The sequence below is a fragment of the Microbispora bryophytorum genome (assembly GCF_006874465.1).
Classification (GTDB): domain Bacteria; phylum Actinomycetota; class Actinomycetes; order Streptosporangiales; family Streptosporangiaceae; genus Microbispora; species Microbispora bryophytorum.
Genome location: NZ_VIRL01000004.1, coordinates 287550 through 343617, shown reverse-complemented (window position 1 = coordinate 343617; position 56068 = coordinate 287550). Strand labels below are relative to the sequence as shown.

Annotated in this window: 51 protein-coding genes and 5 tRNA genes (2 of these 56 only partly in view); 30 read left to right on the top strand and 26 right to left on the bottom strand. The window is 72.3% G+C overall.

Going from position 1 to position 56068, the window contains the following annotated elements; translation table 11 throughout:
- Window positions 1-125 carry the 3' portion of an NAD(P)-dependent oxidoreductase gene (locus FLX07_RS11745; RefSeq protein ID WP_229689687.1) on the top strand. Its footprint begins 691 nt before the window's first position, so only the last 125 of its 816 coding nucleotides appear in the window; its start codon lies off the left edge, out of view; it ends in the stop codon at window positions 123-125.
- A gap of 165 nt (window positions 126-290) precedes the next feature.
- On the opposite strand, the gene hutH is transcribed toward FLX07_RS11745, so the two are convergent.
- Together hutH and FLX07_RS11735 are read right to left on the bottom strand one after the other, a co-directional pair.
- Entirely contained in the window at window positions 291-1838 is a 1548-nt protein-coding gene (gene hutH / locus FLX07_RS11740) for a histidine ammonia-lyase (RefSeq protein ID WP_142570512.1), read from the bottom strand.
- A 62-nt stretch (window positions 1839-1900) separates the two neighbouring features.
- Window positions 1901-2689, bottom strand: coding sequence for an ArsR/SmtB family transcription factor (locus tag FLX07_RS11735; RefSeq protein WP_142570510.1), 789 nt, complete (start codon window positions 2687-2689; stop codon window positions 1901-1903).
- A gap of 149 nt (window positions 2690-2838) precedes the next feature.
- Between FLX07_RS11735 and FLX07_RS11730 the strand changes: the two genes are divergently transcribed.
- The 3 genes from FLX07_RS11730 to FLX07_RS11720 all read left to right on the top strand — a co-directional run bounded on the left by FLX07_RS11730 (window position 2839) and on the right by FLX07_RS11720 (window position 3113).
- Window positions 2839-2910, top strand: a tRNA-Gly gene (locus FLX07_RS11730).
- 43 nt (window positions 2911-2953) lie between these two features.
- A tRNA-Cys gene (locus FLX07_RS11725) sits at window positions 2954-3024 on the top strand.
- 14 nt (window positions 3025-3038) lie between these two features.
- Window positions 3039-3113: transfer RNA gene (locus FLX07_RS11720), tRNA-Val, on the top strand.
- A 74-nt stretch (window positions 3114-3187) separates the two neighbouring features.
- On the opposite strand, the gene FLX07_RS11715 is transcribed toward FLX07_RS11720, so the two are convergent.
- From FLX07_RS11715 to FLX07_RS11700, 4 genes are all read right to left on the bottom strand, one after another.
- Complete coding sequence (locus FLX07_RS11715) at window positions 3188-3763, bottom strand: DUF488 domain-containing protein (protein ID WP_142570509.1); 576 nt, start codon at window positions 3761-3763, stop codon at window positions 3188-3190.
- A 147-nt stretch (window positions 3764-3910) separates the two neighbouring features.
- On the bottom strand, window positions 3911-4144 hold the full coding sequence (locus FLX07_RS11710; protein ID WP_142570507.1) for a hypothetical protein: 234 nt from the start codon (window positions 4142-4144) through the stop codon (window positions 3911-3913).
- A 97-nt stretch (window positions 4145-4241) separates the two neighbouring features.
- A complete protein-coding gene (locus tag FLX07_RS11705; protein WP_142570506.1) occupies window positions 4242-5018 on the bottom strand; it encodes a nucleotidyltransferase domain-containing protein in 777 nt (258 codons plus the stop codon).
- 22 nt (window positions 5019-5040) lie between these two features.
- Window positions 5041-5736 (bottom strand): nucleotidyltransferase domain-containing protein, encoded by a 696-nt coding sequence (locus FLX07_RS11700; RefSeq protein WP_229689686.1) that lies wholly within the window; start codon window positions 5734-5736, stop codon window positions 5041-5043.
- Between the two features lie 43 nt (window positions 5737-5779).
- On the opposite strand from FLX07_RS11700, the gene FLX07_RS11695 reads away from it, so the two are divergent.
- The 5 genes from FLX07_RS11695 (at window position 5780) to FLX07_RS11675 (ending at window position 11395) form a co-directional block, all read left to right on the top strand.
- A complete protein-coding gene (locus FLX07_RS11695) occupies window positions 5780-7273 on the top strand; it encodes an LLM class flavin-dependent oxidoreductase (protein ID WP_142570504.1) in 1494 nt (497 codons plus the stop codon).
- Window positions 7274-7402: 129 nt separating this feature from the next.
- Complete coding sequence (locus FLX07_RS11690) at window positions 7403-8659, top strand: hypothetical protein (protein ID WP_142570502.1); 1257 nt, start codon at window positions 7403-7405, stop codon at window positions 8657-8659.
- Between the two features lie 157 nt (window positions 8660-8816).
- The gene (locus FLX07_RS11685; RefSeq protein ID WP_208762163.1) at window positions 8817-9380 is read left to right on the top strand and encodes a dihydrofolate reductase family protein; all 564 of its coding nucleotides are present in this window, start codon (window positions 8817-8819) and stop codon (window positions 9378-9380) included.
- A 259-nt stretch (window positions 9381-9639) separates the two neighbouring features.
- Window positions 9640-10143 (top strand): ATP-binding protein, encoded by a 504-nt coding sequence (locus FLX07_RS11680; protein WP_142570500.1) that lies wholly within the window; start codon window positions 9640-9642, stop codon window positions 10141-10143.
- Window positions 10144-10348: 205 nt separating this feature from the next.
- The gene (locus FLX07_RS11675) at window positions 10349-11395 is read left to right on the top strand and encodes a sulfotransferase family protein (RefSeq protein ID WP_142570498.1); all 1047 of its coding nucleotides are present in this window, start codon (window positions 10349-10351) and stop codon (window positions 11393-11395) included.
- Window positions 11396-11434: 39 nt separating this feature from the next.
- On the opposite strand, the gene FLX07_RS11670 is transcribed toward FLX07_RS11675, so the two are convergent.
- Window positions 11435-12310 (bottom strand): hypothetical protein, encoded by an 876-nt coding sequence (locus FLX07_RS11670; RefSeq protein ID WP_142570496.1) that lies wholly within the window; start codon window positions 12308-12310, stop codon window positions 11435-11437.
- Window positions 12311-12661: 351 nt separating this feature from the next.
- Here FLX07_RS11670 and gndA point away from each other — a divergent pair, with 351 nt between their 5' ends.
- The gene (gene gndA / locus FLX07_RS11665; protein ID WP_142570494.1) at window positions 12662-14083 is read left to right on the top strand and encodes an NADP-dependent phosphogluconate dehydrogenase; all 1422 of its coding nucleotides are present in this window, start codon (window positions 12662-12664) and stop codon (window positions 14081-14083) included.
- Window positions 14084-14163: 80 nt separating this feature from the next.
- On the opposite strand, the gene FLX07_RS11660 is transcribed toward gndA, so the two are convergent.
- Entirely contained in the window at window positions 14164-15759 is a 1596-nt protein-coding gene (locus FLX07_RS11660; protein WP_142570492.1) for an MDR family MFS transporter, read from the bottom strand.
- A gap of 105 nt (window positions 15760-15864) precedes the next feature.
- On the opposite strand from FLX07_RS11660, the gene FLX07_RS11655 reads away from it, so the two are divergent.
- The 3 genes from FLX07_RS11655 (at window position 15865) to FLX07_RS11645 (ending at window position 17763) form a co-directional block, all read left to right on the top strand.
- Window positions 15865-16425, top strand: a complete 561-nt coding sequence (locus tag FLX07_RS11655; protein ID WP_142570490.1) for a TetR/AcrR family transcriptional regulator — start codon at window positions 15865-15867, stop codon at window positions 16423-16425.
- Between the two features lie 118 nt (window positions 16426-16543).
- Window positions 16544-16945, top strand: coding sequence for a nitroreductase family deazaflavin-dependent oxidoreductase (locus FLX07_RS11650; RefSeq protein WP_142570487.1), 402 nt, complete (start codon window positions 16544-16546; stop codon window positions 16943-16945).
- Between the two features lie 122 nt (window positions 16946-17067).
- Window positions 17068-17763 carry a rhomboid family intramembrane serine protease gene (locus FLX07_RS11645; RefSeq protein WP_208762162.1) on the top strand — a complete coding sequence of 232 codons (696 nt, stop codon included), beginning with the start codon at window positions 17068-17070 and terminating at the stop codon, window positions 17761-17763.
- 10 nt (window positions 17764-17773) lie between these two features.
- Here FLX07_RS11645 and FLX07_RS11640 read toward each other — a convergent pair whose 3' ends face one another.
- Window positions 17774-18922, bottom strand: coding sequence for a sensor histidine kinase (locus tag FLX07_RS11640; RefSeq protein ID WP_142570485.1), 1149 nt, complete (start codon window positions 18920-18922; stop codon window positions 17774-17776).
- A gap of 137 nt (window positions 18923-19059) precedes the next feature.
- On the opposite strand from FLX07_RS11640, the gene FLX07_RS11635 reads away from it, so the two are divergent.
- Window positions 19060-21561 (top strand): DEAD/DEAH box helicase, encoded by a 2502-nt coding sequence (locus tag FLX07_RS11635; RefSeq protein ID WP_142570664.1) that lies wholly within the window; start codon window positions 19060-19062, stop codon window positions 21559-21561.
- Between the two features lie 15 nt (window positions 21562-21576).
- On the opposite strand, the gene FLX07_RS11630 is transcribed toward FLX07_RS11635, so the two are convergent.
- The 4 genes from FLX07_RS11630 to ccmA form a co-directional block, all read right to left on the bottom strand.
- Window positions 21577-22527 carry a TAXI family TRAP transporter solute-binding subunit gene (locus tag FLX07_RS11630; protein ID WP_208762161.1) on the bottom strand — a complete coding sequence of 317 codons (951 nt, stop codon included), beginning with the start codon at window positions 22525-22527 and terminating at the stop codon, window positions 21577-21579.
- Window positions 22524-24482: a TRAP transporter permease gene (locus FLX07_RS11625; RefSeq protein ID WP_142570483.1), complete on the bottom strand. Its 1959-nt coding sequence runs from the start codon at window positions 24480-24482 to the stop codon at window positions 22524-22526. The genes FLX07_RS11630 and FLX07_RS11625 overlap by 4 nt, the downstream gene beginning before the upstream one ends.
- 124 nt (window positions 24483-24606) lie before the next feature.
- Window positions 24607-26139 carry a DUF6297 family protein gene (locus FLX07_RS11620; RefSeq protein WP_229689685.1) on the bottom strand — a complete coding sequence of 511 codons (1533 nt, stop codon included), beginning with the start codon at window positions 26137-26139 and terminating at the stop codon, window positions 24607-24609.
- Complete coding sequence (gene ccmA / locus FLX07_RS11615) at window positions 26136-26762, bottom strand: heme ABC exporter ATP-binding protein CcmA (RefSeq protein ID WP_142570481.1); 627 nt, start codon at window positions 26760-26762, stop codon at window positions 26136-26138. Before ccmA ends, FLX07_RS11620 begins: the two co-directional genes overlap by 4 nt.
- 112 nt (window positions 26763-26874) lie before the next feature.
- Between ccmA and FLX07_RS11610 the strand changes: the two genes are divergently transcribed.
- The gene (locus tag FLX07_RS11610; RefSeq protein ID WP_142570479.1) at window positions 26875-27174 is read left to right on the top strand and encodes a hypothetical protein; all 300 of its coding nucleotides are present in this window, start codon (window positions 26875-26877) and stop codon (window positions 27172-27174) included.
- Window positions 27175-27198: 24 nt separating this feature from the next.
- Here the strand turns inward: FLX07_RS11610 and dusB are convergent, their stop codons facing one another.
- Complete coding sequence (gene dusB / locus FLX07_RS11605; RefSeq protein WP_229689684.1) at window positions 27199-28311, bottom strand: tRNA dihydrouridine synthase DusB; 1113 nt, start codon at window positions 28309-28311, stop codon at window positions 27199-27201.
- 102 nt (window positions 28312-28413) lie between these two features.
- On the opposite strand from dusB, the gene FLX07_RS11600 reads away from it, so the two are divergent.
- The 4 genes from FLX07_RS11600 to FLX07_RS11585 all read left to right on the top strand — a co-directional run bounded on the left by FLX07_RS11600 (window position 28414) and on the right by FLX07_RS11585 (window position 30298).
- On the top strand, window positions 28414-29076 hold the full coding sequence (locus tag FLX07_RS11600; protein ID WP_142570477.1) for an ACT domain-containing protein: 663 nt from the start codon (window positions 28414-28416) through the stop codon (window positions 29074-29076).
- A gap of 54 nt (window positions 29077-29130) precedes the next feature.
- Window positions 29131-29202: transfer RNA gene (locus FLX07_RS11595), tRNA-Gly, on the top strand.
- 30 nt (window positions 29203-29232) lie between these two features.
- A tRNA-Cys gene (locus tag FLX07_RS11590) sits at window positions 29233-29303 on the top strand.
- A 245-nt stretch (window positions 29304-29548) separates the two neighbouring features.
- Window positions 29549-30298 (top strand): hypothetical protein, encoded by a 750-nt coding sequence (locus FLX07_RS11585; protein WP_229689683.1) that lies wholly within the window; start codon window positions 29549-29551, stop codon window positions 30296-30298.
- Between the two features lie 46 nt (window positions 30299-30344).
- On the opposite strand, the gene FLX07_RS11580 is transcribed toward FLX07_RS11585, so the two are convergent.
- The 5 genes from FLX07_RS11580 to FLX07_RS11560 all read right to left on the bottom strand — a co-directional run bounded on the left by FLX07_RS11580 (window position 30345) and on the right by FLX07_RS11560 (window position 34573).
- A complete protein-coding gene (locus FLX07_RS11580) occupies window positions 30345-31154 on the bottom strand; it encodes a phosphatase PAP2 family protein (RefSeq protein WP_167748209.1) in 810 nt (269 codons plus the stop codon).
- The gene (locus FLX07_RS11575) at window positions 31138-31920 is read right to left on the bottom strand and encodes a phosphatase PAP2 family protein (protein ID WP_142570474.1); all 783 of its coding nucleotides are present in this window, start codon (window positions 31918-31920) and stop codon (window positions 31138-31140) included. The genes FLX07_RS11580 and FLX07_RS11575 overlap by 17 nt, the downstream gene beginning before the upstream one ends.
- Entirely contained in the window at window positions 31917-32915 is a 999-nt protein-coding gene (locus FLX07_RS11570) for a YihY/virulence factor BrkB family protein (protein ID WP_142570472.1), read from the bottom strand. Before FLX07_RS11570 ends, FLX07_RS11575 begins: the two co-directional genes overlap by 4 nt.
- Window positions 32916-33133: 218 nt before the next feature.
- A complete protein-coding gene (locus FLX07_RS11565) occupies window positions 33134-33856 on the bottom strand; it encodes a hypothetical protein (RefSeq protein WP_142570470.1) in 723 nt (240 codons plus the stop codon).
- 168 nt (window positions 33857-34024) lie between these two features.
- Window positions 34025-34573, bottom strand: a complete 549-nt coding sequence (locus tag FLX07_RS11560; RefSeq protein ID WP_142570467.1) for a TetR/AcrR family transcriptional regulator — start codon at window positions 34571-34573, stop codon at window positions 34025-34027.
- An 86-nt stretch (window positions 34574-34659) separates the two neighbouring features.
- Here FLX07_RS11560 and FLX07_RS11555 point away from each other — a divergent pair, with 86 nt between their 5' ends.
- On the top strand, window positions 34660-35580 hold the full coding sequence (locus FLX07_RS11555; RefSeq protein ID WP_142570465.1) for a TIGR03564 family F420-dependent LLM class oxidoreductase: 921 nt from the start codon (window positions 34660-34662) through the stop codon (window positions 35578-35580).
- Here the strand turns inward: FLX07_RS11555 and FLX07_RS11550 are convergent.
- The gene (locus FLX07_RS11550; RefSeq protein WP_142570463.1) at window positions 35574-35966 is read right to left on the bottom strand and encodes a VOC family protein; all 393 of its coding nucleotides are present in this window, start codon (window positions 35964-35966) and stop codon (window positions 35574-35576) included. The two genes, FLX07_RS11555 and FLX07_RS11550, sit on opposite strands and share 7 nt — an antisense overlap.
- Window positions 35967-36016: 50 nt before the next feature.
- Here FLX07_RS11550 and FLX07_RS11545 point away from each other — a divergent pair, with 50 nt between their 5' ends.
- Window positions 36017-36475 (top strand): MarR family winged helix-turn-helix transcriptional regulator, encoded by a 459-nt coding sequence (locus FLX07_RS11545; RefSeq protein ID WP_208762160.1) that lies wholly within the window; start codon window positions 36017-36019, stop codon window positions 36473-36475.
- 91 nt (window positions 36476-36566) lie between these two features.
- Here the strand turns inward: FLX07_RS11545 and pgeF are convergent, their stop codons facing one another.
- Complete coding sequence (pgeF, locus tag FLX07_RS11540; RefSeq protein WP_142570653.1) at window positions 36567-37256, bottom strand: peptidoglycan editing factor PgeF; 690 nt, start codon at window positions 37254-37256, stop codon at window positions 36567-36569.
- Between the two features lie 58 nt (window positions 37257-37314).
- Between pgeF and FLX07_RS11535 the strand changes: the two genes are divergently transcribed.
- Window positions 37315-38370 carry a zinc-dependent alcohol dehydrogenase family protein gene (locus FLX07_RS11535; RefSeq protein WP_142570461.1) on the top strand — a complete coding sequence of 352 codons (1056 nt, stop codon included), beginning with the start codon at window positions 37315-37317 and terminating at the stop codon, window positions 38368-38370.
- Here the strand turns inward: FLX07_RS11535 and glgA are convergent.
- On the bottom strand, window positions 38342-39538 hold the full coding sequence (gene glgA / locus FLX07_RS11530; RefSeq protein ID WP_142570458.1) for a glycogen synthase: 1197 nt from the start codon (window positions 39536-39538) through the stop codon (window positions 38342-38344). The genes FLX07_RS11535 and glgA overlap by 29 nt on opposite strands.
- Before the next feature lie 4 nt (window positions 39539-39542).
- Between glgA and glgC the strand changes: the two genes are divergently transcribed.
- Together glgC and FLX07_RS11520 are read left to right on the top strand one after the other, a co-directional pair.
- Window positions 39543-40850: a glucose-1-phosphate adenylyltransferase gene (gene glgC / locus FLX07_RS11525; protein WP_268239480.1), complete on the top strand. Its 1308-nt coding sequence runs from the start codon at window positions 39543-39545 to the stop codon at window positions 40848-40850.
- A 42-nt stretch (window positions 40851-40892) separates the two neighbouring features.
- Complete coding sequence (locus FLX07_RS11520) at window positions 40893-41744, top strand: phosphotransferase enzyme family protein (RefSeq protein WP_142570456.1); 852 nt, start codon at window positions 40893-40895, stop codon at window positions 41742-41744.
- A gap of 7 nt (window positions 41745-41751) precedes the next feature.
- On the opposite strand, the gene FLX07_RS11515 is transcribed toward FLX07_RS11520, so the two are convergent.
- The 3 genes from FLX07_RS11515 to FLX07_RS11505 form a co-directional block, all read right to left on the bottom strand.
- Window positions 41752-47073 carry a non-ribosomal peptide synthetase/MFS transporter gene (locus FLX07_RS11515; RefSeq protein ID WP_142570454.1) on the bottom strand — a complete coding sequence of 1774 codons (5322 nt, stop codon included), beginning with the start codon at window positions 47071-47073 and terminating at the stop codon, window positions 41752-41754.
- Between the two features lie 503 nt (window positions 47074-47576).
- Window positions 47577-48167 (bottom strand): Rv1733c family protein, encoded by a 591-nt coding sequence (locus FLX07_RS11510; RefSeq protein WP_425280121.1) that lies wholly within the window; start codon window positions 48165-48167, stop codon window positions 47577-47579.
- Window positions 48168-48211: 44 nt separating this feature from the next.
- Window positions 48212-48976: an enoyl-CoA hydratase/isomerase family protein gene (locus tag FLX07_RS11505; protein WP_142570451.1), complete on the bottom strand. Its 765-nt coding sequence runs from the start codon at window positions 48974-48976 to the stop codon at window positions 48212-48214.
- Between the two features lie 114 nt (window positions 48977-49090).
- Between FLX07_RS11505 and FLX07_RS11500 the strand changes: the two genes are divergently transcribed.
- Genes FLX07_RS11500 through FLX07_RS11485 form a run of 4 tightly spaced genes read left to right on the top strand, consistent with a single transcriptional unit; the run spans window position 49091 to window position 53827 of the window.
- The gene (locus FLX07_RS11500) at window positions 49091-50308 is read left to right on the top strand and encodes a DUF5685 family protein (protein WP_142570449.1); all 1218 of its coding nucleotides are present in this window, start codon (window positions 49091-49093) and stop codon (window positions 50306-50308) included.
- A 42-nt stretch (window positions 50309-50350) separates the two neighbouring features.
- Entirely contained in the window at window positions 50351-51307 is a 957-nt protein-coding gene (locus FLX07_RS11495) for an ABC transporter permease subunit (RefSeq protein WP_142570448.1), read from the top strand.
- Window positions 51304-53037 (top strand): branched-chain amino acid ABC transporter ATP-binding protein/permease, encoded by a 1734-nt coding sequence (locus FLX07_RS11490; RefSeq protein WP_142570446.1) that lies wholly within the window; start codon window positions 51304-51306, stop codon window positions 53035-53037. The genes FLX07_RS11495 and FLX07_RS11490 overlap by 4 nt, the downstream gene beginning before the upstream one ends.
- A gap of 19 nt (window positions 53038-53056) precedes the next feature.
- The gene (locus FLX07_RS11485; protein WP_229689682.1) at window positions 53057-53827 is read left to right on the top strand and encodes an ABC transporter ATP-binding protein; all 771 of its coding nucleotides are present in this window, start codon (window positions 53057-53059) and stop codon (window positions 53825-53827) included.
- A 79-nt stretch (window positions 53828-53906) separates the two neighbouring features.
- On the opposite strand, the gene FLX07_RS11480 is transcribed toward FLX07_RS11485, so the two are convergent.
- Window positions 53907-55139, bottom strand: a complete 1233-nt coding sequence (locus tag FLX07_RS11480) for an ABC transporter substrate-binding protein (protein WP_167748208.1) — start codon at window positions 55137-55139, stop codon at window positions 53907-53909.
- 115 nt (window positions 55140-55254) lie between these two features.
- Between FLX07_RS11480 and FLX07_RS11475 the strand changes: the two genes are divergently transcribed.
- Together FLX07_RS11475 and FLX07_RS11470 are read left to right on the top strand one after the other, a co-directional pair.
- Complete coding sequence (locus FLX07_RS11475; protein WP_142570441.1) at window positions 55255-55761, top strand: hypothetical protein; 507 nt, start codon at window positions 55255-55257, stop codon at window positions 55759-55761.
- Window positions 55762-56008: 247 nt separating this feature from the next.
- Window positions 56009-56068 carry the start of a WD40/YVTN/BNR-like repeat-containing protein gene (locus FLX07_RS11470; RefSeq protein WP_142570439.1) on the top strand. 2328 nt of this gene lie beyond the right edge of the window, so the window shows 60 of its 2388 coding nt (coding positions 1-60); its start codon is at window positions 56009-56011; the stop codon falls past the right edge of the window.

The following is a 56068-nucleotide window of genomic DNA, read 5'->3' as shown; positions in this document are numbered from 1 at the left end:
CGGTGACCGCCGCCGCCCGTGACCTGCTCGCGGACGCGGTCGCGGCCGGGCTGGCGGGGCACGACCTCACCGCCGTCGTTCCGTTCGCGGCGTCCCGGACCGCGCGAACCCCCACCGAATCCTGACCATCAGGACGTTCCCGACCGGCATGGACCGGCCGCACGAGTGCGGCCCGGTCCTCAGCCGGTTCGTCACCCGCGAGCCGTCCGCCGGCGCGACCGTGCGGGCCGAACGGCTGTTCCGGCCGGAGCCGGCGAAGGGGGTCGAGGTGGTCGCCGCCCCCCGAGGTCTCAGCCCAGGGGGCCGACGGCGGACTCGGCGGCGGCGACCACGGCGCCGGTCTCGACGAGCCGGACGACCGCCTCGATCTCCGGCGCGAGGAAGCGGTCGGGCCCCGGCCCCGCCACCGCCTCGCGCAGCGCCTCGACCACCGCACCGGTCCCCGGCGCGGGCGCGTACGGCCCGCGCAGGTCGAGCGCCCTGGCGGCGGTCAGCAGCTCGATCGCGAGCACGCGGCTGAGCCCGTCGACGGCGCGGCGCAGCTTGCGGCCCGCCGACCAGCCCATCGAGACGTGGTCCTCCTGCATGGCGGAGCTCGGGATCGAGTCCACGCTCGCCGGCACCGCCAGCCGTTTCAGCTCGGACACGATCGCCGCCTGGGTGTACTGCGCGATCATGTGGCCGGAGTCGACGCCCGGGTCGTCGGCGAGGAACGCCGGGAGGCCGTGGCTGCGCGCCACGTCCAGCATGCGGTCGGTGCGCCGCTCGGCGATCGACGCGAGGTCGGCCGCCGCGATGGCCAGGAAGTCCAGGACGTACGCCACCGGGGCGCCGTGGAAGTTGCCGTTGGACTCCACCCGGCCGTCGGCGAGCACGACGGGGTTGTCGATGGCGCTGGCGATCTCGCGGGCGGCGACGGCGGAGGCGTGGGCGAGGGTGTCTCTGGCGGCGCCGGCGACCTGGGGGGCGCAGCGCAGGGAGTAGGCGTCCTGGACACGGGTGCAGGAGCCGTCGCGGTGGGAGGCCATCACGCCCGAGCCGGCGAGCAGCGTCCGCATGTTCGCCGCCGCCAGCGCCTGGCCGGGATGGGGCCGCAGCGCCTGCAGGTCGGCCGCGAACACGTAGTCGGTGCCGAGCAGCGCCTCCACGCTCATCGCGGCGCTGATGTCGGCGGTGGTGAGGAGCCGCGACAGGTCGTGCAGCGCGAGCACGAGCATGCCGAGCATGCCGTCGGTGCCGTTGATCAGCGCGAGCCCCTCCTTGGCGGCCAGCTCGACGGGCTCGACGCCGTGTTCCTTGAGCGCCTCCGCGGTGGGCAGCAGGCGTCCCTCGGCGTCCCTCACGACGCCCTCACCCATGATCGTCAGGGCGACGTGGGAGAGCGGGGCGAGGTCTCCCGAGCAGCCGAGGCTGCCGTACTCGTGGACGACCGGGGTGAGCCGGGCGTTCAGCAGGGACTCCAGCACCCGGGCCGTGACCGGGCGCACGCCGGTGTGCCCGGTGGCGAGCGTGCGCAGGCGCAGCAGCATCATGGCGCGCACGACCTCCGGCTCCACCTCCGGCCCGGAGCCGGCCGCGTGCGAGCGGACGAGGCTGCGCTGGAGCCGGGCGCGCAGCGAAGGGTCGATGTGCCGGGTGGCGAGGGCGCCGAACCCGGTGGAGACGCCGTAGGCCGGGGTGTCGGCCTCCGCGAGCTCCTCGATCCGCCCCCGCGAGACGGCCATCTCGGCGATCGCGTCGTCCGTCAGACGGACCTGTGCGCCGTACCTCGCGACCCGGACCACGTCGTCGAAGGCGAGCGGTCCCGGGCCGACGGCCACGACCTCGCTGTCGTGCATCGTCCCACTCTTTCACGTCGTGCCGCTCGCACCCTGCGCGCGTGGCGAGTAACTAGCGTATCTCAGTTTAGGTCCTTACAGCCAAAGATCCTTTCCAGTCCCTCCCTTCCCGTGCCGGTCAGCCGCAGGGCACGGGGCACGGTGCCGCGCACCAGCCACTCCCGCGCCAGGAGCCGGTCCAGGACCGCCGCGCCGAGTGCTCCGCCCAGGTGCGGGCGGCGCTCCAGCCAGTCGAGGCAGTCGGGGGCGAACCTGCGGCGGGCGCGGCGCACCCGGTCCACGTCCACGCCGAGCTCCGACAGCGCCTGGGCGCCGCTCACGGTCAGCAGGCAGCCGCCGTCGGCCTCGATCAGGCCCCCCTCGCGCACCAGCGCGTCGTACAGTTCGACCCCCACCCGGCCCGCCAGGTGGTCGTAGCAGCTGCGGGCCTCCCGCAGCAGCCGCGCCTGCCGCGACTGCCGCAGGGACCGCACGGCGACGCGCCCGCTGATCCGGGCCAGCACCTCCAGGGTGCGGGCGACGTCGGGGCCTGCGAGGCGGTAGTAGCGATGCCGTCCCTGTTTGACCACGGTCACCAGACCCCCGTCGAGGAGCCGGGCCAGATGGGAGCTCGCGGTGGGGGCGCTCACCCCCGCGATCCTGGCGAGCTCCCCCGCCGCCAGCGCCCTGCCGTCGAGCAGCGCGGTGAGCATCGCCGCGCGGGCGCCGTCCGCGATCAGGGCCGCGACGGGGGCGATGTCGGCGTCCCCCGCGATCTCGGCGCTCTCCCCGATCCCGGGCGTCCCGGGCTCCGGAGCGTCCCCTGCGGCGCCGGGGACAGCGGCGTGTGTGCGGTCATGTGTCACAGACATGCTTTGACGCTAACGCGGGGACGGTTCGACGGAGCTGGAAGCATCGGCCGGAACCCGCGGTGTGAGCAGGGAGAACGTCGTTGATTTGGGGAGTGGGCGAGACATTGGATAAAGTCTTCCCGTGAGCCCGGCCGGACAGAGCCGGGAACGCGGAAGTGGCTCAGTGGTAGAGCATCACCTTGCCAAGGTGAGGGTCGCGGGTTCGAATCCCGTCTTCCGCTCGGAGCTTGACACTGTGGAGCTTCACACTGTGCGGCTCGACACGGTGGAGTGGCCGAGAGGCGAGGCAGCGGCCTGCAAAGCCGCGTACACGGGTTCAAATCCCGTCTCCACCTCTTGGTTCGTCCAAGGGCGATTAGCTCAGCGGGAGAGCGCTTCCCTGACACGGAAGAGGTCACTGGTTCAATCCCAGTATCGCCCACCATCTAGTACGGCAGAGGCCGGATCCCTTTGGGGTCCGGCCTTTCGCTCGTCCGCCTCCGGTGGAGCGAGCCTGTTTCACACCCGGTCGTAGACGAGGAGCCCGTCGTCGCGCAGGCGGGCGCCGGAGGTCGGTGTGTGTTCGGTGAGCCTTCCGTCGTGCGCCAGGTGCAGCACGCGCGCGCTCCGCGCGAGGACGGCGAAATCAGCGATGATCCTCCGGTGGCAGCGCCACCACACGGCCTCCGCACACATCACGGCGGTCCGGGCGGCGCGCGCCTGCGCGAGCAGCTCATCCATCGCCGCCAGGAAGTCGGGATGCCGGGTGTAACCGGCGTATCCCCGGAACGAGGCGTTCTCCCAGAAGACGTCGGGCGAGCCGGGAGCCGCCTTGCGGAACCCGCCCAGGCGCCTGTCCCATCGATAGCCGATCTCCGCCTCGGGGAGCCAGTCCGCCAGCGCCGCGCGGGCGGCGTCGGGGTTGCGCCTGCTGCCGGGAACGGTCCGGACGTCGACCACCTCCCGTACGCCGGCACCGTTCAGCAGCGGGATCAGATGTCCCCGGGGCGCGGTGCCGTGCCCGAAGGTCAGCAGCGTGACCCGGGCATCGGCGGTCTCGGCCCCGGCGACGCCCTCCGGCGCCGGCCCGCTCATTTCACGCCCCCCACGAGAGCCCCGCGGCTCGCCGGTGATCGCCAGCTGGACGCGGGAAGGCACAGGGGCCACGGAGGGCACGGGGGGCACGGCGACGGGACGGCCGCCCGGACACACCGGGCGGCCGGTTCCCGCACGTCGCGCGGGTCAGTCGGCGCGGGCGGAGAGCTCGTCGAAGATCTCCAGCGCCGCCTGGCGAACGTCTGCGGGCGAGATGCCGTCCAGGGTGCTGCGGGCCTGAGCGGCGTCACGGGTCGTGGCGAAGGTGATCGCGACGGACTTGGCGGCGGCGTGACGCAACGATCCGGTGGGCGCGCTGTCGGCCAGTGCCTCCGCGCTCGCGGCCAGGTCGAGGTTGTCTTTGCCGAACTTGGTGGTCAAAGCGTTCTCCTGGGATGGTGGCGGCTTCGCCCATTATCCGCGATGGCCCCCGCGTCCGGTGCGGCACCCCGCGTTTTTCGCGTGTCCCCGTCCTGTTTCACCAGTTCGGTCCCCCGACGGGCGTTCCGGCGAGCCGGGTCCGTACGACGAGGTCGTGCAGGGCGTCGTGGGCCGACGGGACGTCCGGCAGTGCGGAGGCGTCCCGGGCGTCCTCCAGGCGGGCGGTGAGCGCGTCGAGGTCGGCCGCGAGCCGTTCCCCGCCGGGCGCGTCGTCCGGCAGCCCGCCGTGCTCGGCCGCCCGCTTGGCATCTATCAGGCCGGGCAGGTACGGCGGCCCGCCGTCCAGGAGCAGGGTGAGGTCGGCGACGAGCTCGCCCGTACGCATGAGATGGATGCCCGTGAGCAGCACCCGGAACGCGTACAGCAGCGGCTTCAGCTCCCCCGTGCGGTCGAACAGCCGGCGCTGGGTGCGGGCGAAACCGAGGTAGTGGTGGGCGTGGTGCCGGGTCAGGCAGCCCCACGCGAGGGCACGCATCTCCTCGTGCAGCGGGGAGGTGGTCACGACCAGCGGCGACAGGAGCTGCTCCAGCACGTAGCCGTTGCGGCCGAGCAGCAGCCGGCAGAACTTGGCGAGGTCGTGGGTCACGAGGTCGACCTCCACGCCCTCGCGGATCCACGAGCGGGTCACGGTCTCCTCACCCGTGCGCAGGCCGACGACCTGCTCGACCGGCAGCACGTGCACGCCCCGCAGGTCCACGTCCGAGTCCACCGAGGGGAATCCGTACAGATGCGCGCCGCTCACGGTGGCGAACGCGAGCGGGTGCCGCTCACCCGCGGCCACCTCGGGCAGCCAGGACGGCAGGACGGCGGTCACGGCGCCCCTCCTTCGATCTCGGTCACAGAGCCGACCTCCGCACGTCGGCGAGGAACTCCTCGACGGCCGCGCGGTCCGGTCGTCCGGGCAGCGCGCTCCCGGGCCGCTCGTCCAGCTCGGCGAGCAGCCGCCGACGCCACTCCAGCACCTCGGCCCAGGGCGTCTTCCCCCACCGTACGGCGAGCAGCCGGTCGCGGTGGCCGCCCACCTCGATCAGCGGCTCCCCGTGCCCGGCCAGGTGGGCGGCGCTCAGCAGCAGCCGGATCATGTGCATGGCCATCTTCCAGCGCCTGACGTCGCCGCCCGGCCGGGGCGGGTCCTCCGGCCCGAGACGGCGGAACTGCCGGGCGGCCGATCCCGCGAACGCCCGCTCCGCCTTCCCCGACAGGAACGCGCGGCGCAGGGCCAGCAGCCGCTCGCCCACCGGGGTGACCAGCTCCACGACCGGCGACCACAGGCACTCCAGCGCGGCCGGATTGCCCTCGATCGCGAGCACGCAGAACCGCTCGACCTCCCATGAGAACTGCTCCGGCAGCGGCCCCTCCACGTGGTCCGGCGGCTTGTCGAACCGCCAGAACAACGGTGTGGGCGTCACGAACACGCCCCGCCTGTCGACGTCCGACTCCTCCGTCTCCAGCCCGTACGCGCGCGAGCCGATGACGACCGACAGGACGGTGCCGCCGGGGACGGTCAGGGTCATGTCGTCAGATCTTGTCACGACGGTAGGCTCCCGGTCCGGAACGCGGAAAGGTAGCGATTTTATGGCCGACTTCGGACATGAGCTGTGGTTCGGGGCGTTTCTCACGCCCGACGCGGCGGGGCACCACCGGATCGTCCGGCAGGCCGTGCTCGCCGACGAGATCGGGCTCGACATCATCGGCATCCAGGACCACCCCTACCTGCCGGCGTTCCTCGACACCTGGACGCTGCTGTCCACCCTCGCGGGGCGCACCGAGCGGGTGCGGCTGTTCCCCGACGTGGTGACCCTGCCGCTGCGACCGCCGGCGGTGCTCGCCAGGGCCGCCGCGTCCCTCGACATCCTGAGCGGGGGCCGGGTCGAGCTGGGGCTCGGCTCCGGGGCGTTCTGGGACGGCATCGCGGCCATGGGCGGCCCGCGCCGCAGCCCCGGCGAGGCCGTGGACGCGCTGGAAGAGGCCATCGCGGTCCTGCGCGCGCTGTGGACTCCGGGCGACGAGGGCGTACGGCTCGACGGCAGGCACTACCGGCTGGAGGGCGCGCGGCCGGGGCCGTTCCCCCCGCATCAGGTCGGGCTGTGGCTCGGCGCGTACAAGCGGCGCATGCTGGAGCTGACCGGGCGGCTCGGCGACGGGTGGGTGCCCTCCTCGGGGTATGCCGCGCCCGGCGAGCTGGGCGCGATGAGCGCGACCCTGGATGCCGCCGCCGAGCGGGCCGGGCGCGACCCCGCCGGGATCCGCCGGGTCTACAACATCGAGGGCCGGTTCTCCGGCGCCGCCGGGAAGGGGTTCCTGGACGGGCCGCCGGCCCTGTGGGCCGAGCAGCTCACCGAGCTCGCGCTCCGCCACGGCATGAGCGTGTTCGTGCTGGCCGTGGACGACGACAGGGACCTCAAGGTCTTCGCCGAGGAGGTCGCCCCCGCCGTACGCGAGGCGGTGTCACGCGAGCGCGCCGAGGGGCCCCGGGAGGACGCCGGCGGCCCGAGCGAGCTCGCCGGGGCGGCACCGGCGAGGGCGGTGCTCGACGAGGCCACCCGGCCGCGGCTGCCCAAGCGGGACATCACCGCGCTCCCGCGCAGGCAGCAGGCGAACGGCCGGCGGCTCGTGCTCATCCACGACCACCTGCGCCAGGAGCTGGCGCAGATCAGGGACGCCCTGGAGCAGGTCGCCGCGGGACGCTCCGACGCCGCCGCGCTCCGCTCGATGATCAATGAGCTCACCCTGCGGCAGAACTTCTGGACGCTCGGCACGTTCTGCGCGTCGTACTGCCGCCTGCTGACGACCCACCACACGATCGAGGACGAGCACATGTTCCCGATGCTGGCGGCCGCGCAGGAGTCGCTGGCGCCGGTCGTGACCCGCCTGGAGCAGGAGCACGAGGTCATCGCCGGCGTGCTGACGGAGCTGGACGCCGCCCTCGTCGCGATGATCGAGGACCCGGACCGGCTCGACGGCGTGCGCGAGCAGGTGGACCTGCTGTCGGACGTGCTGCTGTCGCACCTGCGCTACGAGGAGGAGGAGCTGGTGGAGCCCATCGCCCGCCTCGACCTCGACATCTGAGAACCCGGGACATCGGCTCCGAACCCCCGGCGACGGGGTGTTCACGGAGAGGCGTGTTTCGCACCAAAGGACGACGCCATTCTGGAATGATCTCGGGGAAAACCATCGGACGTCGAGAGACCGTGACTGATGCCCCCCATTGACCAAATAACCGCCTTCGCGTCGGCCCATACGATCGAAACGATCATCATCAGCGTCATCGCCCTGGTCTTGCTGGTCCTGGCCTTCTTCGCCCTGCGCGCCCTGATCCGCCTGTTCCGCCGCTGGGCGGTCGGCCGGCCCACCGAGGACGTTCTCACCATCGTCGCCGCCAGCATCGCCACGGGCGTCTCCGCCCAGGGCATGTGGCGCTTCTCCGGCGACGTCCTCGGGTTCGACGGACCGCTGCGGCTGCTGCTGTTCGCCTTCATCGAGGTCGCCGTCATCACCAGCGCCGTACGCGCGCGCCGCAACATGCGGGAGAACTACTCGGCCGGCATCGACGGCCTGGCCGTGTGGGTCCTGACGTCCCTGTCGGCCGTCCTGTCGAGCATGGACGCCCGCAGCGTCGCCGAGGCCGTCTTCCGTCTCGCCGCCCCGCTCGTGGCCGCCTGGCTGTGGGAGCGCGGCATGGCCATCGAGCGGGTCCGCATCACCGGCCGGGGCCGCATCAACTGGCGGCTCACCCCCGAGCGCGTGCTGGTCCGGATCGGCCTGGCCGAGGCGAGCGACCGTACAGCGAGCGAGGTGGACGCCCACCGCAGGCTGACCAGGGTGGCGCTGGCCGCCAAGCGGGTCCGCGCGCTGCGCGAGGCCGGGGTGTCCGGCCGCAAGCTGCGGGCCGCCATGGCCAGGCTCGACAAGGCGATGGACCAGGCGGTGGAATACACCGGCCTGGCCGTGGACGAGAAGCGGCAGGAGGCCCTGCTGTCCCAGATCGGCGCGCTCTACAACACCGCCGCGCTGATCGACCTCGCTCCGCCGGTCCCCTGGGCGCCCGAGCCCGAGCAGCCCGCTCCCCCCGCGCTGCCCGCCGCGGCCATCGCCGAGCTGATCGACGACGAGGAGGAGGACGTCCCGGCCGTGCCGGCGCCGCCCGTCGTCGGCACCGCCCAGCGCGCGGCTCAGCTCCGGGCCGCCCGGCACTACTGGGACCAGCAGATCGCGCGCAAGTACGTCCCCCGGGCCGCCGACATCGCCCAGGAGGTGGGCATCCCGCTCCTCGCGGCGAAGGAGTGGCGGGCGCTGTGGAAGCTCGAACCCCGGGCGTACGCGCTGATCGAGGCGGCCTACCGGGAGCACGGGATCGTCGACACCGGCACGTTCCCGGCCATCGAGGTGCCCGAGCGCGAGCGCGTGCTCGTCGTGAACGGCTCCACGTCGGGAGCGGCCGCACACGACTCCTGACGGGGACATTGCCCGGCGTCATCGACGGAAACGGGGCGGCGGGACCGGACGGACCGGTCCCGCCGCCCTGTCGCTTTTCCGGCCGGATGTATCGCAGGGGCCCGCGATCAGGCGACATCATGAGCCCGCGACGACGCCCCCGCCGGAGGAGCTCTCGATGCACCACTCGACCGACCACCAGGAGAACACCATGCGCAAGGTCGTGCTCTACCACCTGATGTCGCTCGACGGCATCGCCTACGAAGACGGCGACTGGCTCGCCGACGACGGCCCCCAGCTGGTCGCCTACCTCAGCCGGGTCATCGCCACCCAGGACGACGTCCTGCTGGGACGCGGGACCTACGACTACTGGGCCGGGCACTGGCCCACGTCGGACTTCCAGCCGTTCGCCGGCTTCATCAACGGCACCCGCAAGCACGTCGTCACCTCCAGCGCGCCCACCGAGGAATGGGCGAACTCCACCCTGGTCACCGCCCCCGCGCACGACTACGTGACCGCCCTGAAGCAGGGGTCCGGCGGCGACATCGGCATCCACGGCAGCATCGCACTGGCCCGCTCATTGCTGCAGGCCGGGCTCGTCGACGAACTTCGGCTGGTCGTCGCACCGGCGATGGTCGGCCATGGCAGGCGGGTGTTCGAGGGCGACGGCGTCCAGTCGTGGACGCTGCTTGATGTCGAACGGGGCAAGAACGGCACGTTGTTCCTGGACTACAGCCGCTGACAAGTCATCCCCGGACCACCATGACCCCAGAGGCCTCTGCGCGACGTCCGGACAGCCTCCGGGGAGCAGGCCTCGCTGTCGCCTTCTCCCCCAGCCCCTGGGGGGCGTGGCCCGGCACCGGAGCGGCCGGTTCACCTGGCGGGGTCACTTTCCCGGCATACCGGGGCAAGGACACTCCTACCTTCCCGTGACATCGCGGGCGAGGGTGCGGACGTCCTCTCCTGCGGCGGCCACAACGGTCACGCGTTGGGAGGAGCTCATGGAGATCTCGGGGGACGGCGCGGGAAACCGCGTGGCCCGGCTCGCGGGTGGGCGGGACCAGGTGGGGCGGGCGCGCAGGCTCGTGTCGGCCGCGCTCGGGCGCGGCCATCCCCGGCATGACGACTGCGTGCTGCTGACCAGCGAGATCGCGACGAACGCGGTCGTGCACTCCCGTTCCGGGGACGGCGGCACCTTCACCGTCACCGTCTCGTGCCTGCCCGACCGCGTGCGGGTCTGCGTGGAGGACGACGGATCGGCCGGGCCGCCGTGCGCCGGGCATCCGCTCCCCCACGGGTCGAGCCAGGGCGGTCGCGGCCTTCCGCTACTGGACCTGCTGGCCGACCGGTGGGGGCTGGTCCGCGAGTCCGGCCGCAACGAGGTGTGGTTCGAGGTCTGGTCCGACGGCGACCGGCGAGCCGCCGCACTCGCCCGTCACCGGCCTGCCGCATGGGTGCGGCCCGCGGTCGCGGCGCGCGGCCCGGCCGGCGCGACCTCCGGCTGACCCGATCCTCTCGGGGTGACCCGATCCTCCCGGGCGTTCCGGCCGGGGGCGGCCCTCTGGGCGCCGGACGGGGAGCCGTGGCACTCACCGGCCGCGATACGGCATCAGCGTCCATTTCGGTGGTACTACCCCGACATCGGGTGATTTCTTTTGACAAGGAAGGGGCAAAACCAACTTAATCAATCGGGAAAGTAGGAGGACTCCCATGGCCCTGCCCGACTTCCTGGTCATCGGGGTGCCGAAGGCCGGCACCACCGCCCTGCACTCGGCGCTGGCCCGCCACCCGCGCCTGTTCATGTCTCCCGTCAAGGAGCCCAAGTTCTTCCTCACCGACGGCCCGCCCCCGGCGAAGGGCGGGCCGGGGGACGCGGAGACCTACCGCGAGCACGTGTGGCGGCGCGCCGACTACGAGGCGCTGTTCGCGGACGCGGCGCCCGGGGCGCTACGCGGCGAGTCGACCCCCTTCTACCTGTACGACCGCACCGCGCAGCGGCGGATCCGGGAGGCGATCCCGGATGCGAAGCTCATCGTCTCGCTGCGCGACCCCGTGGAGCGCGCGCACTCCAACTGGACCCACCTGTGGTCGGCCGGCCTGGAGCCGATCGGCGACGTCATCGAGGCGTGCGCGGCCGAAAAGCAGCGGATCGCCGACGACTGGTCGCCGTTCTGGCACTACGTCGGCCTGGGGCGGTACGGCGAGCAGCTCGCGGATCTGTTCGCCCTGTTCCCCCGCGAGCAGGTGCTGGTCTTCCGCTATCGGGACCTCGTGGACCGCCCCGCCGCCACGCTCGATCGCATCTGCGCGTTCCTCGGGGTGGAGCAGGGGCTGGTCGGCGAGGTGCCCAGGGAGAACGTCACGGCCCACCCGCGGCACAGCCGCAGGCACCGGATCCTGGCCCGGCTCGCCCGGCTCGGCGATCCGGTCCTGGGCCGGAGGCTCACCACACCGCTGGAACGGGTGCTGCAGCGCGACGGGCAGCCCCGGCGGCCGCTCACCTGGGAGCAGCGCCAGGAACTGCTCGCCTACTTCGCCGCCGACATCGCGCTGCTGCGCGAAGTGCTCGGCCGCGACTCCTTCGGCGAGGACTTCGGCGACTGGCTGCGTCCCCGGGAGCGGTCGGGCGGCCTGGTCGGAGCCCGGCCGTCCGGCCAGCGGCAGGCCCGCAACGGCCGCGTGAGCGGCGCCTCCCGGCGGGCCGCCGGGCCCCCGGGCATGGACGGCCCGCCGGGAGGCGATCCCGTCGGAGCGTGACCCCGCTCGGGGCCCCCGCCGCCACCGGCCCCGCGACTGTCAGCGCAGCTCGGTGCGCAACTCGTGGCCCCCGTCGGCGCGGGTCAGCTCGTAGTACAGGCGGTGGCCCCCCGCCACGGGCACGATCGACAGGTAGCGCAGTCCTCCCCCGGCGTGCTCCGACCGGGCGACGGGGGCGGTTCCGGTGGCGGTGAGCGTGGACGGGCCGGGGCCGATGGCCACGCCCGTGCGCTCCTCGTAGTTCTCCTCCGCCGACGCGCGGCCGTCGTAGTACGCGATGACGGTCTCGCCGCTGAACGTGACCGCGCTCACCCGTACGCCACGCGAGTCCCACTCGCCGGGCCGCCGGTCGAGCGCGGTCCCCTGCCAGGTCCACTCGACGCCGTCGACGCTGGTGGCGTAGTCGGTCACCATCTGGTCGGCCTCTTCGGGGTCCTCCAGGGGGTGGCAGGACGCCCACAGGTGCCACACGCCGCCGTGGTGGAGGATCACGGGGTCCTTGACGCCGGTCTTGAGGTCGCCGGGCAGCACCACCCGCGCGTCGGCGGGGTCGAGCTCCGCCGGCCCGGCGGCCTCGATCATCTCGACCCGCCAGTGTTTGGTGCCGTACGTGGCGCAGCTCAGGTACAGGCGCCACCTGCCCTCCGGCGTCACCACGAGCGTCGGGCGCTCCAGCGACTCGGTCTTCATCTCCTCCTTGGTAATCGTGAGGATCTTCTCGAACCGCTCGCCGTCGGCGGAGCGGGCGATCTCCACGGCGTACCCGCGGCCGTCACCGAGCGGCCGGCGCAGCCGATAGGCCAGGTAGATCCATCCGTCCCGGCTCACGGCACTGGGCGCGCCCGCCCAGAATCCGGGCCCGTCTCCGGGCGGAGGAACCGCGACGACTGACCGTTCCGGCTTCGGTGCGAACACGTCTCTTCTCCGTAGTGAGCGACGACGGTGGGCGGGACCGGCTCGGAACCAGCCCTTCTTGGCTGTAGTGAATTACCAGCGGCCCGGCGGGAGGCCAAGTCTCCTCGCCATCGGACGACCATGTCTATACAAAACCCGCTTGCTTTGCGGGTTTTGTCAGGATAGGGCAGACCTGCCCCTGCCCACGCCTCCTACCTGCCGAAGAGCGGGCCACGAGTTCGCCAGACCGGCGCCATCGCGCTCACACCGTCCGGCGGCTACGGTTACTGATCGGCGCAGCTGATCGCGACGGCCGCGGGACACGCCCACCCGGGGCCGATCGCACGTACGTGGAACGGTATGACTGTAGACATGGACAAGGCAGACATCGGAGTGACGGGCCTGGCGACCATGGGTCGCAATCTCGCCCGGAACTTCGCCCACCACGGTCACGTGGTCGCGGTGCACAACCGCACAGAGAGCCGCACGACCCGGTTCATGGAGGAGCACCGCGACGAAGGCGCGTTCCTCCCGGCGAGCACGGTCGAGGAGTTCGTGGCCTCCCTCGAACGGCCCCGCAAGGCGATCATCATGGTCAAGGCCGGGGCGCCCACCGACGCGGTGATCGAGGAGCTCGCCGCCGTCATGGAGCCGGGCGACATGATCATCGACGGTGGCAACGCCCACTACATGGACACCCGCCGCCGGGAGGCCGCGCTGCGCGAGCGGGGCATCCACTTCGTCGGCACCGGCATCTCGGGTGGCGAGGAGGGCGCGCTCAACGGCCCGAGCATCATGCCGGGCGGCGACGCCGAGGCGTACAAGACCCTCGGCCCCCTGCTCGAGGACGTCGCGGCGAAGGTCGACGGGGTGTCGTGCTGCGTGCACGTGGGCCCCGACGGCGCGGGCCACTTCGTCAAGATGGTGCACAACGGCATCGAGTACGCCGACATGCAGCTCATCGCGGAGTCGTACGACCTGCTCCGGCAGGCACTCGGGCTGAGCCCGCAGGAGCTGTCCGGCGTCTTCCGCGAGTGGAACCAGGGCGACCTGGAGTCGTACCTGATCGAGATCACCGCCGAGGTGCTCGGCCACACCGACCCCGCCACCGGCAAGCCGTTCGTGGACGTCGTGCAGGACCAGGCCGAGCAGAAGGGCACCGGCCGCTGGACCGTGCAGAGCGCCCTCGACCTCGGCGTCCCGGTCACCGGCATCGCCGAGGCGGTCTTCGCGCGGGCGCTGTCGGGTCACCCCGAGCAGCGGGCGGCCGCCCGCTCGCTCACCGGCCCCTCGGGCACGGCCGGCGACTCCGGCCTCGTCGAGGACGTGCGCCGGGCGCTGTACGCCTCCAAGATCGTGGCGTACGCCCAGGGGTTCGACCAGATGGCCGCCGCCAGCGCGGAGTACGGCTGGGACCTGAACCTGGGCGCGATGGCCACGATCTGGCGCGGCGGCTGCATCATCAGGGCCCGCTTCCTCGACCGGATCCGGGCGGCCTACGACGCGGATCCGAACCTGCCGACGCTGCTGGTGGACCCGACGTTCGCCCAGGCGCTGGAGGAGGCCCAGGAGTCGTGGCGGCGGGTCGTGGCGACGGCGGCGACGATCGGCGTGCCGACGCCGGGCTTCTCCTCGGCGCTCGCCTACTACGACGGGCTGCGCCGCGACCGGCTGCCGGCGGCGCTGCTGCAGGGGCTGCGCGACTTCTTCGGCGCCCACACCTACCGGAGGGTCGACCGGGAGGGCTCCTTCCACACCGACTGGTCGGCTGACCGGGCCGAGCGGTCCGCCTGACCGGTGTGCTGACCGGCCCGAAAAAAGCGGTACGGCGCATGCCCTCGTGGGGGCGTGCGCCGTACCGGCTCTGAATCAGGTCACTCGAAGGCGGCGGCCGCCAGCGGCTCCGCCTTCTCGCCGTCGGCGGCGCCGGGAGCGCCGCTGCGCAGCGGGACGTGCTTGATGAAGGCGGCGATCACCGGGACGATCACGGCGAACACGACCGCCCACAGGAAGACCGAGCCGATCGCGTTGGCGAGCGCCTCCAGGAACCCGGCCTTGACCGCCGGTGGCATCTGCGCGAGCAGCTTCGGGTCGACCTGGGGGCCGCCGGACGCCAGGGCGGACCCCTGCGCGCCGAACTTGGCGGCGATCTCGTCGGCGAGGCGGCTGTTGAAGATGGCGCCGAACAGCGAGATGCCGAACGAACCGCCGATGGAGCGGAAGAACGTCGAGGCGCTGCTGGCGACGCCGATGTCCTTCTGCTCGACGCTGTTCTGCGCGATCAGCATGGTCGTCTGCATCAGGAAGCCCATGCCGAGGCCGAGGACGGCGATGTAGACGCCGGTCCGCCAGGACGGGGTGTGGACGTCCTGCGTCGACAGCAGCCACACGGCGATGGCCATGACCACGCCGCCGATCACCGGGAAGCTCTTGTACCTGCCGGTCTTGGTGATCGCCCTGCCGACGAACAGCGACACGACCATGGACGAGGCCATCATCGGCAGCAGGAGCAGACCGGAGTTGGTGGCCGAGGCGCCCTGCACGATCTGCTGGAAGATCGGCAGGAAGGTGATCGCGCCGAACATCGCGAAGCCGAGCAGGAAGCCGAGCACGTTGATCAGCGTGAAGTTGCGGTTGGCGAACACGTGCAGCGGCAGGATCGGCTCGGCCGCCCGGCGCTCGATGGGGACGAACACGGCCAGCGTGACGACCGCCAGGGCGGCCAGGCCCAGGATCTGCCAGGAGCCCCACGGGTATCCGTGCTTCTGGCCACCCCAGGAGGTGATCAGCACGATCGCGGTGATCGCCACGGTGAGGACGGCCGCGCCGAGCCAGTCGATGCGGTGCTGGGTGCGGTGCCTGGGCAGGTGCAGCTTGAGGATCAGCCAGATCAGCGCCACGCCGCCGAGCGGGAGGTTCACGTAGAAGGCCCAGCGCCAGTTGAGGTTGTCGGTGATGAAACCGCCGACGAGAGGCCCCGCGATCATGGCGAGGGACATGATCGCCGCCATGATGCCCTGGTACTGACCCCGCTCACGGGGCGGGACCAGATCCCCGATGATCGACATCACGCCGACGATGAGCCCGCCCGCGCCGAGGCCCTGCAGCGCGCGGAAGGCGATCAGCTCGATCATGCCGTCGCCGGTGCCGCCGAACAGCGACGAGCCCGCCATGCCACAGAGCGCGGAACCGACCAGGAAGATGACGATCGAGCTCAGGAAGACGTTCTTGCGGCCGTAGAGGTCGCCGAGCTTGCCCCAGATCGGCGTCGAGACAGTGGTGCCCAGCACGTACGCGGTGGTGACCCAGGTGAAGTAGTCCAGGCCCTGCAGTTCCCCGACGATCCTCGGCATCGCCGTGCCGACGATCATGTTGTCCAGCATCGCCAGCATCATCGCCAGCATGAGACCGGGTAAGACGATCATCACTTCCCGGGACCGGCCGGGCGCGGCCGCGGTCTCCGTAGTCATGGGTGCCCCCTTTGAAGGAAATTACTTACTTGCCGACAGGCTAGTGCCCGAGGCACGGTATTGTCCTTACTTGCCGGCCGTCAAGTTAATTAGGGACAGCAGGGAATGGGCGCTCATACCGACACACGCAACCGCATCCAGGAGGTCGCGATCAGGCTCTTCACCGAGCAGGGGTACGAGGCGACGTCGCTCCGGGAGATAGCCGAGGCCCTCGGCGTGACCAAAGCGGCACTCTACTACCACTTCCGGACCAAGGAGGACATCGTCGCCAGCCTGATCGAAGACCGCGTCAAGGCACTGGACGAGCTCATCGCGTGGGCGGGCGGGCACCCACACACCCCGGAGATCCGCGGAGAGCTCATCCGCCGCTACTCCGCCCAGATGACCCGCGGGCGCCACCACGAGGTCATGCAGTTCATGGACCGCAACAAGACGGCGCTGCAGGGCCACGCCAAGGTCGACCTGATGCGCGAGCGCATGGGCGAGCTGATGCAGGCGCTGTGCGAGCCGGACGACCCGCTGCCGGTCAGGCTGCGGCGCTCGATGGCGCTGTTCGCGATGCACGCCGCCTGGTTCCTCATCCGCGACGAGTCGACGACCGAGGAGGAGCGGACCGCGGCGGGACTGCAGGTCGCCCTGGAATTGGCCGAAGGCTCGGGCGGTTGATCCCCCTGATCGATCCGCCCCGAACCGCTCAGCCCTGATGTTGATCTGCCCTGATGTCGATCAGGCCTGAATTGCTCCCTCTCTGCGTTGATGCCCCTCCGGTGGGAAGGTGACCGACATGCTTTTCGGACAGGAACACGTCAAGCGCTACATCGAGACCGATGGTGAGGAAGGCCACGACTGGGAGGGCACCACGGTGGCCATCCTCACCACCAAGGGCCGCAAGTCGGGGCAGCCTCGCAGCACCCCGCTGATCTACCAGCCGTACGGCGACGCCTACCTGGTGGTCGCCTCCAAGGGCGGGGCCGACAAGCACCCCCTGTGGTACGTCAACCTCCAGGCCGATCCCGAGGTGGAGTTCCAGATCAAGGGGGACCGGTTCAAGGCGCGTGCCCGTACGGCGACCGCCGAGGAACGACCGGACATGTGGCGGACGATGGCCGCCACCTGGCCCGCCTACGACGAGTACGTCACCAAGACAGACCGGGAGATCCCGGTCGTCGTCATCGAACGCGCGTAGGCACCCGGGGGGCGCGCCGGGCGGCGGTGGTCAGGAGCCGGCCGGCCCCCGGCGAACCCAGTGACTCGTGTGGCCGTCGGCGGTATCTTTCCCGCGTGATGCTCAGTGACGGGAAAGGTTCTGTGAGCGACGGCCGCACCGCCGAAATCATGATCGCCGAGGCCCGGAAGGCCTTCTGGGTCATGGTCGGCTTCCTGGCGCTGATCTGGGTCGTGCAGGTGGCCAACTGGGCCTCGGCCTACTCGCTCAGCTACAGCTACGGAATCAGGCCGTGGAACGTCGAGCGGCTGCCCGGGATCGTCTCCGCGCCGCTCCTCCACTGGAGCTGGGCGCACATCGAGGGCAACTCCGGGCCGCTGTTCATCTTCGGGTTCCTCGCGGCCTACCGGGGCGTACGGCGCTTCCTGGGGGTGACCGGGCTGATCGCCGTCGTCAGCGGGCTCGGCTCGTGGTTCACCGCCGACTCCTCCACGGTCGGCGCGGGCGCGAGCGGGCTCGTGTTCGGCTACTTCGGCTACGTGCTCGTACGCGGAGCCTTCGACCGGCACCTGATCGACATCGTCATCGGCCTGGTCATGGGTCTGTGCTTCGCCTACCAGTTCGCCGGGCTGCTGCCGGCCGAGGGCATCGGCTGGCAGGCCCACGTCTTCGGCTTCGCGGGCGGCATCCTCGGCGGCTACCTGTTCCGCGACCGGCGGGCCAGGGGCGCGGCCGGGGGCACGACCGGAAACGCGACCGGGAGCACGGCCCCCGGCGACGCCGCCCCGCCCGGCTCCAGGGCGGCCCTGCTCAAGGAGATCGACGACCTCGGCCTGTGACGCGTACGGGTCACGTCTCGTGCTGGTCGGGCGGGCAGCAGGGGATGCTGGCGGTGAGCGCGAATCCGCCCTCGGCGGTCGGGCCGTACGCGAGCCGCCCGCCCACCAGGGCGACACGCTCGCGCAGGCCGGGCAGCCCGTAGCCGCCCCCCGCGCCGGCGGGCACCCGGACCGGCACGGCCCGGCTCTTGCCGCTGTTGACCACCGACACGTTCAGCACACCGCCGTGGGCCTCGCAGACCACCTGCACGTCGGCTCCGGGCGCGTGTTTGCGCACGTTGTTGAGGCCCTCCTGGACGACGCGGTAGCACGCGTGGCCGGCCTGCCGCGGCAGCTTCTCCTCCGGCACGTCGTAGTGCAGGGCGACGCGCAGGCCGGTGGCCCTGCCCTCCTCGACCAGGCGTGGTATCCCCTCCACGCTCTCCGCCGAGGGCGGCAGGTCCCTTCGCCGCAGCGCGGTGAGCAACTCGCGCAGCTCGGTCAGCGCCCGCACGCCTTTGTCCTCGATGTTCCTGGCCAGTTTGCGGATCTCGTCGAGCTCGTCGGCGTCCTGGATGAGACCGGCGTTCAGCACCATGACGGTGACCGCGTGCGTCACCGTGTCGTGCAGCTCGCCCGCGATGCGGCGGCGTTCCTGGGCGGCGGCGCGCTCCTCACGCGCCCGCACGCCCGCCCGCAGCTCCCGGATCGCCGAGCGGTAGCGCCACACCCAGGTGCCCACCAGCGCGGGCAGCACGACCAGCGTGATCGCCCGCACCGCCACGGCGACGGGCAGCCGGTCGGTGTAGGGGCTCGCCCAGTCGGTCAGCGCGTAGACCCCGGCGAGCGCGGCGGACACCCACGGCCATCGGCGCACCGTGTTCTGCGCCGTCATCGAGTAGGCCGCCAGCATCAGCGGCATGGTCTGGCCGACGAGCAGTGCGCAGGCGACGGTGGCCACGATCATCGGCCACGCCGTACTGCGCCGGGTCAGCATGGACACGGCCGCCGCTCCCACCGCGGCGAGCTGCGCCCACCACGGCACGGCGAGGAACGGCAGGTCCGGGACGGAGCGGCCGAACACCACCGCCGGAACCGCGAAGGCGAGCACGGCGACGGCGAGCAGCACGTCGACCGCCGCCTCTCGGCGCGTGCCGAGCCCGGCCCACTTCTCCCCCATATCGCTAGTTTGTGGGTTTGACCTGCGGCTTCGTGCTGCGCCACGCCCCTTTGACGTAGCTGTGCCACATCTTGCCGTACGTCGGGCCGGTCGAAACAGTCATGGGTCTTGGGCAGGATAAGAGCGTGAGCGAAAGCATGAGCCTCCTCCGCCGTCTTCCGTCCGGCTCAGATCCCGGCGCCGAGCCGGACGCGTTGTTCGACGCGTTCGTGTCCTGGAACGCCGATCGCGGGCTCACCCTCTATCCAGCGCAGGAGGAGGCGCTGATCGAGGTCGTCTCCGGCAACAACGTGATCGTGTCCACGCCGACGGGCTCGGGCAAGAGCCTGATCGCCGCCGGGGCGCACTTCGCGGCGCTGGCCCGCGACGAGATCAGCTTCTACACCGCGCCGATCAAGGCGCTGGTGTCGGAGAAGTTCTTCGACCTGTGCGCGCTGTTCGGCACCGAGAACGTCGGCATGATGACCGGCGACGCCACCGTGAACGCCGACGCGCCCGTCATCTGCTGCACCGCCGAGATCCTCGCCCAGATCGCGCTGCGCGACGGCGCGCAGGCCGACGTCGGCACCGTGATCATGGACGAGTTCCACTTCTACGCCGAGCCCGACCGCGGCTGGGCCTGGCAGGTGCCGCTGCTGGAGCTGCCGCAGGCGCAGTTCGTACTGATGTCGGCCACGCTCGGCGACGTCGAGCGCTTCCAGACCGACCTCACCCGCCGCACCGGCCGCCCCACCAGCGTGGTCAAGCACGCCGAGCGCCCGGTGCCGCTCATCTACTCCTACCGGACCACTCCCCTGCACGAGACGCTGGAGGAGTTGCTGTCCACCCAGCAGGCCCCGGTGTACGTCGTGCATTTCACGCAGGCCGCGGCGATGGAGCGCGCCCAGGCGCTCATGAGCATCAACATGTGCACCAGGGCCGAGAAGGAGGCCATCGCCGCCCTCATCGGCAACTTCCGCTTCACCACCCGCTTCGGCCGGGCCCTGTCCCGGCTCGTACGGCACGGCATCGGCGTGCACCACGCGGGCATGCTGCCGAAGTACCGCCGCCTGGTGGAGCGCCTGGCCCAGGCCGGCCTGCTGAAGGTCATCTGCGGCACCGACACGCTCGGCGTGGGGGTCAACGTCCCGATCCGCACCGTGCTGTTCACCGCGCTGTCGAAGTACGACGGCACCAAGGTGCGGCGGCTGCGGGCGCGGGAGTTCCACCAGATCGCCGGGCGCGCCGGCCGGGCCGGGTTCGACACGGTCGGATACGTCGTCTGCCAGGCGCCCGACCATGTGATCGAGAACGAGCGGGCGCTGGCGAAGATCGGCGACGATCCCAAGCGCCGTCGCGGCTACGCGCGCAAGAAGCCCCCGGAGGGGTTCGTCGGCTGGAGCGAGGAGACGTTCGAGAAGCTCCAGACCGCCGAGCCCGAGCCTCTGACCTCCCGGTTCAAGGTCAGCAACGCCCTGCTGCTGTCCATCATCAACCGGCCCGGCGACTGCTTCCAGGCGATGAAGCGGCTGCTCACCGACAACCACGAGGACCGCAAGGCGCAGCGCCGCCACATCAGCCACGCCATCGCGATCTACCGCTCTCTGCTGGCCGGCGGCATCGTGGAGAAGCTCGCCGAACCCGACGAACACGGGCGGATGGCCCGGCTCACCGTGGACCTGCAGGAGGACTTCGCGCTCAACCAGGCGCTGTCCACCTTCGCGCTGGCGTCCTTCGAACTGCTCGACCCCGGCTCCCCGACGTACGCGCTGGACATGGTCTCGATCGTCGAGTCGACGCTGGACGACCCCCGTCAGATCCTGCACGCCCAGCTCAACAAGGCCAGGGCCGAGGCGGTCGTCCAGATGAAGGCCGACGGCATCGAGTACGAGGAGCGGATGGAGCGCCTCGCCGAGATCACCCATCCGATGCCGCTGGCCGACCTGCTCTTCGGCGCGTACGAGACCTACCGGCGCGGCCACCCGTGGGTCGGCGACCACGTCGTCAGCCCCAAGGCGATCGTGCGCGACATGTACGAGCGGGCCATGACCTTCACCGATTACATCCAGTTCTACGAGCTGGCCCGCTCGGAGGGCACGGTGCTGCGCTACCTGGCCGACGCCTACCGCACGCTGTCGAAGACGGTGCCCGAGCACCTGAAGACCGACGACCTGGTGGACCTCATCGAATGGCTCGGCGAGCTGGTGCGCCAGGTCGACTCCAGCCTGATCGACGAGTGGGAGAAGCTGGCCAACCCCGCCGAGGCGCTGGCGGCCGGGCAGGAGCTGGAGACCAGGACCCGGCCGGTCACCGCCAACGCGCGCGCCTTCCGGGTGCTGGTCCGCAACGCGATGTTCCGCATGGTGGAGCTCATCGCGCTGGACCGCGAGGAGGAGCTGGCCGAGCTCTACCCGGACGTCGACTGGGGCGCGGCCATGGACGCCTACTACGAGGAGCACGGCGAGGTCCTCACCGGTCCGGCCGCCCGCGGCCCGGCCCTCCTGCTCATCGAGGAGGAGAAGGAGCTGTGGCGGGTGCGTCAGATCGTCGACGACCCGGCGGGCAACCACGACTGGGGCATCAGCGCCGAGGTGGACCTGGCCGCCTCCGACGAGGAGGGCTACGCCGTCCTCCACGTCACCGGTCTCACCCGTCTGTGAGCCGCGCCGCGGCGGTCAGCCGTAGAACTTCCTGGCGCCCTCGTGCAGCGGCACCGGGTCGGTCTCCGGCGCGTCGGCGAGGGTGATCTCCCTGGCCGACGCGTGCACCTTCTCCAGGTCGGCCTTGTGGTCGAAGACCAGCCGGGTGAGGTCCTCCGCGAGCTTCGCGTCCATCCCCGCGTTCACCACGAGGAGGTTCGGCACGACGATGGTCGGCACGTCGGACGGCGTGCCGTACGCCGCCTTGGGGATCACACCCTCCGCGTAGACGGGGCCGTGGGCGGCGCGCATGGCGGGCAGCACGTCGTTCAGCGGCACGAAGGTCACCTCGTCGCCCATGCTCGTCACCAGGTCGGTGATGCCCGAGGTGGGCAGCCCACCCGACCACACCAGCGCGTCGAGGGTGCCGTCCTTGAGCCCCTGCACGGTCTCGGGCAGCGACAGCGCCTGCCGTTCGACGTCCTTGCCGGGATCGAGCCCGGCGGCGGCGAGCATCCGCAGCGCGATCACCTCCGTTCCCGAGTTCGACGAGCCCGTGGACACGCGCTTGCCGCGCAGGGCGGCGACGGAGGTGATCCCGGCGTCGGTCCGTGCGATCACGTGCGTGTAGTTGCCGTACAGCCGGCCGAGCGCGCGGATCGGCTGCGGGGCTGTGAAGGCGCCGGTGCCCTTGACCGCGTCGGCGGCCGTGTCCGCGAGCGTGAAGGCGATGTCCGACTGTCCCCTGACCACCCGCTGGATGTTCTCGACCGAGGCGCCGGTGGCCTCCGCGGTCGCCCGGTGGCCGGGCAGGTGCTTGTCGATCAGCTCGGCGAGCCCCCCGCCCAGCACGTAGTAGACGCCGGTGGTGTTGCCGGTGGCGATCGACAGGCGGGTCCCGCCCGCCGCGCCCGACCGGTCGCCTCCGCAACCGGCGGCCAGCAGTGCCGCGGTGACGGCCAGCGCCGTCACGAGCCTGAACCTCACGGATGCGCCTCCCTGTGTCTGCGGACGAAGTGAACGGCCAGTGCCAGGGCCGCGACGCCCAGCCCGGCCAGCACGGGCCAGGGCGACAGGACGAGCAGCAGGACCGCCGCCAGCGCGCACAGGCCCCGCTCGGCCGGGCCGGCGGGGCCGTTGATCCAGCCGCCGGTGGCCACCGCGAGGACGGCCACGGCCAGCGCGGACACGGCCGCGGCGAGCAGGATCCCGCCGATCGGGCCCTGCGCCAGCAGAGCCGCACCGGACGGGGTGAGCACGAACGCGAAGGGCACGAGGAACGCCGGGAGCGTGTACTTCCAGGTGGCCCACATCGTGCGGTGCGCGTTGCCTCCCGTGATCGCCGAGGCGGCGAAGGCCGACAGCGCCGTCGGCGGGCTCACCTCGGACAGCACGGCGTAGTAGAAGATGAACATGTACGCCTCGGCCGGTGTGACGCCGAGGTTCAGCAACGCGGGGCCGATGATCACGGCGGCGATGACGAAGGACGCCGTGACCGGCACGGCCAGCCCGAGCAGCAGCACGGCCAGCGCGCAGGCCACGGCGGTGGCCGCGAGGTTCCCCCCGGACAGGCCGACGATCAGCGAGCCGGCCTTGAGCCCGAGCCCGGTGAGCGTGACCACGCCGACGATCGTGCCCGCCGCCGCGCAGGTGACCGCGACCGGCAGCACGCCGGTGGCGCCCGCCGCCAGGGCCCGCACCGCACGACGCGGGGTCAGCCGGTGCTCGCCGCCGGGAGTGCGGTCCAGGAACGACAGCGCGAAGGCCAGCAGCGTGGCGTACACGACCGCTCGGAACGGCGACTGGCCGAGGGCCATCAGGATGATGATCATGAACAGCGAGCTGAAGTGGTAGCCGAAGCGCCTGATCAGCGGCCAGGGACTCCCCACGTCCACCGGAACGGCGCGCGTGCCGTACCTGCGGGCGTCCATCTCGATCGCGAGGAAGACGCCCAGGTAGTACAGGAGGGTCGGGATCGTGGCGTAGACGAGCACGGTCAGGTAGCTCACCCGCAGGTATTCGGCGATGATGAACGCCGCCGCGCCCAGGGTGGGGGGCGACAGGATCGCGCCGATGCCGGCCGCGGCCAGCACTCCCCCGGCCTGCTCGCGCGGGTAGCCGGCCCGGCGCAGGATCGGCCAGGCCACGCTGCCCACGCTCACCGTGGTCGCCACGCCGGAGCCGCTCACCGTGCCGAGCAGGAACCCCGCGAGCGTGACGGTGCGCCCCGGCGCGGAGCGCGAGCGGCGGAACGCGGCGAAGGAGACGTCGACGAAGAACCGCCCCGCCCCCGAGTGGTCGAGCACCGCGCCGTAGATCGTGAACAGGATGATGTACGTCGCCGCGACGTCCAGGGGCACGCCGTACACGCCCTCGGTGCCCATCGTGAAGGACGCCACGATCCGGTCCAGGTCATAGCCCCGGTGGCCCAGCGCCCAGTCGGCGGGCAGGTAGCCGCCGTAGTAGGCGTAGGCGAAGAAGACCGCGCACACGACGGGCAGGATCCAGCCCACGGTCCGCCGGCACGCCTCGAGCAGCAGCAGCGTGAGCAGCGCGCCCGCCGCCACGTCGAGCGGCGTCGGCGCGTACGCCCGGCGGATGAGGTCGTCGAAGACGACGAGCGGATACGCGCAGACGGCCAGGGACAGCGCCGCGAGCGCCCAATCGAGCACGCTGATTCGATCACCACGGGGCCGGTCCCGGCCCCCGCGCCGCGCCTTGTAGCAGACGAAGGCCAGCGGCAGCACCACGGCGAGGAACGCCATCCGGTAGGGCAGGACCGGCCCCGGCCGGAAGGTCTGGTAGAGCGCGTAGAGCGACAGGGCGAGCGCGACGATCGTGACGAGTGCCGCCGGGCGGCCCGGAAGGCGCCGGGCGGGACGCTCCGCGTCGAACTCGGCGACGAGGTCCTCCGCCGACGTCTCGTGCCGGGTCTCGGTCACGCGCCTCCCCTGCGGTACGGCAAGCCCTTGACCGAAAGTACGCCGAGATCTGACTCGGCGCAGTCACAATCCGGATCACAGTCCGGTCACGGACCGTAGCACCGCTCTTACCGGCCGGGCGGGGCTACGGGCGGCTCCCGCGGCCCGGCCGCAGAATGTAGGCGGCGAGCACCGCGGCCCCGGCGACGGCCTGCGCCGCGACGTACGGCAGGACGTCGGCGGGCCGCGTGACCAGCGCCGCGAGCGTGGGCAGGGATCCGAGCAGCGCGATGTCCGGCCCCGTCGCCGCCCAGATGAGCGGGCCGGTCGGCACCGCGCCGCCGGGAGTGTCGATGACCGGCATGGAGTGGTCGACGGGCCGCCGCCTGGCCATCCGCAGCGCCCCCGCCGCCAGCGCGGGCGCGGCCGCCGGTCCGAGCGCCCACCAGGGCCCGGCCGGGAGCGCGCCCACGGCCTGGAGGCCCACCAGGGCGAGCGCCGACCAGGCCGCGGTCAGCAGCGCGGGCAGCACCGCCCGGGCGGCCGTGGCGGCCCTGCCGTCCACGGCCAGCATCCGGGCCAGGGCCGGGTCGCCGCCGTCGCGCCGGACCCCTCCGGTGCACATCGCGGCGGCGGTCAGCGCTCCGCACAGCAGCACCCCGGCGGCCGGCGCCGCACCGCCGACGGCGTTCGCGCAGACGGCGTTCGCGCAGACGGCGGGCAACGCCGCCGCGCAGAGCAGCGCCGCCAGACGGCCCGGTCGCCTGCCCACCCGCAGCCACTCCTGCCACGCCAGCGCGGGCGCCGGGCCGAGCCGCGACACCGGCCGGGGCCACGGGCGGGAGCGCAGCGCCCGGCCGCGCCAGTGGACGTCCTCCGCGACCCAGGTGAGCATCCCGGGATCCAGCGTGGTCGCAGCCGAGGTCACCCGCGCCGTCCGGGTCGAGGAGGCCAGGATCGTCCGGGCGGGGATGCGGCCGAGTGCCGCCCAGGCCCGCCGCACCAGGACCGCGGCCACCACGGAGGCGACGCCCGCGACCGCCGCGCCCAGGGACGCGGGCGCCCCGGCGACGGCGGCGAGCATCCGCCGGCCGGGGCCCGCGCCGGACACGGCCGCGAGCACGGCCACGGAGAAGATTCCGGCGATCAGGAACTGCAGCCGGGTGTCCGCCGCCGGGGACTGCTGGCCGAGCACCGCCGCGGCCATGCCGCCCGCGCCCGCGGCCACGCCGAGCACCAGCGCCGCCGCCAGGCGCACACCGAGCTCGCCGGGGGCTCCGAACACCGACAGCGCCGCGAGCCCGAGCGCCGCCCCGGCGAGCGCCGCCGCCGACAGCAGGAGCAGCGCCGTACGGCTCAGCACGGCCCGGCGGGGCAGCGGCGAGGTCACCAGCCACGCGGCGTCGGCGGCGGGCAGCACGACGGGGCCGAGCGCCCGCGCCAGGACGAGGAAACCCGCGTAGGCCGCCGCGACCAGCGCGAACCCGGCGCCGATCCGGCCCGGGTCGGCGTGCCGGGCCAGCCCGCCGATCGCCTCCGCGACCGGGCGGCCGAGCACCGCGGCGGCGACGAGCAGGCCGAAAACGCTGGTGTAGCGATCCGACCAGGTCGCCGGCCGCCCACGGTGAGCGCGCAGGTAGGCGAAGGCGGGATGCGTCCGCGCGGCCGCGGGGATCACGACGCCGCCCGCAGAGTGATCACACGGGCTCCCGCGTCCTGCGCCAGCCGCGCGTCGTGGGTGGCCATCACGACCGTGCCGCCCTCGGCGGCGTAGCCGCGCAGGATCTCCGCGAGGCGCTGCCTGAACCCGGCGTCCAGGCCACGCTCCGGCTCGTCGAGCAGGAGCAGGCGGCTCGGCCGGAGCAGCGCCATCGCCAGCGACAGCCGCTGCCGCTGACCGGTGGACAGCGACAGCGGGGCGAGATCGGCCCTGGCGGTCAGCTCGAAGGTCTCCAGCGCCTCGCCGACCGTCAGGCGGGCGTCCTGGTGCACGGCCTCCATCAGCTCGAGGTGTTCGCGGACGCTCAGGCCCGGATACCAGGCGGGCTCGTCGCCGGCCTGCACGACGTGCCGCCAAAAGTCGGGCAGGTCCGCCGGCGGCCCGCCGAGGACGTCGATCTCGCCGCGCGGCGAAGGGTGCAGGCCGGCCAGGCAGCGCAGCAGCGTGGACTTCCCGACGCCGTTCTCCCCCATGACGGCGACGATCTCACCCAGGGCGGCGGTGAGATCGACGCCGCGCAGCACGGGCACTCCGCCCAGGTCCAGCCCCACCCCGCGGGCCGTGATGATCGCGTTCGCCATGCCCAGAGCCTACGCGCGAGCGCCGCCCCCCGGTCCGTCCGTCCCGGGGCCGCCCACCGCCGCACGCGAGCACGTAGCGTGGATCTTCCGGAGTATCGGTGGAGGTGGGCCAGTGCGTGTGTTACTGAGGGTTCCCGCAGTCATCCTCGGCGCCTTCGCGGCTTTCACGGCGGCCTCGGGCCTGCTGTATCCCTTCCTGCGGCCCGATCTCCTTCCCACGCTCGGGCATCCGCTCACCTCCGACCCGCTGCTGGACGGGGCGTGGGGCGGGACCACCCTGGTGGGAGCCTGGGCCGCCCACGCGGGGGTCGCGCTCGCGATCCTGCTGCCGGTCGTCCTGCTCATGCGATGGTTGTGGCGGACGGGGGCCCGCCGCACGCCCGCCTCACACGAGGCCGACACGCCCGCCTGAGCGCGGCGAGCGACATGCGCACGCTCAGCCGCCGGAGGTGGGGTCCTCGGCTCCGGCGCCGGGAATCGTCATGTCCTCGGGGTCGTCGAGCCAGCCGTGCGGCAGCGACACCTTCGACCTCTCACCGCTCTTGCCGCGCGGGCCGTCGGCCTCCTCCGGCCACGGCTGGTCCGCGTCGAGCTCGGCCACCCGCTCGGCCATCTCCGACAGCCGGGTGACCGCGGTGAGGGTGCGGCGGGTCTCGGCTCCGACGACGAAGCCCTTGAGATACCAGCCGACGTGCTTGCGGAAGTCGGCGAGCCCGTGCGGCTCGCTGCCGATGACCTCGCAGAGCAGCTCGGCGTGGCGCAGCATCATCGCACCGACCTCCCCGAGGCGGGGCCGGACGCGCTCGGCCGAGCCCCGGAAGGCGAAGTCCAGATCGCGGAACAGCCACGGCCGCCCCAGGCAGCCCCGCCCGATCACCACGCCGTCGCAGCCGGTCTCCGCGACCATGCGCAGCGCGTCGTCGGCGCTCCAGATGTCGCCGTTGCCGAGCACCGGGATCTCCGGCACCGCGTCCTTCAGCCGCTTGATCGCGTCCCAGTGCGCGGTGCCGCCGTAGTGCTGGCGGGCCGTACGGGCATGCAGGGCGATGGCGGCGAGGCCCTCCTCCACGGCGATCCGGCCCGCGTCGACGTAGGTCAGATGGTCCTCGTCGATGCCCATGCGCATCTTCATCGTGACCGGCAGCGGCCCAGCGCCGGCCACCGCCTCGCGCAGGATGGCGCGCAGCAGGTTCCGCTTGTACGGCAGGGCCGACCCGCCGCCCCTGCGGGTGACCTTGGGCACCGGGCAGCCGAAGTTCAGGTCGATGTGGTCGGCCAGGTCCTCCTCGACGATCATCCGCGCGGCCTTGCCGATGACGGCCGGATCGACCCCGTACAGCTGGATGCTGCGGGGCGACTCCTCCGGGCCGAACCTGATCATCTGGAACGTCAGCGGCACCCGCTCGACCAGCGCCCGCGAAGTGATCATCTCGGACACGAACAGGCCGCCGCCCTGCTCCCGGCACAGCGTGCGGAATCCGATGTTCGTGATGCCCGCCATGGGAGCGAGCACCACCGGGGGCCAGACCTCGAGCGCGCCGACTTTCACCCGTTCATTCTCCCCGCTGCCGGCGGTGAGCCGTACAAGATCATGGACGCGAGGCTTATGCCCCGGTTAATCTGACCTGGACCAACGGTGAGGGAGGTCGTCATGCTACTGCGGCTGAGAATCGCCTTGCCGGATCGTCCGGGCTCGCTGAGCCAGGTGACCGGGATCCTCGGGTCCGCGGGCGCCGACATCACGCAGGTGACGGTGCTCGACCGCGGCGACGGCCGCGCCCTCGACGACTTCACCGTCTACTGGCCCGACGCCGCCCCCCGCGAGGAACTCGTACGGGTCCTGCGCGACCTGGACGAGGTCCGGATCGTGGGCATCTGGGGCACCAGGGAAGCCCCCGGCACCTATCCGGAGCTGGAGATCCTGAAGTTCCTCACCACGGCGGGCGACCGTGCGCTCGGCACGCTGATCGACTCCATGCCGGTGCTGTTCAGCGCCGACTGGGCGGCGGCGGCGACCGAGAAGGACCCGCGCGTGACCGTGTACGCGAGCTGGCGGGCGCCCGAGGACATTCCGTTCCCCGAGGTGACCCCGCCCCGGCCGACGGCCGCCACGCTGCCGTCCGGCCCGCACGTGATCGTCGCGCCGCTGCCGCCGCTGGCGCTGTCGCTGATGCTGGCCAGGGCGGAGGGGCCGGACTTCCACCGCAACGAGGTGCACCGGCTCACCCGGATCCTCGAGATCTTCCTGACCCTGCCCGCGATCGAGCGGGGAGCCGACCGCGCGTTCCGGGGACCGAGCGCCCGGCCTTTCTGAGTACACACCGCAGCCGAAAACCCGGTACAGTAGCGACGTCGCCGCAAGGCGGACGCGGAAGTGGCTCAGTGGTAGAGCATCACCTTGCCAAGGTGAGGGTCGCGGGTTCGAATCCCGTCTTCCGCTCCGAGAGGTCGCGAATCTGGACCTCGCTCTGGTGGAGTGGCCGAGAGGCGAGGCAGCGGCCTGCAAAGCCGCGTACACGGGTTCAAATCCCGTCTCCACCTCTGTTTTTCCGATCCGGTTCCGGACGTCGGCGTGTGTGCGTCATGCGACGCACGACACCTCCGCGAGCGCTGGCGCCCCGCCTTCTGGTCCGGCACCGGGTGGGAGTGCGGCGACACCGGCCACCTGGCCGCCACTGGCGCATTCCGGCATGCGAGGGACAAGTCGAGGTAAGGCTTCTTCTCAACGCCGCATAACGGGCGCACACTGAAAGAGAGACAACAGGCGATTCAGCTTGGAGTAGCTCGTGCACGCTCAGATGCCTCCAGCGATGCCCATGCTCTCTCGTGGCAAGCATCGCAATCCCAGCAAGGGCGCCTGCTTCATGGAGTTCGCGTCCTATCTCGCAGGTGAGCGGTGGAGCGACCATCCGTCGTGCACACATCCGCTGCTCGCCGGGCTCGCCCGCCTCGTCAACGACCACACCTCCGACGACGCCCGGCCCCGCCTGGCCGAGCTGATCCCGTCGGTGATCGGCCTGACGGGCGACGATCCGCGTCTCGACGCGCGGATCGCCCTGTGCGCGGCCAGGGCCGCGCTGCCGGTCGTCGCGCACGAGCGCCAGCTCGCGATGGCGGTCTCGATCCTGTCGGCCGAGCACGTGCTCACCGAGCTGGAGGGCCGCCCCGCCGGTGATCTGGACGAGCGCAGCAGCCAGGCACTGGCGCAGGTGCCGGACGCCGCTCGCTGGGCCCGCACCTTCGGGCGCGGCGTGCGGGTCTCACCCAAGGGCTTCCGCAGGTACGCCGCGCCGAACACCGTGCAGCTCGCGGTGCGGGGCGTCGCTCAGGCGTGCGTGCCCGACCCCGATCTGCTGCTGCGCGGCCTGCTGGCCGACGCGATCGACGACTGCTGGGCCCTGCTGCGTCCCGCCGCCGGAATCGACACCGGAATCGACACCGGGACCGCCGTCGGGACCGCCGTAGGGACCGACCCCGCCGCTGTCGATCCCGCGCGCTGGGCGGATGCCTGCCGCCTCACCGGCGTGTCGGTCTGACCACCCCGGCCACCGGCTCGGAGCCGAGCCGGTGGCCGGGAGCCGGTCAGGTCAGCGCGGCCCCGCGTACGGCCCGTTTCGTCGCGGCGCGTCGCGACGCTGTGATCGGCTGTAGCAGCAGGGCCTGGGCGAGCACGACCACACAGAAGATCCCGAGCACGTAGCCCCAGCTCACGTCCGTCAGATGGTGCATGCCTCGATAGAGCCTGGACAGGCCGACCGCCAGGGCCGCTCCCGCGCCGAGCAGCCACCACAGCGCATTCAGGATCGTGTGGCGGTGTGTGTGCAGGGTCAGCACGAGTGCGGTGCCGCAGTAGAACGCCACGGCCGCGCTGGTGTGCCCCGACGGATAACTGGACGTGGGCGGCGCGGGATCGAGATGCGGCACGTGCGGGCGGGCCCGCTGCGCGAACACCGTGGCCAGCAGGAAGATCGCCGACTGGGCGCAGACGACGGCCACCAGGAAGACCGACTCCCGCAGGCGCCCGTAGACGACCCGGAAGAGGATCGCCATGATCGTCGTCACCACGATGATCACAGGCGTGTCGGACAGCATCGAGCCGTAGTGGGTCACCTCGTTCCAGAACGGCGTGCGCTCCTGGGCGATCTCGCGGCTGACCGCCTCGTCCTGCGCGACGAGCGTCGAGTGCTCCAGGACCTTCGTGATCAGCAGGCCGAGCCCGAGGGTCACCAGGGCCATCAGCGCGAGCGGGAGCAGGATCCGCCGCGCCGCCTCCGCGGCCACCCGTCGAGTGGGCACCTGCCGGTCGGGGACCCGCTGGTCGGGCGCCCGCCGAGGGGGCGCCGAGGACGACCGGGCGCTCCGGGTTGTGCCACGATTACGGTCGGCGTGCAATTCGTCCTCCTTCGGGAGCGATTTCCCTCTTCGTCTCGGGCCCGACGCCCTCGCGTAACGGCTGGGCGGGCCGGCGGCCCACATCGTGGCGGCGCCAGGTCTCGAAGGCGGCGGCCGTGGCGGCCACCACTGCCACGCCGAACACCAGCCCTCCCACCACGTCGCTGAACCAGTGCACGCCGAGCGCGATCCGGCTGAAGCCGACCGCCAGCGGGATCAGCACGGCGAGCGCCCAGGCGAGCACCCGCCCGCGCTCCCGCACGAGAGGCAGGACGAGGAGCAGCAGGATCCCGGTGCCGAGCACGGCGTTGACCGTGTGCCCCGAGGGGAACGACGCGCCGGGGGCGATGGCGACGGGGTCCGGCAGGCTGGGCCGGGCCCGCGCGACGATGACCTTCAGGGCGAGGCCGAGCAGGCCGCCGACGGTGATCGTGGTGACCGCCCACAGGGCCAGGTGGTAGGCACGGCGCCAGACCAGCCAGGCGACCGCGGCGCCGACCGCGATCCGCCAGGTCAGCGGCGCGAACACGTCGCTGACCAGCTCCATCAGCCGGGCGAACCCGGGATTGCCGATCGCGTAGGCGTGCAGGTCCCACGCCGCGCCCTCGTCGATCTCGGTGAGCGGGCCGAAGGAGGTCTTGACGAAGACCAGCAGCACCGTGAACGGCACCGCGATCAGCACCAGCGCCGCCGTCGCCACCGTCAGCCGCAGACCCAGTCCGTGCTCGGCGTCGCGCCGCCCGCGCCGCCCGCGCCACCGGATCATCGGCTGCTCCCGGCCGGCTGCCGCTCCCGCGGGGAGACCGGGGCGGGGCCGGGGTCGGGCTGGGCCGGCTCGCCGCGGCCCGCGCGGCAGGCCTCCAGCTGAGCCGAGAAGGACAGGCCGAGGAAGAGCGCCGTCGAGCTGAGGAACGACCACAGCAGCAGCGCCATGACCGCCGTGAGCGGGCCGTACGTCGCGCCGAAGGTGCCGCTGCTGGCGGTGTAGAGCGCGAGCAGCCAGGTGAACAGCGTCCACAGCAGCACGGCGACCGTGGCCCCGACCGCAAGCCAGCTGTGCCCCGGCTGCTCGCGTCGGGGCGAGGAGCGGAACAACACCGAGATCGACAGGACCGCGAGCAGGAAACCGATCGGCCAGCGCAGCCAGCCCCAGAGCCGCTGGGTCGTCTCACTCCAGTCGTAGGCGTGCGCCGCGGCCTCCCCGACCGCGGCGCCGCCGACCAGGATGACGAAGCCGACGCTCATGAGGAGGCCCGCCGTGACGGCCATCAGCAGCGCCCTGCCGTACTTGGCCAGGAAGGGGCGGTCGCGCTCGATTCCGTAGATGCGGTTGGCCCCGCGTTCGAACTGGCCCATGGCGGTCGTCAGCGACACCAGTGCGGTCAGCAGACCGAGCCACAGGGCCAGCTTCCCCCCCGCGCCCGAGGCGTGGTGGCTCTGGTCGAGCGTCTCCTGGATGACCCGCGAGCCCGCGCCGGGGGTCAGTTGCCGCAGGGTGAGCTCCAGGAGGCGGCCGAAGCGCTCCTGGTGCAGCACCGAGCTCAGGCCCACAAGGGCGATCGCTCCCGGGATGATCGCGAGGCAGGTCTGGAAGGCGAGGGAGCGGGCGTTGCTCGTGCCGTCGCCGTACCTGAACCGGACGTACGCGTCGCGGATGAGGTGCCAGCCGCCGTACCGCCGTATGGCGGCGTAGGCGTCGTCGGCCGACAGCTCGTCGCCGCTCATGCTCCTGGTCTCCGGCACCGGGGTCGCGGTTCCCATGTCAATCCTCACATCGTCAGGGGGTGGGAGCCGCCGGGGGGCGGGTCGCGGGCCGGCCCCCGGCGGGTCCCCGCAGACCCACCGACTACCCCGATCACGATGCTTGGAACGCCAGGCCGATCAGAAGATCCCTTGACCTGGGCGACGGCTCTCCCGGACGTGCCGGAGGACCGGCCCGACCGGGCCGGTCCTCCGGGTCGCCGTCGCGGCGCCCGCCGTCACAGGACGGCGCAGCCGACGCGTACGGGGACCTTGGCCGACCAGCGGCCGGAGATCACGTCCTGCGCCTGGGCGTAGGCGTTGGCCGGCTTGCCCCCGAAGGCGCAGTCGAACACGCCGGTCTTCTTGCCGAAGCTCCCGGCGACGTACCCGCTGTGCGCGCTCGCGGTCACCGTGCCGCTCCAGTAGAGCTTGCCGCTGGTGTACCGGATGTAGAGTCTGACCTGCCCGTGGTTGAAGTGGTCGCCGTTGATCTTGAGCCGCGGGATGTCGTCGACGGAGGTGCTGGTGGCGGTGCCGTCGCCGTTGTCCACCGGCGGGACGGTGTAACGGGTGATCCACAGCTTGGCCGAGACCTTGCGCTCGGCCGCCTTGCCGTTGTCGAGCTTGGCCTGCGCGCGGGCGGCCGGGGTGACGCACACGTCGTCGCCGGTGAACGCCTCGCGCCACACGTAGCCCGTCTTGCAGGTGTGCGGACCGTACGGGCCGGGGGTCCAGCGGGACGCCTTGGCGGCGTTGTCGGCGAGGGTCCGGGTGCGGGTGGCCGAGGTCACGCAGACGTGGTCGCTGGGTCCGGCCTCGCGCCAGATGTAACCCTCGACGCAGGTGTCCGGGCCGTAGTCGCCGCTCGCGGAGGCCGGACCGGCCATGAGGGTGACGGGGACTGTGACGGCCAGGCCGGAGATCGCGGCGGCGGCCAGACCGAGCAGGGTGCGCTTCATGACTGTCTCCTCGAAGTGCGGGGTGAGGGTGCTTGTCCGGTCTGGCCGTCGCCGCCGGGTCGGTGCACCTCAGTGATAGGCCCGCTCGCCTGCACGCCCCTTGCCGCAGGCTTTCCGCAACCGCTGCAAGCCGCCAGCAAGCCCGGCGCCGGTCGCGTCGTGCGCCGGTCAGGTCCGGGCCCCGCGCGAGGCCACCCGTGTGGCGAGTCCGTCGAGGATGACGGTGGTCAGCGCGTCGTCGGGCCGGGCGCCGGGGCGGCACACGGCGACGCTGAGCAGCTCGACGACCTCGCGCGGGGTGATGTCGCCGCGGACGGCACCCTCCCGCTGGGCTCCCGCGGCCAGGTCTTCGAGCGTGGCGTCGAGGTCGCGTACGAGCGGGCCCAGCTCCGGATGGGCCTCGGCACCGTCCGACAGCGACTTGACCAGGGCCAGAGGAAGGTCGGCGCCGCACCGGACGCACGCCAGCAGCGCGTCCCACCGGCTCACCGGGCGGGCGGCGTGGTCCCGCGCGGCCTCGAGCAGGGTCCGCAGCGTGCCGGCCGCGATCTCCTCCAACAGGCCCCGCCGGTCCGGGAAGTGGCGGTAGAGCGTGCCCACGCCGAGCCCGGCCGCCTGCGCGATCTCCTCCATCGAGGCCTCCGGGCCCCGGGCCGTGAACAGGTCGACGGCCGCGTCCACGATGAGCGCACGGTTGCGCCGGGCGTCGGCTCGCACAGGTCTCCCCCAACCGGAATCCGGGATTCACCTTATTGTAGAGTGCGCAAACGGAGCCGGAATCTCCGATTCGTGTTGGAGGCGCGATGAAACTCGGAGTGCTCGCCGGAGGGAACGGCCTGGGCCTGGACGAGCTGATCGGACGGGTGCGCGAGGCGGCCGAGGCCGGCCTCGACAGCGCCTACTTCACCCAGGTCCTGTCATGGGACGCCGTCCAGCTCGCGGCGCTCGCCGCCCGCGAGGTGCCCGGGATCGCCGTCGGCACGGCGGTGACCCAGACCTACCCGAGACATCCGCTGGCGCTCGCCGGGCAGGCGCTCACCACCCAGGCGGCCAGCGGCAACCGCTTCACACTCGGCATCGGGCCGAGCCACGGGCCGCTCATCGAGACCCACTTCGGGCTGTCGTACGACCGACCGGCCCGGCACGTCCGCGAATACCTGTCCGCGCTGGTGCCGTTGCTGCGGGGCGAGCGGGTCGACTACCGCGGCGAGACGCTGACCGCGGCGGGGCGGGTCGAGGTGCCCGGCGCCGAGCCGCCGCCGGTCCTGCTGGCCGCCCTCGGGCCGGTCATGCTGCGGCTGGCCGGCGAACTCGCCGACGGCGCGGTGACCGTCTGGACCGGCCCGGAGACGATCGCCGACCATGTGACGCCGGCGGTCACCCGCGCCGCCGCGTCCGCCGGACGGCCGCGCCCACGCGTCGTCGCCGGTGTGATCGTGAGCGTGACCGCGGACCCCGAGGGCGTGCGGCGGCGGGTCGCGGAGTCCCTCGGACCCGTCGGCGACCTGCCCGGCTACCGGGCGGTCCTGGACCGCCAGGGCAGGTCGGGGGTGGAGGAGACGGTCGTCGCCGGGGACGACTCGGCGGTCGAGCGCGCCGTGCGGGCCTATGCCGAGGCGGGCGCGACCGAACTCGTGGTGAGCCCCTTCGGAGACGCGCGCGAGCGGGCGCGGACCCTCGGTCTCCTGGCCGCGCTGCGCGGGCGGCGCGGCGGCGCTCAGTAGGACTGGAGCTCCAGCAGGTTGCCGTCGGGGTCGCGCAGGTGCGCGGTGCGGGAGGTCGGCCCCCATTCGGGCCGGGCGCTCGGCGGCGCCACGAGCCGGCCGCCGTTGGCGGTCCCCACGGCGGCGGCCCGGTCGACGTCGTCCACGGTCAGGACCAGCATCGTCCCGTCGCCTCCGCCGTCCAGGTCCACGCCGGTGACCTTCGCGAGCATCTCGCGGTCGAGCAGGGCCAGCACCGCCTCCTCGTCGCGGTCCCAGTTGGCGTACGGCCCCGTCTCCGCGCCCTTGACGAGGTGCGCGCCCGCCACCGCGGTGAGCAGGCCGTCGTAGAAGCGGAAGCACTCGGCGAACCGGGAGGCGAGCACACGAGGATAGAGAGCGTCCATGGAAATCCCTTGGTGAGTACCAACTATTGGTCGTGCCCTATCCTGCTCTCGTGAGCGACCTGCCGCAACTTCCCCCGTCCCTGCTCGGAGTCACCGCCTTCCTGCTGTCGAAGGTGGGCGTCGCCGGGCGACGCCGTATGGGCGACCGGCTGCGCGGGCACGGCATCGGCCTGTGGGACATGGCCGTCCTGGCCGCGCTGCGCGACTTCGGCCCGGCGTCCCAGCGCGAGCTCGGCGAGCGGCTGGGCATCGACCCCAGCGACCTCGTGGCGGTGATGGACACGCTCGTGCCGCTCGGCCTCGTGGAGCGCGAGCGCGACCCCGAGGACCGGCGGCGATACCGCGTCGCCGTCAGCCCCGCGGGCCGGGCCACGCTGGAGGCGTCCCTGCGCGAGGCCGGCGAGGCGCGCGACGAGCTACTCGCCGCGCTGGACGAGGACGAGCGGGCGAGCCTGCACGCGCTGCTCCGGAAGGCGTACGCCGGGCTGGAGCCGCGGGCACGGGCCTGAGAGGCCTCCGGCGGCCGTCGCGAAAGCTGGTCGCGCACGCAGCCACCCAGAGCGATCTGACACCCGGAGCGATCTCACGCGCGGGGCGGCCTCACGCGCCGGTGAGCCAGACGTAACCGGCGAAGCGCCCGGTGCGCTGCTCGCGGCGGTAGGAGTAGAGGTCGGCCGTCTCGATCGTGCAGCGGTCGTCGTGGCGGACGTCGGCCACGCCGGCCCGGACGAGCTGGGCCGCTATCCCGGCCCTGATGTCGAGCGCGGGCGTGCCGTGCCGGGTTCGCGACCAGGTCTCGGGCACGCGGGCGGCGACGCGCTCGCGCAGGTCCTCCGGCACCTCGTAACACAGCCCGCAGGCCGACGGCCCGATCACGGCCACCGTCCGCTCCGGCCGTGCGCCCCGCTCGGCCATCGCCTCGACCAGGGCGGGGACCACACCCGCCTCCGTGCCCGGCCGCCCCGAGTGCGCGGCGCCGACCAGGCCGGCCACCGGATCGGCCACCAGCACGGGCGCGCAGTCGGCGACCAGGACCGCCAGGCCGAGCCCGGGACGGTCGGTGAACACCCCGTCCAGGGCGGGCGGTTCGTCCCCGAACGGTTCCTCCGCGTAGGCGACGTCGGTCCCGTGGACCTGACGCATGAAGACCACCCGGTCGAGCCCGAACTCCACGGCCGTCTTCGCCCGGTTCTCGGCGACCGCCGCCGGGTCGTCCCCCACCGCCCCGCCGAGGTTGCGCGTGCCGTACGGCCCGGCGCTCACGCCGCCGTGCCGGTCGGTGAAGGCCATCCGTATCCGGTCGATCGCAATCACCCGATTAGCGTACGGCCTGGGAAAGGAGCGTGACATGCGCGCGGTTGTGTACGAGGAGTTCGGCGGGCGGGCCGAGGTGCGCGAGGTGGCGGACCCGGTGGCGCCGCCGGACGGCGTGGTGATCAGGGTCGAGGCGACCGGGGCGTGCCGCAGCGACTGGCACGGGTGGATGGGCCATGACGCGGACATCACGGTCCTGCCCCACGTGCCCGGGCACGAGCTGGCGGGTGTGGTGGACTCGGCCGGCCCGGGGGTGAGCCGCTGGCGGGCCGGCGACCGGGTGATGGTGCCGTTCATCTGCGCCTGCGGGAGCTGCCGCGAGTGCACGACCGGCAACCAGCAGGTGTGCGAGCGGCAGACCCAGCCCGGGTTCACCCACTGGGGATCGTTCGCCGAGCTGGTGGCGATCGACCACGCCGACGTGAATCTCGTGCGGCTGCCGGACGGCATGGCGTTCGCCACGGCGGCGAGCCTGGGCTGCCGCTTCGCCACCGCGTTCCGCGCCGTCGTCGAGCAGGGGCGGGTCCGGGCGGGCCAGTGGCTCGCCGTCCACGGCTGCGGCGGGGTCGGGCTGTCGGCCGTGATGATCGGCGCCGCCGTGGGGGCGCGGGTCGTCGCCGTGGACGTGTCCCCCGCCGCGCTCGACCTGGCCCGCCGGTTCGGCGCGGCCGAGTGCGTCCTGCTCGGCGAGGGCGCCGGTCCCGAGGAGTCGGCCGCGCGGGTCAGGGCGGCGACCGGGGGCGACGGCGCCGACGTCTCCCTCGACGCGCTGGGCGGCGCCGCCACCTGCGCCGCGTCGATCGGCGGCCTGCGCAGGCGGGGCCGCCACGTGCAGGTGGGCCTGCTTCCCGGGCAGACCGCCCTGCCGATGGGCAGGGTGATCGCGCACGAGCTGGAGATCGTGGGCAGCCACGGCATGGCCGCCCACGCCTATCCCCCGATGCTGGAGCTGATCGCGGCGGGAGTGCTCCGCCCCGACCTGCTGGTCACCCGCACCGTCGGCCTGGACGACGCGCCGGACGCGCTGACCCGGCCGGGCGCGCACCCGGGTGTCACCATGATCATCCCTGGGTCGTCCCCGGCCGGGTGAGCGACGCGTAGAGCTCGTGGGTCCGCTCGGCGATCCGCCGCCAGGAGAAGTGGTCGATCGCGCGCACGCGCCCGGCCTCGCCCATCGCGGCCGCGAGGCGCGGGTCGCCGAGCACCCTGTTCACTCGGTCGGCCAGCGCCGCGGCGAACGCCTCCGGGTCGTTCGGCTCGCCGTCGCCGCCCTGGTCGATCGGGACGAGCAGGCCCGTCTCGCCGTCGGCGACGACCTCGGGGATGCCTCCGGTCGCGGTCGCAACGACGGCGGTCTCGCACGCCATCGCCTCCAGGTTCACGATGCCCATCGGCTCGTACACCGAGGGGCACACGAAAACGGTGGCATGGGTGAGGATCTGGATCACCTCGGGCCTGGGCAGCATCTCGGAGATCCACACCACGCCCTTGCGGGAGACCGACAGCTCGCGTACGAGCGCCGTGACCTCCTCGGCGATCTCCGGCGTGTCGGGCGCGCCGGCGCACAGCACGAGCTGCGCCGCCGGGTCGAACGACCGGGCCGCGTGGAGCAGGTGCACCAGGCCCTTCTGCCGGGTGATGCGCCCCACGAAGACGACGTACGGCACGGCCGGGTCGATGCCGTGCTTGACCAGGGCCTCGGTGCCCCGCGACGGCGCGTACTCCTCGGTGTCGATGCCGTTGTGGATCACGCGCACGCGCTCGGCGGGCACCTCCGGGTAGGCCGTGAGAACGTCGCGCCGCATGCCCTCGGACACCGCGATGATCGCGTCCGCCGCCTGGAGCGCGGTCCGCTCCGCCCACGACGACAGCGTGTAGCCGCCGCCGAGCTGCTCGGCCTTCCACGGGCGCAGCGGCTCCAGGCTGTGCGTGGTCACCACGTGCGGCACGCCGTAGAGCATCTTGGCGACGTGGCCGGCGAAGTTCGCGTACCAGGTGTGGCTGTGCACGACGTCGGCGCCCTCGCAGCCGGCCGCCATCTCGACGTCGACGCCGAGCACCTGCAGGGCGGCGTTCGCGCCGGACAGTCCCCCGGGGACCGGGTAGGCCCGCACGCCGGGCTCCTCCCGCGGGGCGCCGAAGCAGCGGACCCGCACGTCGGACAGCCGCCGAAGCTCCCGCGCGAGGTACTCGACATGGACTCCGGCGCCGCCGTACACCTCGGGTGGGTACTCGCGGCTCAGCAGATCGACACGCATACGAGTGAGCTTAGAGTCCCCGATCCGCACTGTTTGCCGGTGTCCCTGGTGTTTGTTAGCCATTTCGCGGGTTAAGGTCCTGCCTATGAAGGTCCTGGCGATCGTGCTAGCGGGTGGAGAGGGCAAGCGGCTGATGCCGCTCACCGCGGACCGGGCCAAGCCCGCGGTGCCCTTCGGGGGCATCTACCGGCTCATCGACTTCGTTCTGTCGAATCTGGCGAACGCGCACTACTGGCAGATCGTGGTGCTGACGCAGTACAAGAACCACAGCCTGGACCGGCACATCTCCCGGACGTGGCGGCTGTCGTCGATGCTCGGCAACTACGTGACCCCGGTGCCCGCGCAGCAGCGGCTCGGGCCGCGGTGGTTCTCCGGATCCGCGGACGCGCTGTTCCAGAACCTCAACCTGATCTACGACGAGATGCCCGATCACGTGATCGTCTTCGGCGCGGACCACATCTACCGGATGGATCCGCGCCAGATGGTCGACCAGCACATCGACTCGGGCGCCGACGTGACCGTCGCCGCGATCCGCCAGCCCCTCGAACTGGCCGACCAGTTCGGGGTCATCGAGGCGGACCCCTCGGGCCGGCGGATCGTCGCGTTCCGCGAGAAGCCCAAGGACGCGGTGGGCCTGCCCGACGCGCCCGACCAGATCTTCGCCTCGATGGGCAACTACGTCTTCAAGACCCAGTCCCTCATCGAGGCCGTGCGCGAGGACGCCCTCGACCCCAGCAGCAAGCACGACCTCGGCGGCAACATCATCCCGATGTTCGTCAAGAGCGGCGGCGCCGAGGTGTACGACTTCGCGAACAACGTGGTGCCCGGCTCCAGCGAGCGCGACCGCGGCTACTGGCGCGACGTGGGGACGCTCGACGCCTACTACGAGGCCAACATGGACCTCATCTCGGTGCAGCCGGTCTTCAACCTCTACAACGATCGCTGGCCGATCTACACGGGCAACGACCCGCTGCCGCCGGCCAAGTTCGTGCACAACGAGGGCGACCGGGTCGGACACGCGATGGAGTCGCTCGTGTCGCCCGGCGTGATCGTGTCGGGCGGCACCGCGCTGCGCTCGATCCTGTCCCCCGGCGTGGTGCTGCACTCCCACTCGCACGTCGAGGACTCGGTGCTGATGGGCTCGGTCAAGATCGGCAGGGGCGCGATCGTCCGCAAGGCCATCATCGACAAGAACGTGGTGATCCCCGACGGCGCCCGGATCGGCTTCGACCTGGACTACGACCGCCAGCGTTTCGCGGTGACCCGCAGCGGTGTGGTCGTGATCGGGAAGAACGAGATCGTCGACCGCTGAGCCGGCCTTTCCCCATCCTCCTGAGCACGGCAAAATGTGCGGATGGATCTCGATATCGGCCTGGTTTGTGACGAGTTCGGCCTCGGCCTGGCGGTGACGCGAGGACTCCGGGTGGCCGGCTACTACCACAACGAGGTCTGGCGGATCGACACGATCACCGGCGCGTACGCCGTGAAGCGGCTGCCGCCGTCGGCCGCGCCCGCCGTGGAGATCGAGGTCGCCGCCTGGCGGGCGGGCATCCCGATGCCCGAGCCGGTCCCGTCGCCCGCGACAGGAGCGTACGTGATCCCCGTCGGGGACGGCTCCGTCCGGGTGCACCGCTGGCTCGACGGGAAGGCGCCCGCCCTCGACGACCTCAGCCCCGAGCTGTCGGCCACGATGGGCGAGCTGGTGGCCGCCGTTCACACGGCCGGTCGTGACATCGCTCCTCAGGAACCACCGCGGGCGGACCCTGCCGGCCACCCGGCCGCGGATCCGGCGTCCGGACCGGCCGACCTCGAGGCCGCGACCGCGCGACCGGCCGGCGTGGGCACCCTGACCATGTCCCACGGCGACCTGCACCCGAAGAACGCACTGCTCCGGTTCGACGGCAGCCTGACGATCATCGACTGGGACACCGCCGGTCCGTACGTCGCCGAGCAGGAGGCCGCGGGCATGGCCCTCGACTGGGCGGCCCGCCTCGACGGCAGCGTCGACTTCGACCGGTTCGACGCCGCCGTGTCCGGCTACCGCAAGGCCGGTGGCGACATCCCGGCGGAGCCCTGGGTCTTCGGCGGATGGGTGCGCGGCTATCTGGCCTTCCTCAACGGAGCCGGGCGGAACGAGCCCACCGGCACGCTCGCCCGGCTCCGCTGGGTCGAGGCCAACCTCGGCGCGCTGACCCGGCGCCTCTAGTGAGGACCTAGGCGGCGACGCGACGCTGGATGGCCTCGACCCCGACGAGGTCGTCGGGCAGCGCGTCCGGCATCTCGGTGTCGAGGCGGGCGAGCCGCCTCACCCGCAGGGCGCCGGCCGCCACGAGGATCATGCCCAGCGCGCACACCAGATAGAGGAAGGCGATCCCGCGGCCGGGGCCCACCCCGATCAGGGCGCCCACGGTCGAGGCGAGCGCCCCTCCCGGGGCCAGCATCGGGTCGAACAGCGCGGCGCCGAGCGGGGCGACCAGGCCGATGCCGACGGGCAGCGTCGACCAGGCGACCAGCGTGTTGAGCGCGAAGACCCGGCCGTGGAACCGCGCGGGCACCTTGATCTGCACGATCGTGACGTAGATGCCGTTCATCAGCGTGAGGAAGTAGCTGAGCGCGAACGCCCCCACGCCGACCACGACCAGCGACGGGGCGAGGCCGGTGACGACGCCGCCTGCCGCGATGGCCACGGCGAAGGTCAGCACGCCGCGGAAACGCCCGCGGCGCGGGCCGCCCCACAGCGACATGGTCAGCCCGCCGAGCATGACGCCGAGCCCTGACACCAGCGAGATCACGCTGACGTCCTTGAGCGTGGCGAAGGAGAGCACCAGCGGCGAGACCAGCAGGAGCAGCGGAGACAGGAACACGTTGAGCACGGCGAAGAACACCAGCGTCGAGCGCAGCCCCCGGTCGTGCCACGTGTACGTGAAACCCTTGGCGATCTCCGTGCTCAGCGGCTCGCGCGGCCGCCAGGGAAGCGTGTCGGGGAAGCGGACCAGCAGCACCGTGACGATGGCGAACGCATAACTCGCCATGTCGATCGCCACGATGCCGCCGAGCCCGATCCAGGCCAGCAACCCGGCCGCGACGAGGGGGACGACGAGCTGCGCGACACCGTTGGTCATCTGGGTGACGCCGATGGCGTGGCCGAGGTAGTGCTTGGGAACGAGCTGCGGCACCGCCGACTGGTAGGCGAGCCGTTGGAAGCTCGCCGCCACCGACAGGCTGACGATCAGCAGGTAGATCTGCCAGATCTGTACGTCGCCGAAGAGGAGCAGCCCGGCCAGCACGGCCTGGATCCCGGCCGACGCGCAGTCGGCGAACAGCATCACCCGCCGCCGGTCCCCCCGGTCCACGATCGCCCCGGCCAGCGGGGAGATCAGCAGCCCGGCCAGGTTGAGCACGGCCAGCATGGAGAACTGCCCGATCGAGCCGGAGTCCATGAGGACGGTCAGCGGCAGGGCCCACCCCGTGAGCGCCGAGCCGATCATCGAGAGCTGCTGCCCGGCGGAGATCGTGAGGAAGCGGCCCATGCTGGGACGCACCCCCTGCTTATCGGACCCGGGCGGGGCGGACCCGCGCGAGACCGCGTGCACCCACCACGAGGGGTTGCCCGCGCGGTCGGAGACCTCCATGTGAGTGTGGGTGCGCAGGGCGGCGGCCAGTTCCTCGGCGCGGTAGCGCAGGAAGTAGTGGCCGCCCTCGTCCAGTACGACGAGCGCCGTGACGTCGGTGAGGAAGCCCCACTCGCGGTAGCGCTCCGCGTAGAAGTCGGTGGCGGGGTCGCGCTCGCCGACGACCGAGATGATCGGGGCGCGTAGCCGCGGCCTGTCGGGGGCGTCGAAGAGCTCGGTGAAGTACTTCTCCGCGGCCTTGCTGTCGTGGCGCATCGTCCGGACGATGCGGTCGGCCACGCCGGGATCCAGCTCCTCGAGGTCCACCCCACGGGCCTTGAGACGGTTGATGTCGGTCTGGCTGCTCCGGAGCCGGTCGAACTCCCCGATCCTGGACAATGCACGCATGAGCCCGCGCGGCCGGGCGAACGGGAAGATCGCCCCGGTGTAGACGGCGTCCACCGCGCGCCCCACCGCCTCGACCCTGGTGGCCAGCTCGACCGCGAGCGCGGCGCCGACCCCGCAGTGGCCGTAGATCACCAGGGGGCCCTCGATGGCGAGGATCTCCTCGGTGGCGCGGGCGGCCAGCTCGGCGAACTCCATCGGTTCCTCGTCCAGGCCCACGTCGTGGCCCGGGATCGCGAGCGCGTACAGCGCCTGGTCGGCGGGCAGGGCGTCGGCCAGCGGCTGGTAGACCACCGCGCTGCCCGACCCGTACGGCACGCACACGTAGGTGACGCTCGCCGTGCGTGCCGGGGTGAGCCGCTGGAGCAGCGGGCGCGGGCCATCCTCGCCGGAACCGGCGTAGGCCGCCAGTTCGCGCACGGTCCGGTAGGTGAAGATGTCCACCAGCCCCACCTGCGCCGACCCGGCGGGGAGCGCCCTGCGGAGCTTCGCGACGACCTGGACGGCGAGCAGCGAGTGGCCGCCGAGATCGAAGAAGTCGTCGTCGGCCCCGATCCGCTCCGCCGCCAGCACGTCGGCCCACACGGCCGCGACGGCCCGCTCGGTCTCGGTCTCCGGCTCGGCGTACGGCACGTCGGCCTGGACCTGCGGGACGGGCAGGGCGGCTCGGTCGAGCTTGCCGTTCGGCGTGAGCGGAAGAGCGTCGAGCGGGACGAACATCGACGGCAGCATGTATTCCGGCAGCGTGCCCCTGATCGCCGCGCGCACCTGCGCCGCCTCGGGCACGGCGTCGCCGGTGAGGTAGGCGACCAACCGCGGGCCGCCGGGCACGTCCTCGCGTACGATCACCGCGGCGTCGCGCACACCGGCCTTCTCCCGGAGCACGGCCTCGATCTCGCCGAGTTCGATGCGCAGGCCGCGCAGCTTGACCTGGCCGTCGAGGCGGCCCAGGAACTCGATCGTGCCGTCCGGCAGCCAGCGGGCCGCGTCGCCGGTGCGGTAGCGGCCTCCGGCGAACCGCTCGGCGGTCAGCTCCGGGCGGGCGTGATAGCCGAGTGCGACGCCCACGCCGCCGATGTACAACTCGCCGGGCACCCCCACGGGTACCGGCTCGCCATGCCGGTCGAGCACGTGCAGCGTGATGTTCTGGATGGGCGAGCCGATCGGCACCCGCGCCCGGCCCGCCAGCGCGGGCAGCGTGCACTGCCAGGCGGAGACGTCGACGGCCGCCTCGGTGGGGCCGTACAGGTTGTGCAGTTCGGCCGGGAGCGTGCGCAGGCAGCGCTCGGCCAGGTCGACGGGCAGTTCCTCCCCGCTGCACACGATGACGCGCGGCGACGTGCAGGTCTCCACGCCCTCCTCGTCGAGGAACGCGCTGAGCATGGACGGCACGAAGTGCAGGACGGTCACCCGCTCGCCGTTGATCAGGTCACGCAGGTACGCCGGGTCGCGGTGGCCCTCGGGCTCGGCCAGCACGAGCCGCGCGCCGGTGAGCAGCGGCCAGAAGAACTCCCACACCGAGACGTCGAACCCGGCCGGCGTCTTCTGCAACACCACGTCGGCGCCGGTCAGCCGGAACCGTTTCTGCATCCAGTCGAGCCGGTTGACGATGCCGCGATGACTGTTGGGGACGCCCTTCGGCCGGCCCGTGGAGCCGGAGGTGTAGATCATGTACGCGGCCGTGCCGGGCCCGCCCCGCACCTCGGGTGCGGTCGCGGGAAGCCCGTCCCATACGGCGTCCAGGTCGAGCGGCAGGATGACGGCGCCGCCTGTGACCAGCCGCTCGGCCAGGTCCTGCTGGGTCAGCACGACGGGCGCGCCCGAGTCCGACAGCATGAACGCCAGCCGGTCGGCGGGGTAGCCGGGGTCGAGCGGCACGTACGCCGCGCCGGTCTTGAGCACGCCGAGCAGTGCGGCGACCAGGTCGAACGACCGTTCGGCGCAGACCGCGACCAGACCGCCCGGCTCCACGCCGAGCCCCGCGAGACGGTGCGCGATCCGGTTGGCCCGCTCGTCGAGCTGCCGGTACGTCCACGACTGTCCGGCGAACGTCACCGCGACGGCCTCGGGGGTGCGGGCGACCTGCTCCTCGATCAGGCCGTGCAGGGTGGCCGCGTCCGGGTAGTCCGCGCCGGTCGCGTTCCAACCGGCGATCAGCGCGTCGTCGCCCGTCAGCGGCAGCCGGCCGATCGGGACGTGCGGGTCGTCCACGATCGCGCGCAGCAGGTCGACGAACTGCCCGGCCATCCGGGCGACCGTGCTCTCGCCGAACAGCTCGGGCCGGTAGGTGAACGCGCACTGCAGGCCGCCCTCGGGGGCGGGCACGGTGTACAGCTCCACGTCGTGCCTGGCCGACGTGGGAGCCAGCGGGAGGGTCTCGGTCCCGTCGCCGGGGGTGGCCTCGTGCATCGAGCAGATCGTGTCGATCAGAGGCGGCCTGCTGGTGTCCCGCGGCACGCCGAGGGCGTCGACGAGCTGGGCGAAGGGCAGTTGCTCGTGATCGACCGCGGCGAGGACCGTGTCCCTGGTGCGGGCGAGCAGCTCGGCGAACGTGGGCTCGCCGTCCAGCCGGGCTCGTATCGCCAGCACGTTGACGAACATGCCCACGACGTCCTCGAACTCCGGTCTGCTCCGCCCGGCCACCGGCACGCCGACGGCGAAGTCGTCCTGGCCGGTCAGCCGGGAGAGCAGGACCTGGTACGCGGCCAGGAGGGTCATGAACGTGGTGGCGCCGTGCTCCCGGCCCAGCGAGGCGATGCCGTCCACCAGATCCGGCGCGAGGGAGCGCACGTGGGTGGCGCCGTCGAGCGTCTGGAGGGCCGGACGGGGCCGGTCCGTGAGGAGTTCGAGGCGCGGCAGCCCGGTCAGCTCCCCCCGCCAGTAGTCCAGCTCGCGGTCGGGAGACCGCTCACGCTGCCACAGGGCGACGTCGCCGAAGCGCACGGCGGGCGCGGGCGGCTCCTCGCCGCGGGAGAGGGCGAGCAGGTCGCGCATGAGCAGATTCAGCGACTGGCCGTCGGCCACGATGTGGTGCACCAGCAGGGCGACGATGTGCTCGTCTTCTCCCTTGCTGACGACGACGCACTTGAGCAGCGGGCCCCGGGCGAGGTCGAGCGGGACGGCGGTCTCGGCGCCGATGAGCGCGATCGCCTCCTCGTCCGTGACCGCCGTGGTGCGGTTCAGCGGCACCTCCGTCGTGTCCACCACGTGGACGGCGGGCCTGCCCTCCTCGGTCTCGGGGAACCGGTGGCGCAGGCCCTCGTGCCGGACCGGCAGCGCGGCGAGCGCGCGGAGCAGCCGGTCCTCGTCCAGCGGCTCACGTAACCGTACGGCGATCACCAGGGTGTAGGTGGTGGTGCCCGGTGTGAACCGCTCCATGAACCACAGCGGCTCCTGGGCCGGGGACAGCGGGGGTTCGACGCCCTCCGGGCGCCGGGGAATGGGATCGTGTGCGAGACGGGCCCGCAACCTGCGTCGGAGCAGTTCCCGCTTGGCGTCTGACAGGTCAGCCACAGACATGTGACACGGCCCTTCGATGGCTAAACGCGGACAAGTCACGTACGCAGTGAAACGATCTTAATTGTGGGCTTTTTTATCACGTAGGCCCCGTTCGGCGATCTAGGCGTAATTCGTCACTGTACGGCCGTGGCGCCATGTCCGGACGTAGACGATGGTCACGGCGGTTTCCGGTGACGATCGGCGCTCGCCGCACCTTGTGTCGCTGAAAGTTTCATCCGGCGAGAGCGCGGCTGGGCGAGCCATGCTCCGTACACGCGGAAAAGATCAAGCGCGACGGTCTCCGTCTTGGGGTGAACGGGCCGCAACCACGGCGGGCTGCGGCTGACACTCGCCTTCTGACAAGCCCGCTTTCCCGGAACCGGTCCCGAACGTCGGCGATTTTCCTCGCGCCTTACCGATTCCAAAGAACAATCCGCCATATCGCGGACAGCCGGGATTGGGGGACGTCCGAGATCAAACGCCGAGGCTGAATCGCCGGCCGGGACGACGCGCCGTGCGTCCGATCAGCGGCCGTTGATCCGCCACATGGGTTCGACCACGGTCCACTGGGCCTCCCACACCCGGCGGGCCCTGCGCTGGTTGACCAGGCGGGTGCAGGTCACCAGCAGCGCGAGGATCGCGGCGGCGCCCAGCGGGACGCCCGTGCCGACGGTCAGCGCGGCGACCACCGTGGTCTCCCGGTCCTGCGGCCTGGGCGCGATCACGCCTGCGTCGTCGGTCCAGATGTGCACGGTCTCGCCCGCATGCCTGCTGGGCGGGGCCTCGATCACTCCGGCCCTCGCCGTGCCGTCGGGGGCCACCCAGACGGCCTGGGCATGCCCGACCGCCGCTCCGGCCACCGACAGCCGGGGCGTCGTCACCTCGCCCGTCAGCGTGGCCGCGACCTGATGCCGGGCGTGCGCCTGCTGGGCCTCGGTCCTCAGGCCGTCACCGTACTCGCGCATGCCGAGCATCACGCCGAACACAAGCGCGGCCACGACTCCCAGCACCGCGGCAAGCCGGATCACCGCTTCGACCCGGTCACACCGGCGCCTAAGCGGATTCCTATCAAGCCCCAGCCATCGGGCGGACCTGGCGAATGGATTCTGCGACATCTCACACCTCACAGGGTCATTACCACTGCGAGTCCCGTTTATGCCTATTTTGCATCCCAAGAGAATCCAGGGGAACGCCCCTCCCGATATGCCCGGACACCTTCGGCCATTTCCCCGCTCTCCCTGGCCTCCCGCTGCCAGGCGCGCACCTCGGCCTCCCCGGCCCGGCCGTCGATGATCTGCTTGGCCGCCGCCATCGTCAGCCGGGACCGGCCGGCCATCGTGACCGCCAGGCCGTAGACCCGCTCGCGCAGGTCCTCAGGCGGGCACACCTCGTCGACGAGACCGAGGCGCACGGCGTGTTCTGCGCCGATGAGCTCGGCGGAGAAGAGCAGAAGCTTCGCGGCGGCGGGCCCGGCGATCTCCGCGAGCCGCCGCGTGGAGCTGAGCGGATAGACGATCCCGAGCTTGGCCGGGGTGACGCCGAAGCGGGCCCCGGTCGCCGCGATGCGCAGATCGCAGGCGAGCGCGAGCTGGCATCCGCCGCCGACGCAGTATCCCTCGATCATCGCGATCACGGGCTTGGGAAAGGTCACCAATGCGTGCTCTGCGACAACAGTGAGACCGGTGTCATCGTCGTTATCGCCAAGCTCATGAATTTCCGAAATATCAGCACCGGAGCAAAATGTTCCGCCGGCTCCGGTAAGGAGGAGAACACGTACCTTCGGCTCGGCGGCGAGGTCCGCGAGAATGCCCGGCAGCGCCCGCCACATGGCGGCGGTCACGGCGTTGCGGGTGGCGGGCCGGTTGATGGTGAGAGTGGCGACGTGCTCGTCGATGGCCAGTTCGAACCCGTCGGTAACTTCCATGCCTCGATTGTCCGGCTCACCCGCCCGGCTACTTCGGCAGGGTCCCGGCCCGTAGTGACATAATCGCCGCGCAACGGGATGATCCCGTACGCATGACCCCCAAGGAGTCTCTGGGTGTTCGGGATCCTCCGGCCGTGTGCCCGCCACTCCTGTCCGTCCGTCCACGAGGCCTGGCGCGCGCACCTGTGCGGGCTCTGCCTGACGCTGCGGGACCGGCACGGACATCTGGCCCGCCTGGCGACCAACTACGACGGCCTCATCCTGTCCGTGCTGACCGAGGCCCAGTCACAGTCACAGTCACAGGCCGGGGCCGGGGCGAACCGGCGGACCGCCGGGCCCTGCGCGCTGCGCGGCTTCCGGCCGGCGAAGGTGGTGCCGTCGGACGACCGGGGCGCCCGCCTGGCCGCCGTGGTCTCGCTGGCCCTCGCCTCGGGCAAGATCCGCGACCACGCGTCCGACGGCGACGGGATCGCGGCCCGGCGCTTGGCCGGCGCCCCGATGCGCGCCACGGCCGCCATCTGGGCCTCGACCGCCCGGCGCGGCGCGGCGTCGATCGGCTTCGACACGGCCGTCCTGACCGAGGTCTCCGCCCGCCAGGCGCTGCTGGAGGCGTCTCCCGGACGCGGGCTGCTCGACGTCACCGAGCCCACCGAGACCGCCGTGGCCGCGGCCTTCGCGCACACCGCCACGCTCGCGGGCCGGCCGGGCAACGCCGAGAGCCTGCACGAGGCCGGCCGTTTCTTCGGCCGGATCGCGCACCTGATCGACGCGGTCGAGGACCTCGCCGAGGATCGGGCCCGCGGGGCGTACAACCCGCTGGACGCGACCGGCACCTCGCCCGCCGAGGCCCGGCGCGTGTGCGAGGAGGCGCTGCACGGGCTGCGCCTGGCCGTACGCGACCTCGACCTGGAGGAGCGGCACCTGGTCGAGGCGCTGCTGTGCGGCGAGACCCGCCGCGCCGTCGACCGGGCGTTCGGGCCGCGCGCCCACGGCTCCGCCTGCGCGGCGCACCGCACACCGGCCGGGGACACCTCCCCCGCGCCGTCCGGCCCCCCGCCCGGCGGCTCCCCCGAGGGCCCCGGCGACCGCCCAGGGATCGCGCTGACGGCGCTGGCCGGGGCGGCGATCGTCCTGACCTGCGGGCTCTACCGCCCGCCGTGGAGCGAGCATCGGAACGCGCCGTGGACCGAGCGCTGCTGCTGTGACAGCTGCGACTGCCCCGACTGCTCGGATTGTTGCGACTGCTGCGACTGCTGCTCGTCCTGCTCCGACTGCTGCTCGGGCGACGGCTGCTGCTGCGGGGACGGCTGCTGCTGCGACTGCGGTTCCTAGTGGCGCCGGGTCATGTGATCGAGGACGGGAGGACGTTGTCCGGTGAGTGGAGGAGTGGCCCTGCAGGCGATCCTGAGCGGGTTGGCTCTGGGTGCGGCCTACGGCTTGATCGCGATGGGCTTCACCCTCGTCTACCGGCTCACCAGGGTGATCGCCTTCGCGCACGGCGATCTCGTGGTCGGCGGTGTCTTCGTCGGTGTGCTGGCGGTGCTCGGGACCACGCCGGTGGCGGCGGCCCCGGGCCTGGCGCGCTCCGCCGGGCTGGCGGTGCTGGTCGTCGCCGCCGGAGCGGCACTGTCGGCAGGTGTCTATTTCATCGCCGTGAGGCCCTTCCTGCCGGGAGCCGGGCACCGGTCCACCGGCGGGGACGTCCTGGGCTGGGTGGCGGGTGGCCTGGCCGCCGGGCTGCTGATCCGGGAGGTTCTCGGGCTGGTGCTCACGCAGGACGCCTACGCGGTGCCGGATCCGTTGCGCCTCGGCCGGTTGACGCCTTCGGGGGTGCTGCAACTGCCCGGGGGAGGCACGGTTGCGGTTCGCACGCTCGGTGTCATCGGGATCGGATTGGCCGTGGGGATCCTGGTCGAGCGGCTGCTCGTGCTCACCCCGGTCGGCACGGCGATGACGGCGGTCAGTGACGATCCCACCGCTGCCGCGCTGCTCGGCCTTCCGGTACGGCGGCTGGTGCTCGTCGCCTTCGTGGTGGCCGGCGCGCTGGCCGGTCTGGCGGGGCTGTTGATCGCGCCGGACCGGTCGCTCGGCGTCGACGACGGCGTCGTCCTCGGCCTCAAGGCGATGGCGGCCGCGCTGCTGGGCGGCCTTGGATCGGTGCGCGGCGCGCTGGCCGGAGGGCTGGCGCTCGGCGTGATCGAGTCGTTGATCGTCGCATCGGACGTTCTCGGCCCGCGCTTCGCCGACGTGGTGCCGCTGGCCATCCTGTTGATCGTGCTCGCCCTCGGGCGGCAGGGCCTGCGATCATCGCTGCGTGAGGACCCGGAATGATGGTCGAGCTGGCACACCACCTGTATCTGCTGGTCGCGGTGCTCGGGCTCGCCCTGTCCGTCTCGTACGGAGGGCAACCCGTCCTGTGCCAGGGCGCGTTCCTGGCCGTGGGCGGCTTCGGCGTCGCACATCTGGAACGCGCGGGTTTGCCGCTCGCCGGCGCCGTGCTCGTCGGCGCCGTGCTCGCGGCGTGCGCCGGCTACCTGGTCGGCCTGCTCACGGCTCGGCTGCGCGGCGCGGCGGTCGCGCTGTCGACGTGGGCGTTCGCCTGGCTCGTGTACGCGGTCCTCGATGCGTTTCCCACCGTGTCCGGCGGCAGCCAGGGGCTGGTCCGCCCGTCGCCGGCCCGCCTGCATTCACCGGTTTTCGATGTGACCGTCACTCTCACCCCGCTGGCCCACGTCGTCGTGGCGGGATCGATGTGCCTGCTGACGCTGGCCATGGTGGCCCGGCTGACCCGCGGGCCGGCCGGACTGGAGTGGGCGGCCCTGCGCGAGGCCCCCGCGCTCGCCACGTCCCTCGGGGTGCCGGTGCTTCGCCGCAGAGCCGCCCTCTTCGCCACGACCGCGGCCGTCGCGGCGGTGTCCGGCGCGGGCATCACCGTGCTGCTCGGGGTCGCCGCCCCGTCCGACGTCTCGCCGCTGCTGTCTCTCCAGCTGTTCGTGGCGGCGCTGATCGGGGGTACGGCGCGGCTGTGGGGACCGGTGCTGGGCCTGCTCGTGATCGCCGTGATCCCGCCGCTGGCCGACGGGCTCGCCGGCGCGGCCGGTCTTCCGGCCGAGGCGTCCGGCGGCGTGCTCACCGCCGTGGCGCTGGTCGCGGTTCCGCTCCTCCGCGGGCCGGTCGAACGGTTCGCGGGCCGGTGGCCGGAGCGCACGCGGCGCCCGGGTGAGCCGGTGGAGGACACCGAGGACCTCGCCCCCCGCACCGCGGCCTCCCGGGAGGCGGTGGTGCTGACCGCCCGAGGGCTGGATGTCGGCATCGGGGAGACGGACATCCTCACGGGGGTGGACCTGGAGGTGCGGGCCGGACAGGTCCACGCGCTCATCGGGCCCAATGGCAGCGGCAAGACGACGGCCCTGCGCGCCCTCGCCGGCGCCCTGCGGCCCAAGGGCGGCCGGATCCTGCTGGAGGAGACCGACGTCACCGGGGCCGGCCAGCTCGAAATGGTCAGGCGGGGGGTGACCCGGACGTTCCAGCGCACCGTCGGTCTTGAGCGGCTCAGTCCCTACCGTCAGCTGCTGCTCGGCGTGCGCGGCGGGTCACCGGTGCCGTTCGCCGCCGTCCGGCACCTTTTCGCGAGTGAGTCGATGCGGGACCACGCGGCCGCCGCCGACCGCGAGGCGTGGAGGGCGCTGCGACTGACGGAGCTCGCCGGGCGCGCGTCCGACCGCCCGGGGGATCTCGGCGCCGGCGAGCAGCGCCTCCTGCAGGTGGCCCGCGCCGTGGCGACCGGGGCGCGCGTGCTCCTGCTCGACGAGCCGGCCGTCGGCATGACCGGGCCTGAACGCGTCGTTCTGGCCCGTGTCCTGCGCCGCCTTGCGGCAGGCGGCGCGGCCATTCTGCTGGTCGAACACGACCTGGCGCTGGTGCACGGCGTCGCAGACAGGATCACCGTCCTGGATCGCGGCCGGGTGCTGGCGACCGGAACCCCCGAGTCGACCGCCGCCGACCCCGCCGTACGCCGGGTCTACCTCGGTGACACCGACCCGTCGTCCGCGCGCGGCTGACGCGCTGAGAGGAGACTGCGTGGCCCTGCTAGAGGTCCGCGGGCTGTGCGCCCGCCACGGCGCCGTACCGGTGCTGCACGATGTGTCCTTCCATGTCGGGCGCGGCGAGATCGTCGCGTTACTCGGCGGCAACGGCGCGGGCAAGACGACCGTCGCCCGTTGCGTGTCGGGGCTGCACCGGCCGAGCTCGGGCGAGGTGACGTTGGACGGCCGGGACATCACCCGGTGCGATCCCCGGCGGATCGTGCGATGGGGGCTGAGTCACGTGTCCGAGGGCAGACGCGTCTTCCCCAGCCTCACAGTGGAGGAGAACCTCACTCTCGGCGCCTACCTCGACGGCCGCCGCACGCACGTCGTCGCCGAGCGCCGAGAGGGCGTCTACCGGACTTTTCCGCGCCTGGCCGAGCGGCGCACGCAGCGCGCCGGCAGCATGTCCGGCGGAGAGCAGCAGATGCTCGTCATCGGCCGCGGCCTCATGTCCGCACCCACGCTGCTGATCCTCGACGAACCGTCGGCCGGTCTGGCTCCGGCCTCGGTCGCCGCGCTCGGCGAGGACATCGCCGCCATTCGAGCCGGGGGCACGGCCGTTCTGCTCATCGAGCAGCACCTGCAGCTGGCTCTGCGACTCGCCGATCGGCTCGTCGTGCTGCGGGGCGGTCACGTGATCCTCAGCGGGTCCACCGAGGATGTGGCGGCCGATCCGCGAATCGGCCGGATGTACTTCGGCGACGGCGACTCCCCGGATCGAGTCGTGCCCAAGACGCGCCAGGGGCACTCCTCCCCCTCCTGAGGACCGGGCCTGCTCCGGTAGTCGCGGTGAGCCGCCAGGGCTTCCGGGAGTCCCGGCGCGCCTCCCCGTGGTGACGCCGTCAGTCCTGCAGCTGGTTCACGGAGGGGAGGGTGTCGGAGAGCGGGTCGTCGCCGACGGGTTCGAAGACGAAGCCGTGGAAGCGGGCGAAGTACATGTCGCTGGGATTGACCCCCTCGTGCTGGTCGGCCGCGTAGCCGCGGTAGTCGCCGTTGGCGCCGGTGATGCTGATCTTGTTCAGAGCCTCCATGAGCGGCTCGCCCGGCGCGCCGGCCTCACTGAGCGACGCGGCGACCAGGCGCACCGAGTCGTAGGAGAACATCGCCCAGTCCGGCGGCTGCACGACCTGCTTGCCGTCCTGGCGGACGCCGACCAGATCGACGCCCATCTTCGCCTCATAGCCGGCGCGGAACTGCTCGAACGGCACCGGGCCGACCTCGCTGGTCATCCGGAACGAGGCGAAGGTGACCTGGTCGAGCCAGTCCGGATGCTCGGCCAGGCGCCGGCGGACCAGCGGGTCCTCACCGGTGGGCCCGGTGTAGACGGGCACCTCCCAGCCCAGCGCGTGGACGGCCTGGATGACCGCGATCACGTCGCTCGCGCTCGCCCACACCACGAGCCTGTCGGCGCCCGCCTGCCGCGCGGCGAGCACCTGGGTGGTCAGGTCGGACGAGCGGGCCGGCGCCTTCTGATCCGCCACCACCTTCACCTCGTCGATCTTGAAGGCCGCCAGCAGCGCGGCCCGGCCCTGTTCCCCGTAGGTGGAGTCGTCGCTGATCAGGCCCACCTTGGGGTGGCTGTTGGCGATGTAGTCGGCGAGCCTGCGCGCCATGGGCTTGTTGGCCGGCGCCATCCGGAAGAGGCTCGGCCGGTGGACCGGGTCGATCAGCTCGTCGCCGCCTTCGAAGCAGATGAAGACCGGCAGGTGCGCGGGGTCGGTGATCGGCGCGACGGAGGCCGCCCCGGTCCCGTCGGTGAGCAGGACGGCCGCGTGGGCGTCGACCGCCTTACGGGCGTTCGCGGCGGCCTTGGCCGGCGAGCCGGCGTTGTCGAGCACGGTCAGCCCGACCTTGCGGGCGCCCGACGGGGTGGTGACCCCGCCGTGTGCGTTGAGCTCGTCGACCGCGAGCCGGGCCCCGCGTTCGATGAAGGCGCCGATCCACGGCTCGGTCGACATCGGCGCGCTGACGACCACCTGGAACTCGTCGGCGGACGTCCCCCGTGATCCACCGCCCGCGCAGGCCGAGACCAGCACGAGGAGCGAAGCGAGCCACATCGTCACCAATCGTGGCATGTGGCCACGTCGGTAAACCTGATAGCGTCGCCGCCCACGGGCGGGTCCGCCCGTTTCGAGGGATTCCTGCCCGATCATGCGCAGGACATTATCTTACGTCTGAGGATTCCGTTTCATGAACATCGCACGACTGATCGCTACGGCGAGCATCGCCGTCGCCGCCGTGGCGTCGCTCGCCGCCTGCGGGGAAACGTCGAACGACGCCGCCCAGGAGAGCCCGGCCACCACTTCGGCGGCGAGCCCGGCCACCACTTCGACTGGGAGCGCCACGGCGGCGGGCAACGGCATCCCCTGCTCGCAGGCCGGCGACCTGAGCGGCACGCCTGAGCGGAAGCCGCCCGCGGACCTGCCGTTGCCGCCCGGCGGGCAGCTCTACATGTCCAAGGGCCCCTTCGGCAAGACCGAGCTGTTCTTCGTCGCGAAGGACGCGGACCCCACCAACCTCGACGGTGTTCGTGACGAGGCCGCCGACGTGCTCGCCAAGGCCGGATACAAGATCGAGCGCAAGGACCAGGAAGAGGGCTCGGAGGCCGAGGCCCACCTGTCCGGACCGCACGACGTGGCCATCCAGGTGATCCAGCTGTGCGAAGGAAAGGTCCGGGTCAAGTACACGCTCTCGTAACGGACGGACCCACGGCCCGTGGCCGCTTCCTACATTTGTCGCATCGATCCAGTCGGCTCCGGCGGCGGGAACGTGCTGCTGGAGGCGGTGCACGGGCCAGCCTGTCCGTACGACGCGGCCGCCCGGTACGGCCGATTACGGTCAAGAACTATCTAGCTTCGACAGATGTCGCATTGACCAAATAGTGCCGCTCTCTTTACCTTTTGTCCCCGGCTGTCCGCTGGGGACGGGACGAGGAGGCGTTGGCATGAGACGTAAGGTCCCAATGAGGCGGCATGCGCTGCCCGCGATCGGCGCGGCGGGGTTG

What these genes read in the sequence shown, in the direction of transcription:
- hutH (WP_142570512.1), bottom strand. Translation starts at nt 1,838, where the DNA reads ATGCACGACAGCGAGGTCGTGGCCGTCGGCCCGGGACCGCTCGCCTTC.
- FLX07_RS11735 (WP_142570510.1), bottom strand. Translation starts at nt 2,689, where the DNA reads ATGTCTGTGACACATGACCGCACACACGCCGCTGTCCCCGGCGCCGCA.
- FLX07_RS11715 (WP_142570509.1), bottom strand. Translation starts at nt 3,763, where the DNA reads ATGAGCGGGCCGGCGCCGGAGGGCGTCGCCGGGGCCGAGACCGCCGAT.
- FLX07_RS11695 (WP_142570504.1), top strand. Translation starts at nt 5,780, where the DNA reads ATGGCCGACTTCGGACATGAGCTGTGGTTCGGGGCGTTTCTCACGCCC.
- FLX07_RS11690 (WP_142570502.1), top strand. Translation starts at nt 7,403, where the DNA reads ATGCCCCCCATTGACCAAATAACCGCCTTCGCGTCGGCCCATACGATC.
- FLX07_RS11685 (WP_208762163.1), top strand. Translation starts at nt 8,817, where the DNA reads ATGCACCACTCGACCGACCACCAGGAGAACACCATGCGCAAGGTCGTG.
- FLX07_RS11680 (WP_142570500.1), top strand. Translation starts at nt 9,640, where the DNA reads ATGGAGATCTCGGGGGACGGCGCGGGAAACCGCGTGGCCCGGCTCGCG.
- FLX07_RS11675 (WP_142570498.1), top strand. Translation starts at nt 10,349, where the DNA reads ATGGCCCTGCCCGACTTCCTGGTCATCGGGGTGCCGAAGGCCGGCACC.
- gndA (WP_142570494.1), top strand. Translation starts at nt 12,662, where the DNA reads ATGGACAAGGCAGACATCGGAGTGACGGGCCTGGCGACCATGGGTCGC.
- FLX07_RS11660 (WP_142570492.1), bottom strand. Translation starts at nt 15,759, where the DNA reads ATGACTACGGAGACCGCGGCCGCGCCCGGCCGGTCCCGGGAAGTGATG.
- FLX07_RS11655 (WP_142570490.1), top strand. Translation starts at nt 15,865, where the DNA reads ATGGGCGCTCATACCGACACACGCAACCGCATCCAGGAGGTCGCGATC.
- FLX07_RS11650 (WP_142570487.1), top strand. Translation starts at nt 16,544, where the DNA reads ATGCTTTTCGGACAGGAACACGTCAAGCGCTACATCGAGACCGATGGT.
- FLX07_RS11640 (WP_142570485.1), bottom strand. Translation starts at nt 18,922, where the DNA reads ATGGGGGAGAAGTGGGCCGGGCTCGGCACGCGCCGAGAGGCGGCGGTC.
- FLX07_RS11635 (WP_142570664.1), top strand. Translation starts at nt 19,060, where the DNA reads ATGAGCCTCCTCCGCCGTCTTCCGTCCGGCTCAGATCCCGGCGCCGAG.
- ccmA (WP_142570481.1), bottom strand. Translation starts at nt 26,762, where the DNA reads ATGGCGAACGCGATCATCACGGCCCGCGGGGTGGGGCTGGACCTGGGC.
- FLX07_RS11600 (WP_142570477.1), top strand. Translation starts at nt 28,414, where the DNA reads ATGCTACTGCGGCTGAGAATCGCCTTGCCGGATCGTCCGGGCTCGCTG.
- FLX07_RS11575 (WP_142570474.1), bottom strand. Translation starts at nt 31,920, where the DNA reads ATGATCCGGTGGCGCGGGCGGCGCGGGCGGCGCGACGCCGAGCACGGA.
- FLX07_RS11570 (WP_142570472.1), bottom strand. Translation starts at nt 32,915, where the DNA reads ATGGGAACCGCGACCCCGGTGCCGGAGACCAGGAGCATGAGCGGCGAC.
- FLX07_RS11565 (WP_142570470.1), bottom strand. Translation starts at nt 33,856, where the DNA reads ATGAAGCGCACCCTGCTCGGTCTGGCCGCCGCCGCGATCTCCGGCCTG.
- FLX07_RS11555 (WP_142570465.1), top strand. Translation starts at nt 34,660, where the DNA reads ATGAAACTCGGAGTGCTCGCCGGAGGGAACGGCCTGGGCCTGGACGAG.
- FLX07_RS11550 (WP_142570463.1), bottom strand. Translation starts at nt 35,966, where the DNA reads ATGGACGCTCTCTATCCTCGTGTGCTCGCCTCCCGGTTCGCCGAGTGC.
- pgeF (WP_142570653.1), bottom strand. Translation starts at nt 37,256, where the DNA reads ATGGCCTTCACCGACCGGCACGGCGGCGTGAGCGCCGGGCCGTACGGC.
- FLX07_RS11535 (WP_142570461.1), top strand. Translation starts at nt 37,315, where the DNA reads ATGCGCGCGGTTGTGTACGAGGAGTTCGGCGGGCGGGCCGAGGTGCGC.
- glgA (WP_142570458.1), bottom strand. Translation starts at nt 39,538, where the DNA reads ATGCGTGTCGATCTGCTGAGCCGCGAGTACCCACCCGAGGTGTACGGC.
- FLX07_RS11520 (WP_142570456.1), top strand. Translation starts at nt 40,893, where the DNA reads ATGGATCTCGATATCGGCCTGGTTTGTGACGAGTTCGGCCTCGGCCTG.
- FLX07_RS11515 (WP_142570454.1), bottom strand. Translation starts at nt 47,073, where the DNA reads ATGTCTGTGGCTGACCTGTCAGACGCCAAGCGGGAACTGCTCCGACGC.
- FLX07_RS11510 (WP_425280121.1), bottom strand. Translation starts at nt 48,167, where the DNA reads ATGTCGCAGAATCCATTCGCCAGGTCCGCCCGATGGCTGGGGCTTGAT.
- FLX07_RS11505 (WP_142570451.1), bottom strand. Translation starts at nt 48,976, where the DNA reads ATGGAAGTTACCGACGGGTTCGAACTGGCCATCGACGAGCACGTCGCC.
- FLX07_RS11490 (WP_142570446.1), top strand. Translation starts at nt 51,304, where the DNA reads ATGATGGTCGAGCTGGCACACCACCTGTATCTGCTGGTCGCGGTGCTC.
- FLX07_RS11480 (WP_167748208.1), bottom strand. Translation starts at nt 55,139, where the DNA reads ATGCCACGATTGGTGACGATGTGGCTCGCTTCGCTCCTCGTGCTGGTC.
- FLX07_RS11475 (WP_142570441.1), top strand. Translation starts at nt 55,255, where the DNA reads ATGAACATCGCACGACTGATCGCTACGGCGAGCATCGCCGTCGCCGCC.